At 65.5% G+C, this 45,351-nt stretch carries 30 protein-coding genes; 16 read left to right on the forward strand and 14 right to left on the reverse strand.

All coding sequences use genetic code 11. From position 1 onward, the window contains the following. The coding region (locus JSV65_15125; protein UCH33876.1) for a phosphoenolpyruvate carboxykinase (GTP) at positions 1 to 2,026 on the forward strand (2,026 nt) is incomplete at its 5' end. A 247-nt stretch (positions 2,027 to 2,273) separates the two neighbouring features. Here JSV65_15125 and JSV65_15130 read toward each other — a convergent pair. Then, on the reverse strand, positions 2,274 to 3,827 hold the full coding sequence (locus JSV65_15130; protein UCH33877.1) for a hypothetical protein: 1,554 nt from the start codon (positions 3,825 to 3,827) through the stop codon (positions 2,274 to 2,276). 374 nt (positions 3,828 to 4,201) lie between these two features. Between JSV65_15130 and JSV65_15135 the strand changes: the two genes are divergently transcribed. Then, complete coding sequence (locus tag JSV65_15135) at positions 4,202 to 5,440, forward strand: hypothetical protein (GenBank protein UCH33878.1); 1,239 nt, start codon at positions 4,202 to 4,204, stop codon at positions 5,438 to 5,440. Between the two features lie 82 nt (positions 5,441 to 5,522). Here the strand turns inward: JSV65_15135 and JSV65_15140 are convergent, their stop codons facing one another. From JSV65_15140 to JSV65_15195, 12 genes are all read right to left on the reverse strand, one after another. After that, complete coding sequence (locus JSV65_15140) at positions 5,523 to 6,113, reverse strand: hypothetical protein (GenBank protein UCH33879.1); 591 nt, start codon at positions 6,111 to 6,113, stop codon at positions 5,523 to 5,525. Positions 6,114 to 6,246: 133 nt separating this feature from the next. After that, positions 6,247 to 8,865 (reverse strand): glycoside hydrolase family 9 protein, encoded by a 2,619-nt coding sequence (locus tag JSV65_15145; protein UCH33880.1) that lies wholly within the window; start codon positions 8,863 to 8,865, stop codon positions 6,247 to 6,249. A gap of 77 nt (positions 8,866 to 8,942) precedes the next feature. Next, positions 8,943 to 10,100 carry an aminopeptidase P family protein gene (locus JSV65_15150; protein ID UCH33881.1) on the reverse strand — a complete coding sequence of 386 codons (1,158 nt, stop codon included), beginning with the start codon at positions 10,098 to 10,100 and terminating at the stop codon, positions 8,943 to 8,945. 1 nt (position 10,101) lies between these two features. After that, positions 10,102 to 10,986, reverse strand: coding sequence for a polysaccharide deacetylase family protein (locus JSV65_15155; GenBank protein ID UCH33882.1), 885 nt, complete (start codon positions 10,984 to 10,986; stop codon positions 10,102 to 10,104). Between the two features lies 1 nt (position 10,987). Continuing rightward, positions 10,988 to 13,252, reverse strand: coding sequence for a hypothetical protein (locus JSV65_15160; protein ID UCH33883.1), 2,265 nt, complete (start codon positions 13,250 to 13,252; stop codon positions 10,988 to 10,990). 2 nt (positions 13,253 to 13,254) lie between these two features. After that, positions 13,255 to 15,363 (reverse strand): beta-galactosidase trimerization domain-containing protein, encoded by a 2,109-nt coding sequence (locus tag JSV65_15165; protein UCH33884.1) that lies wholly within the window; start codon positions 15,361 to 15,363, stop codon positions 13,255 to 13,257. 116 nt (positions 15,364 to 15,479) lie between these two features. Further along, positions 15,480 to 16,652 (reverse strand): aminopeptidase P family protein, encoded by a 1,173-nt coding sequence (locus JSV65_15170; protein UCH33885.1) that lies wholly within the window; start codon positions 16,650 to 16,652, stop codon positions 15,480 to 15,482. 253 nt (positions 16,653 to 16,905) lie between these two features. Beyond that, complete coding sequence (locus JSV65_15175) at positions 16,906 to 17,898, reverse strand: 3-dehydroquinate synthase II (protein UCH33886.1); 993 nt, start codon at positions 17,896 to 17,898, stop codon at positions 16,906 to 16,908. Further along, entirely contained in the window at positions 17,895 to 18,698 is an 804-nt protein-coding gene (locus JSV65_15180; GenBank protein UCH33887.1) for a class I fructose-bisphosphate aldolase family protein, read from the reverse strand. Before JSV65_15180 ends, JSV65_15175 begins: the two co-directional genes overlap by 4 nt. Before the next feature lie 441 nt (positions 18,699 to 19,139). Beyond that, positions 19,140 to 19,574: a hypothetical protein gene (locus JSV65_15185; protein UCH33888.1), complete on the reverse strand. Its 435-nt coding sequence runs from the start codon at positions 19,572 to 19,574 to the stop codon at positions 19,140 to 19,142. A gap of 34 nt (positions 19,575 to 19,608) precedes the next feature. After that, entirely contained in the window at positions 19,609 to 22,107 is a 2,499-nt protein-coding gene (locus JSV65_15190) for a cyclic nucleotide-binding domain-containing protein (protein UCH33889.1), read from the reverse strand. 52 nt (positions 22,108 to 22,159) lie between these two features. Next, positions 22,160 to 22,375, reverse strand: a complete 216-nt coding sequence (locus JSV65_15195) for a hypothetical protein (protein UCH33890.1) — start codon at positions 22,373 to 22,375, stop codon at positions 22,160 to 22,162. 552 nt (positions 22,376 to 22,927) lie between these two features. Between JSV65_15195 and JSV65_15200 the strand changes: the two genes are divergently transcribed. The 12 genes from JSV65_15200 (at position 22,928) to JSV65_15255 (ending at position 41,389) form a co-directional block, all read left to right on the forward strand. Next, positions 22,928 to 23,233 (forward strand): Rrf2 family transcriptional regulator, encoded by a 306-nt coding sequence (locus tag JSV65_15200; protein ID UCH33891.1) that lies wholly within the window; start codon positions 22,928 to 22,930, stop codon positions 23,231 to 23,233. Between the two features lie 317 nt (positions 23,234 to 23,550). Further along, complete coding sequence (locus JSV65_15205) at positions 23,551 to 23,730, forward strand: hypothetical protein (GenBank protein ID UCH33892.1); 180 nt, start codon at positions 23,551 to 23,553, stop codon at positions 23,728 to 23,730. A gap of 807 nt (positions 23,731 to 24,537) precedes the next feature. Beyond that, on the forward strand, positions 24,538 to 25,338 hold the full coding sequence (locus JSV65_15210; GenBank protein UCH33893.1) for a redox-sensing transcriptional repressor Rex: 801 nt from the start codon (positions 24,538 to 24,540) through the stop codon (positions 25,336 to 25,338). Continuing rightward, on the forward strand, positions 25,335 to 26,696 hold the full coding sequence (locus JSV65_15215) for a glutamyl-tRNA reductase (GenBank protein ID UCH33894.1): 1,362 nt from the start codon (positions 25,335 to 25,337) through the stop codon (positions 26,694 to 26,696). The genes JSV65_15210 and JSV65_15215 overlap by 4 nt, the downstream gene beginning before the upstream one ends. Continuing rightward, complete coding sequence (locus JSV65_15220; protein UCH33895.1) at positions 26,677 to 29,634, forward strand: DmsE family decaheme c-type cytochrome; 2,958 nt, start codon at positions 26,677 to 26,679, stop codon at positions 29,632 to 29,634. Before JSV65_15215 ends, JSV65_15220 begins: the two co-directional genes overlap by 20 nt. Before the next feature lie 220 nt (positions 29,635 to 29,854). After that, entirely contained in the window at positions 29,855 to 31,243 is a 1,389-nt protein-coding gene (locus JSV65_15225; protein UCH33896.1) for a cytochrome c biogenesis protein ResB, read from the forward strand. After that, complete coding sequence (locus JSV65_15230; protein ID UCH33897.1) at positions 31,240 to 32,187, forward strand: hypothetical protein; 948 nt, start codon at positions 31,240 to 31,242, stop codon at positions 32,185 to 32,187. Before JSV65_15225 ends, JSV65_15230 begins: the two co-directional genes overlap by 4 nt. Further along, a complete protein-coding gene (gene ccsB / locus JSV65_15235) occupies positions 32,187 to 33,041 on the forward strand; it encodes a c-type cytochrome biogenesis protein CcsB (GenBank protein ID UCH33898.1) in 855 nt (284 codons plus the stop codon). The genes JSV65_15230 and ccsB overlap by 1 nt, the downstream gene beginning before the upstream one ends. 175 nt (positions 33,042 to 33,216) lie before the next feature. After that, a complete protein-coding gene (locus JSV65_15240) occupies positions 33,217 to 34,974 on the forward strand; it encodes a cytochrome c3 family protein (protein ID UCH33899.1) in 1,758 nt (585 codons plus the stop codon). A gap of 143 nt (positions 34,975 to 35,117) precedes the next feature. Then, on the forward strand, positions 35,118 to 37,097 hold the full coding sequence (locus JSV65_15245; protein UCH33900.1) for a NapC/NirT family cytochrome c: 1,980 nt from the start codon (positions 35,118 to 35,120) through the stop codon (positions 37,095 to 37,097). A 166-nt stretch (positions 37,098 to 37,263) separates the two neighbouring features. After that, on the forward strand, positions 37,264 to 39,891 hold the full coding sequence (locus JSV65_15250; protein ID UCH33901.1) for a hypothetical protein: 2,628 nt from the start codon (positions 37,264 to 37,266) through the stop codon (positions 39,889 to 39,891). Positions 39,892 to 40,189: 298 nt separating this feature from the next. Then, entirely contained in the window at positions 40,190 to 41,389 is a 1,200-nt protein-coding gene (locus JSV65_15255) for a radical SAM protein (GenBank protein UCH33902.1), read from the forward strand. 142 nt (positions 41,390 to 41,531) lie between these two features. Here JSV65_15255 and JSV65_15260 read toward each other — a convergent pair whose 3' ends face one another. After that, on the reverse strand, positions 41,532 to 42,869 hold the full coding sequence (locus JSV65_15260; protein UCH36801.1) for a Gfo/Idh/MocA family oxidoreductase: 1,338 nt from the start codon (positions 42,867 to 42,869) through the stop codon (positions 41,532 to 41,534). 814 nt (positions 42,870 to 43,683) lie between these two features. On the opposite strand from JSV65_15260, the gene JSV65_15265 reads away from it, so the two are divergent. Both JSV65_15265 and JSV65_15270 read left to right on the forward strand, forming a co-directional pair. Beyond that, entirely contained in the window at positions 43,684 to 44,631 is a 948-nt protein-coding gene (locus JSV65_15265) for a DUF1848 domain-containing protein (protein ID UCH33903.1), read from the forward strand. 93 nt (positions 44,632 to 44,724) lie between these two features. Continuing rightward, entirely contained in the window at positions 44,725 to 45,123 is a 399-nt protein-coding gene (locus JSV65_15270) for a hypothetical protein (protein UCH33904.1), read from the forward strand. The last annotated feature ends 228 nt before the right edge of the window (positions 45,124 to 45,351 follow it).

Raw genomic sequence — 45,351 nt, forward strand, 5'->3', positions numbered from 1 at the left:
GGCGCACCCGAACAGCCGGTTCACCACGCCGCTGACGCAGTGCCCTTCCCATTCGTTCAGAACCGAGCACCATCACGGCGTCCCGATCTCGGCGGTTGTGTTCGGCGGGCGCCGCGCGCATCTGGCGCCGCTGGTATATGAGGCATTCGACTGGGAACACGGGGCGTACGTCGGAGCCGCCATGGCGTCGGAACGCACGGCCGCGCAGTTCGGCAAGCTCGGCGAAGTACGGCGCGACCCGATGGCCATGCTGCCGTTCTGCGGCTACCACATGGGCGACTACTTCGAGCATTGGCTCAACATGGGACAGCGCATGACGCAGCCGCCCAGGATCTTCCATGTCAACTGGTTCCGCACCGACGAGAACGGCGACCTGCTGTGGCCAGGATACGGGGAGAATCTCCGAGTCATCGAGTGGATTCTCGACCGCTGTCGCGGGGAAGCGGACGCTCGCCGGACCCCCATAGGCTACGTGCCGACCCCGGACGCCCTCGACCTGGCCGGCCTTGAGTTCTCCCATGAGGATATGGAGAAGCTGCTCGCCGTCAACTGCGAGGACTGGTACGAAGAGACCGAAAGCGTCACCGGTTTCTTCCAGCAATTCGGCAGCAGGTTCCCGAAAGCGCTGTGGGAGCAGCACGAAGCGCTCCAGCTCCGGCTCAGGGCGCCGATCTCGTTGCTCAAGCCGGGCGCCGAAATCCGGCCCCTCGCCGCCGAACTCAACGAGGTCATTGAGCGCGAGAACCCTCAAGTCTACGCCATGCTCTCCGAGTTCGGCAGGCGCATCCACTTCCCCAAGGGCATCCTGAGCCAGAGCGCCGAGGCGAAAGAGAAGGCCAGCCGCTTCAACGCGACCATCGGCATCGCGCGCGAGCGCGGCGCGCCGATGTTCCTGCCGTCCATCATGGAGAGCTTCCCGGGCCTCACCCCAGCTGCAGCTCTGAGCTACGCGCCTGCCACCGGTCAGCCGGATCTGCGCCGCATGTGGCGCCAGCTCCTGCTCGACAAGAACCCGAGCCTCGCCGGCAAGAGCTTCTCGACACCCATCGTCACCAGTGGCGTAACGCACGCCCTCAGCCTGGTCGGCGACCTGTTCGTAGATCAAGGCGACGTCGTCCTGCTGCCGGACAAGTTCTGGGAGAACTACGAGCTTCTGTACGCGGCCCGGTTCCAGGCGCAACTGATGCTCTACCCGTTCTTCAGCGCCGCGGGCGGCTTCAACGTGGAGGGGCTGCGCCAGGCGCTGTTCACCCGGGTCGGAAGCTGGAAGACGATCGTCGTGCTCAACTTCCCGAACAATCCGACCGGGTACTCGGTGACGATGCAAGAAGCCGACGCCGTTGTCTCCGCGCTGATCGAGGCAGCGGACAACGGCTGCAACCTGGTGGTCGTGACGGACGATGCATACTTCGGCCTGTTCTACGATGAGCAGGTGCTGCAGGAGTCTCTGTTCGCCCGCCTGGCCGGCGCCCACGAGCGCATCCTGGCGATCAAGGCGGACGGCCCAACCAAGGAGCAGTTCGTCTGGGGGTTCCGCACCGGCATGATGACGTTCGGGGCACGCGCTGCCCTCAGCGACGAAGCGCTCTATGCCGCGCTGGAGAAGAAGGTCGCCGGGGCGATCCGCAGCGTAATCTCCAACTGCTCCCAGCCCGCGCAGTCCGTGCTGGCGAAGGCACTTGCCGGCGACGCCATTGCCGCGCAGCATCAGGAGAAGCGCGCAGTCCTCGAAGCCAGGGCCAAGGCGGTGCGCGACATCCTCAGCTCCTCGGAGTTCGCGGATGTGTGGGAGCCGTATCCCTTCAACTCGGGCTACTTCATGTGCTTGACGCTCAAGGACACAACTGCGGAGATCTACCGCAAGCACCTGCTGGACAAGTACGGCATCGGGGTGATCGCCGACGGCGAGCGCGACATTCGGGTGGCGTTCTCGGCGGTGGAGTTGGACGAACTCCCCGAGTTGTACAGGACCATGGCGGCGGCAGCCAGAGAACTGCGCGACGACCAGGAGGCCGCCGGCAGCTAACCCGCTTCACGTCAGTCTATGAGTCGGCGCCAGCGACTTCGGCGCGGCTCTCGCTCGCCTTGCGCCGAGAGGACGGAGCGGAACACTGACGTAAAGCGGCGGCTGAAAGACGCTCTGGTGCAGCGGACGCTGGGCGACGTTGAGCCGACTCCCCTTTGCTCAGCTACGGACGCGCGTGATGATGGATCCGCTGCTGACCCAGATCGCCCCGTTGAGCCACGGTTCCCATCGCTCAGTCGGCGAGGCTTCAGAGGGTCGGTGAGAAGCTGAGGTCGGCCGGGGGCTTGCCGTCGGCGTCTGTGAACCGCATGAAGAACCCCCACTGCCCGACTCCGTTGTACACCTTTACCACAACGCGAGTGTCACCCGCTTCCAGCTTGACCGGGACGACGTCGGAATCCCAGTGCACGCCCCGCGGCCCGTCGTGCCGCCACACCTGTCGTCCATTCAACCATACGATGGCCGCGTCATCGCTGGAGAACCGCATCTGCACGTCCTGCTCGCGCGGGCTTGTCACGTCGCACGTCGCGTAGGCCAGGCAGTGCGCGAGATGCTCTATGTCACCGTAGAGTTCCACGAACCCGACCGCGCCGGCGATCGTCCGCTGTGTCATCCAGCGGATCGTTCTGCCCTTGCCGGAGTAGGTCGCTTCGAGATCAACCTCGTCCTCCGGCGGAAACGCGGCGTCGAGCTTCTTTGCTTGGGCGTCATCGAACGGCGCAAGGACGTGCCATGCCGGGACGATGCCGGGCACGTCGCGCGGGTGCGTCCAGTGCCCGGTGGGCTGGAAGCGCGCCCGCGCCATGTCCGGCGATTCCGGCGGCACGGTCAGGCCGCCGGTGCTGAGGATCTCATGGTTGGCGTCGCGGATGACCCGCTGCATGTCCTGGTTCAGGTTCCATCCGCCCAGCGGGCCGTCGTCGGGCGCGAGGTAGAACGCGATCAGGCCCGACGCGCCCTCGCGCACGAAGTCTTCGATCTGCTCTCGCACCTCGGCGGCAGTGAGCGGCTCCTGCTTGTTCCAGTCGCCGCCCCAGAATGCCTGATAGATGCCGAAGAACGGTATGCCTGGAACGCGCCGACGGGCATCGGTCAGCATCCACTGCGTGTCGTAGCTCGTCATCGTTCGGTCGCAGCCGGTCTTCAGGACCGGATAGTAATACAGCATCAGGACATCGGCGGCATCCCGCGCGAAGTTGTGGAGCGTCGTGGCGCCGCTGTATCCGCCGCACAGTGGACGGACGCTGTCCGCGCGTCTGACAACTCGGTACATCCCGCGGAGCGCGGACAATGCCGGGCCCGGGCTATCGTCGAGGATGTAGTAGCCATAAAGGTTGGGCGAGGCCTGGACGCCGGCGACTTCCCTGGCGAGCGGCTCGGGCCAGAACAGGATGATTCCGGCGCGATGGGGCGCCGGCGTCGTCCCTTCGGCCCCGCGCTCGCAGCCCAGGAGCGCCGCCGGCGTGGCTTCCCGGTAGCGGATGAGTTCGTCGTCGACTTGCACCGGCCCGGGCGGCGGAAGCGGCACGCCGCCGCGGATCGGGATCTCCGTCTGCGTCTCGGTGACATCGTCGCTCAAGCCCGGTCTGCCGTGGACGTGTCCGGTGATGGAGTACATCACCTTGATCCCGTTGTCGCGGCAGAACTCCCCTCGCTCCGTGGTCGCGTCGAGCAGGTCGGCCCCGCCGAAGACGAGGTTCATCCCGACCTCTTTCACCAGCGCCAGGGCTTCGAGGTCGGTTCGGCCGTACGTGCCGAGCACAGGCTTCCCGTTGATGGCATATGCTGTATGCAGCTTCACACTCACCTCCTCATTCCGCGCTGAGCCGCGGCAAGCGCACCTGCGACGCAGCGGCGAAACGCCAAGCGCAGCGTACCGAGACTCGACTCACCGGGGCAATCGAACCGGACGTGACATCGGTTCTCGCTGCTTCCGTCAAGTCCTGCCGTCCGGCGGTGATCGTGAAGGTCGGCAACGCTCCGCGGCGGCGGCGAATCGTCGGTGTCTCGGGCTGCGTGGTCCGCACGGCTCGGCTCGAAGCGCGCGCCGGTGCGCTGGAGCGGCTCGTGCAGGATGGCGGTGGCTCGACGCGGAAGAACGCCCGGCATGCGAATCACGCGCCGCGGCGCCGCGTCATGTGCGCGCGCCCGGTGCCGCGCCGCAAGGAGACCGCTATGGGAATGCCGGACAAAGAGCGGGCGATGGTTCGCGATCTCGCCAAGCAGGTCGCCGAGATCGCTTCCCTCCCGATCCAAAAGGAGAAGGCCGAGCTGTGGCGCCGGCTCAACCGCCTCGACCCGATGCGGCCGATGGTGATGCTGCAAAACGGTGCGTGGAACGAAACACTGGATGACAGCGAAGCGCAGTGCAGCAACGGCTTCTGCCGCGCGCAGGAGCTGCACCTGCGCCGCGTGCTCTACCAGTGGGAGCACATGCCCGGCGATATGGTCGTCGAGGATGTCATCTACTCGCCGATTGTCGTGCGCGATACCGGATGGGGCTTGAGCGTCAACGCGGTGCGCCCCGACCATTACTTCGGCGCTGCGCACTACGAGCCGGTCATTAGGTCGGAACAGGACATTGATAAGATCCAACTGCCCCGGGTCACTGTTGACTGGGAGGAAACGGAACGGGCCTTCGAGCGCCACGCTGATTTCTACGACGGCATCTTCACCGTGCGGAAGAGGGGGCAGTGCGGCTTCTGGTTCGCCATCTTCGACCAGTTCATCCAGTGGCGAGGTCTGGATCAGGCCTTTGTGGATATGGTTGATCGCCCGGCATGGATGCACCGCGTGCTGGAGCGCATGACCGAAGGCATGCTCGATCAACTCGAGGCGCTGGAACGGCAGAACGCGCTGGGGTTGAACAACGGCAACGTGGGCGTCGGGCCGGGGGGGCTGGGCTTCACCGATGAACTGCCGCAAGCGGATTTCGACGGCGCCCACGTGCGCGCCAGAGATATGTGGGGGCACGCGACGACGCAGATCTTCTCGGTCGTCTCTCCGGCGATGCATGAGGAGTTCGGCCTGCAATACGAAGGCCGCTACCTCAAGCGCTTCGGCCTTGCGGGCTACGGGTGCTGCGAGCCGCTGCACCGAAAAGTGGACATCGTCAGGAAGCACATCCCGAACCTGCGCCGCATTTCCATGAGCCCCTGGGTTGACGTCGAAACGGGAGCCGCCGCCGTGGGACAGGACCTCGTATTCTCCTACAAGCCCAACCCGGCGATTCTCGGCGGCGAGGCGTGGGATCCGAACGCGGCGAGGGCGGGTCTGCGTGACGTGCTCGAGAAGACGCGGGGCTGCGCGGTCGAGATCATCATGAAGGATCTTCACACCTGTCGCAACGAGCCGCACCGCATGTGGGAATGGACGCAGATCGCTCAGGAGCTGGCCGAGGAATTCGCGCGCTGACCGACCGGCTCGCCGTGCGGCCGTTGCGCCAACCCGCTGATGGGCGCAGTTGCCGCGCGAGACGGCAATCGGCCTGACGCCGCTACTTCTTGAGCGGCATCGCCAGGATCCGATGCACGTCGATGTCGAAGAAGTTCGCACCCGCCGCGGAGGTCGCGACCACCGCGGTGTCCGACCCGTGGCCCGTGCCCGCGCATGAGATCACCTGCACCCCCTCGGGAACCAGGCCGGCGTCGCACGCCATGGCAATGATCTCCAGGCACACCTTCATGCCCTGCGAGAACAGGTAGAGCGTCTCCGCCATCACCGCGCTCGGCGGAAAGCCCTCGAACTTCGCCCGCAGCGCGTGATCCACTCCGCCGGTCAGCGCGTGCACTCCGCACACCACCTTGATGCCCGCTTTGTCCATTGCTTTGGCGTAGCGCGCGTTCCATTTGATGTCGTACATCTTATCCACGGCCGGCGCCATCTTCACCGCGACGAAGTTCACCTTGCGGTGGGCATCCGCCAGCCGCGCGAACTGCGCGCCGACATACCCCGTGTTCGTGGCCATCACGACGTGCCGCGCGCGGTGATCCTTGAGGTATTCGCCCACCGTTTCCACGACGATCCGGGTATTCCGCTGAACCTTACCCGTGTCCTCGAAATAGACAACCGGCTCCACTCGTGGCATCGCTGCACCTCCAGGTTCCCTCTCCGCTTAATGCATCTTCTCTGGCTGCCGTTGCGCTCCTGCCGTCCGCATGCCCGGGGCGATACGGCCCAGTCGATCACATCAACCCGTGGCCCAAGGCTCCGCGGCCTCGTCATCCTTTCCGAGGCAATGCGCTCAGCGCCATGAGGTACCACATGTTGTGGGTCAGCCACGGCTCGCTGGTGCGATATGACGGGTGGTCGCGCCCCGAGCCGACGCGCGACAGGTCAAACCCGGGCTGATCCAGCCCGTAGGCCGACCGGACGAATCCGTTGGGAATGGCGCCGGGCACGGCGCCCCGGGGCCGGCCGGCGATGGCGTCGTATCGATGATGATAGCGTGGAGGGTTGAACGTGCCCTTCCCCTCGAACATGCACAGGCCGATCGGGTTCTTCCCCAGCACCCAGTCGATCTGATCGGCTGCGAAGCGGAGCGCACGCCGATCACCAATGAGGTGATGTATCTGTGCCGCCGCCCATGCGCGGCCAAGGCACTCGAAATTGTGCCCCAGGGTTGACGTGGGCTCGAAGAAGTAGTCCTGCTGCCCCACCGCCTGCTTGCTCAGTCCGAAGGGGTTGTCGGCAGTGCTCAGGCAGAACCTGACAAATGGGCGCATGGCCGCCCGAATCCTCGCGCACACGGGGTCATCCGGGTAGTTCAGCGCGAAGGTGGCGAGCGCCCCAGCGCTGATCTCGCCATAACTGCCGAATGCGCCCCGCAGGCGGCCGGCCGGTTGCTGCGTTGCCATAATCGCTTCCGCGCTGTCGCGCGCGAAGTCGAGGTAGCGCCTTTCGCCCGTGACTGCGTGGAGATCCATTGCGCTCAGCAGGAGATGCGGACTGCCGCTTGACGTCGCGCCCTGTGTTGCGTGATCGAAGAGCTTGACCGCCCGCCGGAGGTAGTCGTCGGCCGCGGCGGCCAGCTCCGGCATGGCCGAGAGGCGCGCCCAGGCTCCGATCACCAGCGGGGAACTCCCTTCTCCTTCGGCGACGACCGGGTCGTCATCGGTACCTATGATGTTGTCGGTATGGACCTCCGGCGGAGACCACTTCGTCCACGCGCGGCCCGGCCCCTGAGAGATCGTGCCGTACAGCCCGCCGCTCTCCGGGATCTGCATCTTGGCCACGAAACGGGCGCCCCATGTCGCTTCGTCAAGCACGTCGGATGTGCCGTCACCATTGCGGTCGAAGCGAGCGAAGATCTCGGGCGCAGCATGGTGCGCCTGGAGCAGCGCGTAGGCGACGCCCCCGTCGCCATTCTCATACATTATCTTGTTGTAGTCGCCTGCGCTGTGCCAGCCGCCCGTGGCGTTAATGTGGGTACCGTCGGGCAGCCGGGCGTCATCGAGGTGACACGCCCGGTGCCACCCGGGCACGTCGAAGCCGCACCGCTGGACGAAGAAGAACTTGACGCCGAGGTCGGCGGTCCGGCGTAACAGGAGATCGCGGCCGATTTCGAAGGGCGGCGATGTTCCGTTCCGGGCGCCGAAGCGCGCCGCCGCGCGGTATCTCCCGGGAGCGGTGAGCGAAGAGAAATCAGCTCGCCAGTAGTAATCGCCCCAGTCAGCGGGTTGGCCCTCGTGGATGCGCCCGGAACACCGCAGCGGCAGCTTCACAACCGGCCGGCCAGATTCGGACCTAATCTCGAGTTCCCCCTGTGCCGAATCCGTCGGGAAGAAGTTAGTGGCAACGACCAGGCTCTTCGGCCCCTTCAGTTCGTAGCCGACCTGGTTCACATGCACGCGGACTACCGGGTGCCGCCGGGTAGCGGGCGCACAGAGCGAGAACCGGAAATCATCCAGCCATGCCCTGCCGCCGCGCACCGCAACGACCAACCTCGCCCCCACCGCGCCGGCCGGAGGGCCGACCCGGCACTCCCACCGCGCCCAGTCCTGCTCCGTCGCCACGCGCGCGGCGTGATCCGCGCCGATGACCTTGCCCCAGGCGTTGACCCAGACGACCCACAGGCGCAACTCGGCAGCGTCCGCGCGGCTCCAGCCCGAGAACCGGAACAGCGTGTATCCCTGGGGTAGAGGCATGTCAACCATGCGCGCCGCATACCATCCGCTCTCCGCTTCGAGCAGCATGGCTCCACCGGTGCGGCCGCCGGCGGCATCGGCTCGCAGAGCCCCGGCCCCCGGCCCGGGTACCGGGGAGCGTGTCTCCTGCGACCAGTATCCCACGCGTCCCTTTGCATCGCCCTCGAAGGACGGATTGAACGCCAGGTTGGCCGCTATGGGCGCGAAGACGACATCATCGAGATAGGCCTCTCCTTCGACCTCAAACCAGAGGCTTGCCGAGGTGGCCCGCGGGGGCAGGTCGGCCTCCGCGGCGACGTATTGCCAGCGCTGCGCAGGCACGACCGGCGGCGTGCGCGCCGAGCCGATCACGCGCCCCGCCTCATCGAGCAGATCCATCCCGAGGCGCGCCACCCCTTCGCGGCACCGAATCCATCCGCCCAACCGATAGGCCTGACCGACTTCGAGGGGTACCGGGTAGCTCGACCATGAGCGATCCGTGGAGCGCGTCGTCGCGCCCAGGGAACGCGCACCGGTCCGCGCGTAACGGGTTGCCCGCATCGCGCCCGGGCCGGGCCACCACCCTTCGGGCACATCCGCGCCCGATTCGAAGGACAGCTCTGCGCCCACACCGACCGACGCGCTGGAACAGAGCACAAGCAGAGCCGCGAGAACAAGCACCAATTCGCGCATCTCACTCCTCGCTGAAATCATCACACCGTCCACTTGCCCGGGCCTGAAGCCCCACGCAGCGACCGGGTGTCAAAGGCAGCGGATGGGCGCGCGGCGCCTCAGAGTTCCACGATCCTCATGAACTTCTTGGATAGCTTCTCCACACCGGTCTTGGTAATGCGCACGCCGTTCTCCCACCGTAAGCCGAAGTCCTCGCCTTGGAAGAACGTATCCACCTGGAAAGTCATGCCCTGCTTGAGCCTGTAGGTCGAGGTGGACTCCATCCAGGGGCGCTCGACTTCCATCATGCCGATGCCGTGGCACGGGCCGTACAGCATGTTTGCCTTGAAGCCGCGCTGCTCGACGAAGGCCTCGTATTCGGCAACTACTCGCGAGGCAGGCTTGCCCGCTTTGAGCAGCTCCATGGTCTTGAAATGCGCTTCGAGGCCGAATTCCACCAGGCGCCGCTTCGCGGACGGAAGCGTGCCGAAGAAGACCGGAAGGCCCACGCTCGACGCGTATCCGCCGACGCGGGCGCCGATGTCGAGTTGGATGACCTCGCGGCGCTTAATCTTGTTGTGTGTCGGGCGGGAGATCGCGTGCCGCGTCGCGGGGCCGCAGAAGCAGTACAAAGCATGGCCTTCGTACTCGGCGCCGTGCCGGTAGATCTCGCGCTGCGCGATGCCGATGACCTGAAGTTCCGTCATGCCCGGCCTGATCTCACCGAGGACCGCGTCAATCGCTTTCTCGCTGACCTGGAACGCTTTCCTCATGAGCGCGATCTCGCTCGGGCTCTTGACGATGCGCAGGTTGATGAGCGTATCGTCAGCCCTAATCAGTTCGACTCGCGGCAACTCATTGCGCAGGCTCTCATAGACCGGCAGCGGCATGATCGAATAGCCGACCAGGCCGAGCTTCTTGAGTCTCCGGCGCGGCATCGCCTTTCTGACAATCTGCTTGAAGCTGGCGACGGGAATCCCCGGGTAGTCGGGATCGGCCGATTCCCGGTACTCGATCATCAGCTCTGTCCATCGAATCTTGCTGCGGGCCTCGGCGTAGGCGCCACTCTCAGGGCCGATGATGAGCACCGGCGTGCCCGTCGCAGGCACGAACACCCCCGCGCTCTCGAAGGTCGGCCAATACTCGGAAAGGTATCGCACGTTCGCGAAATCCGCCTCATTGGAGTGCACCAGCGCCGCATCCAGGCCGGCCGCGCGGAGGTTGCGCTGGAACTTCTTCATCCGGTCGCCGTACTCGTGGTCAGGAATCGCCCGCATCTCATAGCTCCTTTGCAGCGTGCTGTGCCTGAAGAAACTGCGCTCCGCGCTCGAGCAGCTCGCCAATCAGCGCGTCCAACTGCTCCGCCGCGTACGGGCCGCAGTTCCGGACGATGAATGGGTCGGGCAGAACGCTCCCCTCGCCGAAGCGGATCTCTGTCTCCGGCATCGGGTGCAGTTCCCAGGGGTGAAAGTAGAAGCACAGGAACGGCTCGACCGCTTGGGCTCGACAGTAGCCGACATAGCCGTCAATGTGTCGCAGCAGCGCCTCCGCGCTTTCCGTGCGGAAGAGCGGCCACTGATCCCGGTCGCGACCGAAGGGGTCTTGCGACGTCATCGAGAGATCCGCGAAGTTGGGCAGTTCCACGATTCGCAGGTCACCCTCCTGAGTCCAGTCATCCCGGCTCGGGTGATATGGCCTCAGGCGCTCGCGGAAGTAGTACATCGGGTACGATGCGTCCGCGACGTAGCACAGAGACTCCAAGGCATTGACGACCGCGGTCGACCCGAACAGGCGCGGGCAGCGGAACGACACGGGACGGACGCCGGCCACCTGCTCAATGCAGTCGGTGCACCGGCGCAAGCGGTTGGGCACCTCCTCCGGCAGGATCGGCATCATGCCGGGGATATCGAACAGCGCATCGCCGATCGTCTCGTGGAACAGCGTGTGCGCGCCAATCTCGTGTCCTCGCTGCTTGACCGCCCGCACCACCTCAGGATGTTTCGTGACACTGTCGCCGGTGAAGAAGAAGGTAGCGCTGATGCCATGGCGCTCGAGGATATCGAGAATGATCGGGGTGCCGTTGACCAGCCCCTCGTAAAACGGCGTCCAGCTTCCAATGTCGGTCTCCATGTCGAAGCCGAGCACCACCGTGAGCTTGCTCATGTCACATCACCCCGTGTTTCGCCCGCTGCTGCGGCATCCAGCGCGCGAGCAGATCGCGGCAGTTGACGATCTTCTCCGCGAGATCAACCGCGATGTAGAAGTACTGACACGCCGCCTCGAACCCAATGCGCGAGTCGCGGCTTTGAAGCGCGTGCAGGCGGGTGGCCAGGGCGATCTCGCTGTGGAGCACCTCGTCAAGCGTGGCGATCAGCGCGCGCGCTTCGTCCGGCGTGCTCCCGTCGTCGAGCTGGCGCCGCGCCATGACGAATCGGACCTGGTTGTACACGCTGCGAAGATGAATGGCGCACGCCTCGACGATGCCCGTTTCCTCGTCCAAGGCGCGCGCTGCGATCGGGTCGAGGCTCAACTCGGCACCCCGCTCCTTCAATGCCGCCAGGGCGTGGTCAAACCCGTCGGCGACCTTCTTGAATTGCGCGGCGAACGCTGCGGGCGGGTAGATGGTTCGCCACGCTTCGAGGTCGTCAACCGGATGGGCGAAGGCCATAGTACCCACGCCCTCATACCCGGTCGCTTCCCCCCACAGCAGATTGGCGGGCCCCATGTGCACTGGGCTCTGGTAGAGGGATGCGCAGGCGAACGGGTACTCCCTGAACGCGGCGCTCAGTGCGCTCCACGCCTCGACAACGGCGGGCGCGGCGGCGCCGAAACGTCGCCTGGCGACGCCTTCCATGGCCGCTTCGACAGACGGTCTCCGCGCTTCACCGATCGCGATGATCGCCTCGAGGTTCGGCGAGGGATACCCTCCGAGCGTCCAGCTCAACATCAGGCCGTCCACATCGGCATGGCGCAGGTTCGCCGCATGCTGAGCGACGTTCGCCACCACAGGGATGTAGGGTACTGCGGCCAATTCCCAAGTGCTGCTCGCCGTGATGCGAGCGACGGTCTTCAGCCCTCGGTCTTTGGCGAGCTTCCAGTGGCGCGTAGCGCGCGGCCCCGGCCCGATCACCGACAGCGAATACTCGCCGACCTCGCTCTCGACGCCGCCGCGGTTGATGGGCATACTCCATTCGCTGACGCTCATGAACCAGGCGTCGGGAGGCAGGCGCTGGATGATCCCCGGCGCCCATTCATCCCGCCACCCCCAATCCCACACGATCAGCTTGCACTCGCTGCCGGCCTCGCGTATCCCCTCGTGCAGCACGGCATTGACTTCGGCGATGACCTCTTGCGGCGAGCGCTTGCCGCAGCGCGGGCATTCGTTTCCGGTGTCATGCGACCAGCAGTTGGTGTAGCTTTCCGAGGCGGTGATGGTGAACACGCCGGCGAGGTCGGGCACCGCTGCGCAGAGATAGGCCATGCCGTCACGCAGGTAACTGTGGACCTCGGGGACGCTGGTGCAAAGCGTCGCTAGTTGGCCGCGCAAGACTCCGACATCCTCGATGCCCTTCAGTTCCGGATGCTCGTCGAAGAAAGCCAGCGGCATGGGCCTCGGCTCGTTGAGATAGATATACACGCCGATGCCGTGTCGCTTCGCCCGCGCCACGAGCGCGCGCAGATTGCGTATGTATTCCTCGCGGTGCGCACCGAGTCGCTCATCCCACGGGAACGGCGCCAAGTGATACAGCGGCTCGTGCAGCCACACCCCGTCGACGCCCGCCGCGGCGAGCTGCGCGAGGTATCCCTCGGGATAGCAATCCTCGTCGCTCGACAGCGCGTTGCGGAAAGACCCGAAGTACGAGTAGCAGAAACGCGGAACGAACGCGCTGCGACGGGTCGGAGATGCAGACGCCGGGGCTTCGGATAGGCGCCCGATAAAGGACAGGAGCGGGTCGCGAGCCCGGTCGAAGTCGGCGCCCAGGTCGCTGCGCGCCGCGGCGCCGATGGCGAGGGCGCGCGCTCTGGCCTCGGCGGTGGGCGGCTCGTAGCGGAGTCGGTCAATCCGCGGCTTGTAGTTGCCCATCCACCAGAACAACCCGTCGCCCTCGCGCAGGACGAAGTCCATTTTCTCGACCGTCCATCCGAGCAGCTCGATTAGTTGTTCGTATGGCAGCAGATGCCAGTTGCGACGAATGATCGTCACGTAGGTGCGGCGCTGCTGGTCTTCCGTGATCTCGGGCTGCTGCGACAGGCCCAGGAGGCCCGCAATTTCGCATATCTGCTCCGGCTGCGCGCCGATTACACCGGCGAGCCGTTCTGCGGGTATCAGTTGCCAGTTGCGCCAAACGAATGCATGCAGCCGATCCGGGAAATGAGGGCAGGCGACGGGGTCGGGCGCTGAGCCCATCGGCAGTTGACTGACATCCATCGTCACTGCTCCCCGCCGCTCGCTGGAGACGACGCTTCGATCACGATCGCAGCGTAGGCCTGCACAACCGCTACGTGGGCTACAAGTTTGTCGCCGTCTGCTCGCGCTTTCACATCGGCACCGCGGGCTGTCACCACGGAGTTGTGATAGGGCTTGTCAATAGTCACCTCGATATCGTGTACCGGGATGATCTCCGTGATCTGGCGCGCGTCGGTGGGCAAGGTCCACGCGACGGTCCTATTGGCCAGGTGGATGATGGTCCTCTCGGGAGTGGTCTGCCGCCAAACGGTAACCTCGACTGTGCGCGGCGCTTGCACCGCGACCTGTCGCGCGGGAAGGATTGCGTCGAGCAACTCCGCCATCCAGGCGCCGATGTGCTCATCGCCGTGCATTGAGAAATAGCGACCGATGTCAAAGGCGACGTAGCAGGTCTCACCCTCGCCGAAGGAGCCAACCACGACCACGGGCCAGTCGCTGACCTGTACCGGCAAGGGATCCTTGGTGCCCGCAACCGAGCCGGCAGGATCCACATCGACGCGATGGGCTATGGTCTTCCCCCGACTCGCAACCTGCTGGAAGACGCCTGACGCCGGTTCCGCCTCGTCGGGCCGCTGCACCGCGAAGTGGCCGGCGACCGAACCTCGCCACGATATCCCCAGGGCATCCGCCAGGGCGAAATCGGTGCGCCTGCCGCCCCTGCCATCCCACAGCGACGTCTCGGCCGTAGCCAGTACCCGGCCGCCGCGGCGGACATAGTCGCGAAGTGCCCGACAGACCCGGTCGCTGAGGTTCGCGGAGTTGGGGAGGATCACCAGGTCATACTGCTTCAGGTCAGCCCCGTCGCCGATGCGTTCGGCCGCGACTATATCATAGGGCAGATGCTCCTCGATCAGAAGACGCGCCCAACCGCTGAACTCCTCCAGCCACTGTTGATCGCCCGCGCCGAAGTACTTGCGCGTAGCCCAGGAGAAGACGAGGGCGATCTTGGCCGCCGAGACTGCGTTGTCGTCGAGGTCCGCATCGCGCATGTAGAAGTCGAAACCGTGCCTCACGTTCGCGAGCATCTTCGGTGAGGTCGTGGTGTCGGGACGGGTGCCCACGCCGCAGGGACCGAACGCCTTGCAGCCATTGGCCTTGCAGGCTGCGGCGAAGACCTCCCACAGCACCTGCGAGATCGGCCAATGGGCATAGTGTATGGGATGCTGGGTCGGGATGATCCATGCCGGCTTGCCGACGGCATGCTGCCAGCGCACATTGATGCTGGTGGAGTTGAGGTCGCTGCACGGAGCAAGGAAGCGGTCGAAACACTCCGAGAGAAAGACATCCAGAGAGTCCAACCACGCTTCATCCTGTCCCCAGATGGCGGCCACGTAGAGCGGAGCGAAAGGATTATGTGCCGCCACGATCCCTCGTTCGCGGAGCACGGCGGACACGTTCGACAGCACCGCCGCGCTGCGCCCGCAGCGCCAATCGATAAACTCCACCCAGTGCTCGCGTATGACCTCGCGCGTGATGTCCGCGGTGCCGCAGATCCGCTCCAGCGTCGGGCGGCAGTAATCGCACACGCAGACGTCGCCGTTGCTGAACATGTCGAGGTGGAAGCCGTCCGGGTGATACCGGTCGACGATTTCACGCGCAATGCTCGCGACTTGCTCGGCGCGCGGCGAGTTGATGCAGGGCACTTGCCACGCGCCCCCGGGCAGGGCTTGCACCCGTCCGTTGGGGTGTGACGGATCGGCCCAGCTTGCTGACTGCTGCGGGGCGCGGACTGCGGCCTGGTGGCATCCCAGCGGCACCATGTTCCATTCCGGGTGCTTCGAATCGAGCCAGTTGATATAGAGGATAACCCGCTTGTCGTGCGCGCGGAGGCGGGTGACGAGGTCGCCGACATAGTCCCTGCCCCCCAAGTTGGGATGCTGCGGCAGGATCGCGCTCGGGTAGTAAGCGATGCCATACTGGTTGGCTGCATACACCGTAACGATATCCACGCCCACACCGACAAGCTCCGCTGCGATGCGGTCGGGATCGTATCTCGCGAACGCGGTCTCCTGTTCGTTGAGGGCATATTGATCGTACCAGTAGAGGCGACTACGTTGGTTGACCCAGTCCATGGTGAGGACTCCCGTGGATTCCTGCAGGCGGCCCGAACCGCCCTTACGAGTTCGCCGCCCGGCCGCTGCTGGTCGTGAGCCTGTCCGCGAGCGCCAGGGGTGTGGACATCCTCTCCCTAGACGTCCGAGCGCAACATCTCGTCGATCCTGGGGCTCATCGGTACCGCGCTCTGTTCGGTTATCTCGTAGCCCGTCTCGATTCGCACGCCATCAAACTCAGGGTGGCCGAAGAAACTGATGTCCACGCACACGGTCATGCCGGCCTCGAGCATATCGTTGCTGTTCGGCCCAAAGAACGGAGATTCGGCCTCATGCAGGCCGATGGTGTGGGCAAACGGGCACACCAGGTACTGCGAGAAGCCGTGCTTGGCGAAATAGGCCCGCGCTGGGGCATCAATCTCCTTGCCGCGTTTCCCCACCACAAGCTGTTCCTTCGTGAGACGAAACGCTTCTCTCAGGTGCCGGACGCATTCCTTCTGACTTGCGGTGTATGCTCCCGATACCGGCAGTACATCCCCCACCACGCCCGCGTATCCGGCCACCTTGGGCGCAATGCCGATCATCACCATCTCGCCGGCCTCGAGTTGCTTGGAACTGGCGGTGGGCACCACCGCGTTGGACCGTTTGCCGCTGCCAACGATGGCGCTGAAGCCGAAGCCGCTCGCGCCCCGGCTGCGTGCCGCGTATTCCCCCGCCGCCGCCACCTCGATCTCTGAAACGCCCGCCGCGATCGCCGCTTTCATCGCATCGTAGCAGCAGTCCGCGAGTGCGAACGCCTCCCGGATTCGCTCCCGTTCCCATGCAGACTTGACATACCGGAGTGCGACGAACTCGTCGGTGATGTCAACCAGTTCGACGTTCGCGAAACCTTCGACGATCTGGCGGTAACAATCCGCCGGCATGCGCCCCGCGCCCACCACACCAACCCGGTTGATCTTCCCCAGCCTGGATTGCAGCTCCGCAAAGAGAGCGCGGAAATCCGTGATCTGGGCGTTGGGATACTCCTCGTCGGGCACCATGAACACCGGGAAATTGCGGGTCTCGGGGATCGCGCTGTCGAGTTTGGCGAACGGTTCGCTCTCGGGGCCGCCCAGGATCATGGGTTCGCCGACCGCCGTAACGAGCACCGCGCCGCTCTCGAACTGAGGGCACCAGCCGGTGAGATACCAGCCGTTGCCGATGTTGAACTCGTCGTAGTAGACAAGAGCCGCCTGCAGGCTCTTGGCGCTCATGATCTCTCTCACTCGGCCGAGGCGAACGTCTCTCTCCTGCTTTGACAAGTAGCCCATGTGGCCTGGCCTCCGTTTCTCACACGCGCTGGCGAGATTCCGCTTCGCGCCGGCCGCTGTCGTTCCGACGCGCATCTGACCCAGCTCGGCGGCTGCAGGATCGATTAGATCAAATAGGTGTCCGGAACGGAGTCAAGCAGGGCCACCGCGCTATCCCAGACGCGCGTGAGGCCCCGCAGCATTCCGACGCCGGTTCACCGCGCGACATGGATTGGTGTGCCGGGTTGGGGATCGCGCGGGCGGCTTCCGCGGTCTATTGTTCGACGATCGTCTCGTCCACCGCGGTACCGAAATGCCGGCCGCCCTTCTCCAGGTGCGCCAGCACCTGATCGCCGACCTGCAGCTCCGCCACCGAGACCGCCTCGCCCTCGGGCGTGGTCAGCCTGATCGTCTCCGCGTTCTGGAGCACGAGCGAAATCGTCTCGCCCGCCGCTTCGGCCTCGACCAACAGCAGCGGCCGGCGCTCGATCTTGTTTCGTCCGACATAGGCGACCGAGGTCTCCCCAGTGGCACGGACGAGCAGCACCTCGTCCCCCGCCTTCAGTTCGCTGAGATACCTGGTTGCACCGTCCGGCAGGTAGACATAGGCGTGAATCGCCCCCGCGTTTACGCGAAACGGGCGCGCCGCAACGTAGGGCGTCTCCAGGCTCTCGGAATGCACCAGCAGGAACCCGCGCCCGCTGTTGCCGACGAGCATCCCTTCGCCGCGCCCCATTTGGGTGCACGTATCAACGCACGAGCGATCACCCATGCCCAGCGGCCGTACCGACGTCACCGTCGCCGCGACGAGTTCGACCGTGGGGGATATGGAATGTACCAACTCGACCGTCTCTCGGATCGCCTCGGCGGAGCGCGATTCGAGTACCACCCCGTCCACGCCCTTCTCCAGCACCGCGATGACGAGCCGCGCTTCCGGGGCGCTGCCGATCTCCGCCATCAGATTGCCGCGTCGCGCGATCAGGTTCTCCAGGGGGATCACCGTCCAGTCGCTCGTCTTGAGCACCACGGTCTTGTCGAGGTGCGTCGCGGCGGCGGCCTCCTCATCGGCCTTGTCGCGAATCTCCATCCAGAAGACATCCGTGCCCGGAACGATATCGCCGTCCGGCGCTACCGTGGGCAGTGCCCCCAGCGCTTTCATCTTCGGGGTGTCACCGGCCGCGAGGACGACCGCGTCCGCCCCGCTCTCGAGCGCCGCGCCTGCAAGCGCCTCGTCCCACGGATCGATCTTGACCCAGATGTGTTTCATCGGCGCGATTCCAGATACTTCTTGCTTTCCGCGGCCGTCGCCCCTTCATGCACTATCATGCTGATCGCGCGCACCATGCCCTCCGGATCGCGATGCTGAAAGGCGTTGCGCCCGATCGAAACGCCTCCCGCGCCCTCGACTTGGAGCGCGCCGGCGACCATTTGCAGCAGTTCTTCGTCGCTCCCCATCTTCTCGCCGCCGGCGATGACCACCGGCACCGGGCAGCCCTCCACTACTTCTCGGAAGGCATCGGGGGTGCCCGGGTAGTTGACCTTCACGATGTCCGCGCCCAACTCCGCGCCCACCCGGGCAGCGTGCTTGATGTGCGCGACGTCGTACTCGCTCTTGATCTTTGCCCCGCGGGTGTAAACCATCGCCACGAGCGGCATGCCCCACGTCATGCACGTGCCGGAGATCTCGCCGAAGTTCGCCAGCATTTCCGAGTCCGTGGCGGCGCCCAGGTTGACATGGATCGAGACCGCATCGGCGCCGAGCTTGATCGCCTCCTCCACGGTGCACACCTGCACTTTGGCGTGAGGGTCGGGGCTGAGCGTGGTGCCGGCCGAGAGGTGCACGATGAGCCCGACGTCCCGTCCGCCGCCGCGATGGCCCGCCGTCACCATCCCTTTGTGCATGAGAATGGCGTTGGCCCCCCCATTGACGATCTTGGTGACGGTATCGCGCATGTCTTCCAGCCCGGGGATCGGTCCGACCGTCGTGCCGTGGTCCATCGGGACGATGACCGTGCGCTGGGTATCGCGGTTGATGATTCGTTCGATCCGGATTTGCTTACCGATCATGGTGACGCCCTCCTCGGCGCCCCTATTCTCCATCAACAGCCCGATTCATGCAAGCGCATGCGGTCGCGAATCGCGCTCGTCGCGGCGGCCAAGGGGCGATGACACCGGGTGCCAGAGGGCATTGGGACGTCAGTAGAAAGGCCTGCCCGCCAATGCACCCGATGTCCGGTACTCAGGGAATTCGGTGGCCGGTGCGTTGTGGATTGACGGTCGGGTGGAGGAACGTCTCCATCCTCGGGACTGACGGGGCATCGCGTGCGCAGCCACGGCCTACGCGCCATTGACCTGGGTGTTCTCGCGACCAAAACGGCTTAGGCGGCTTCGAGGATGCGGCCCCGCGCCCTCAACGAGCGGCGACATCGAGGTGCGAGGGAGCACGGCATTCGCAGCCCTCGCGCTCTGCCCGATCCTGCGAATGCGTCAAGCACCCGGCATCGGCAGTCATCGCGGGCGCTCCGCACGATGTACGCGCCACAGCGCAATGGCTACAGCGACCCCCATCAGCCCATCACCGCAGCCCAGAACCGCGACCAGACGCGGGGCATCGAGCCACACGACGCTCGCCCGCAGGAACAAGAATGCGCTGACCTTTGAGCCGATGACTAACCAGACAAACGGTCTGAAGCGGAGTGCGGCGACGTACGCGACGCCGAGTATCAGGAGAAACAGACCCGCCTGGCTGGGCCAAAACCGCGGCCCGGCGAACTCCCATCCGACAAGCCCGAGTGTCGTCAGTGGGAAGAGGAGCAGGCACACCCCGAGCACGACACTGTGGAGGGCAACGAGGACGACGAGGCCGTCGAGCACCGCATGCGACAAGCGTCGGACTACTGCATGTTGCGCGTTGACGGGGACGTGGCCTCGTTGTCTCGTCATGCGCCTGCACCATGCATGGCAATCAGTTCCTCGCCTAACCTCGGCCGAGCAGCGCCAGCGCGGTCACGAGATAGGCAGCAGTCAGTAAGGCTAACGGCGTCCATGCGACAAGGGCCATCGCCAACTTCCCCGCCGCGCGTTGGCGGCACAGTCGCCACAGGGCCCACAGCGACATGAGACCGCCGACGGTAACCGCCGATCCCTGCACGAGCCGCAACAGCGATAGTCCGAACACCTCGACCTCGGTCATACCCACGCGCAGCGAGATCTCATCCAGCCACGGCGTGGACTGAACGTGGAACGCAAACAGAGCGGCTGCTGCCGCCGGCGCGAACGCATAGACGAGCCGCGCGACCCACGAGAGCGTGGTGCCGCTTTCGGTCCGGTCACGGGGTCGCAGTAGGCGCAGCAGGATGACGCCTGCTGCGACGACCGCGAGAGCGCCGGCCGTGAACCACCACTTGTTAAGCGGCGCATGCAGACTTCCCGACGGCAGTGCCGCCAGCACCAAGGCCATCAGGCCCACGACCACTGCGAGCGGCGCCAGGTCGGCGCCGACCGAATTCGACCGCCAGATGTCTCGCACCGGCAGTTGCAGCACAAGTCGCGGGGAACGCGTGGGGCACGCTCGCAGGCATTCAAAACACAGCTTGCAGTGTTGCCCGCTGGTGAGAAACATGGCGTGGTTGAACATTGGGCAGCCTTGAGCGTGCTCCGTGCCCTTGTAGCATTCATGGCCGGTACATGACGCCTGGCACACCTCCTTGCGCGCCTGCAGCCGCAGGGCGGAGGCGACGCTCAACACGCCACCCATCGCGCCGAGAGGGCACAGATAGCGGCACCACGCATGGCGCTGATAGAGCCAGCCCACGGCTGCGGCAATCGCCGCGAGGCCCAACAACAGCAAAGCCGTGTATCGCGGATTGCCGATCATGCCGGTGACGTGTTCGACCCAGATGATGCCCACGAAGCCCGCCAGCGCCAGAGCCGGGCCGATCCGCTTCAGACGGTCCGGCGCTGACAGCCCCCGGCCCGCGGCGCGCTGGACGACTTCCGAGCCGCTGCTGAGGGGGCAAACCGCACACCAGACACGCCCGAGGAGCACGGAAGCGATGACCAGTACCGGCCACCAGACTCCCCAGACCATCAGATTGGCGAACCGGCCGAGCGCGGACGCTGGGGCAACGAAGCAGGCCGCTATGATCCCCGCAAACGCCGCCGCGACCAATGCCTTGAGGCCGACCATGAAACGTTTGTCGAGGAACAACTGCTCCACGCGCGGCCAGCGCAGGAGGTCAATCTGAAGGGCGTCCGCTCCCGTGCCCGAGCCGAAGAAGAGATGCTCGGAGTGGACGACGTCGCCCTCCGCCAGAGCGGCAGCGAGATTGATCACCTGCCTCAGTTCCTCGACGTTCTCGAAGCGGAAGTCGTAGGTCTGAAGCTCGCGCACTGCGCTTTCGCCGAGTTGCTTAGGCGGAGAACCGTTGAGCTGACCCGCCCGTTCCAGGAAATGCTCGGCGAGTGGAACGATGTCGCGCCGACGCTCGCGGAGAGGCCGAAGATCGATCACCTGCACGCGGGTGAGCGCCTCGAACAGCGGGCCGCGCTGGCCTTCCTCTGCACCCGAGCCCGCGCCAGGCCTGTCGGCGGTCGCGATTAGTCTCACATCCACCCGGTCGTCCGCGGACGATTCTTGCTGGGTGCGCAGGAAGGTCGCCACATCCGCCTGTACCTCAGCAGACAGGGAATCAACGTTGGCGAGGATCAGCGTCCCGCGGTCGGCAGCCTGCAGGTAGCCGAGGCTGTCAGCAAAGCGGCTCACGAAATCAGGCGACGCGTCGCCGAACAACTGACTCCGCGCCTCCTCCGGGGACAGCTCCCGGCAGTCCACCACGAGAACCGCCTCATCCCGTCGCGCGCTGGTCGAGTGCACCTGCAAAGCCAGGGCTCTCTTCCCGACCCCCTTCTCACCGGTGATGAGCAGAGGCAGATCGGAGCCGCTCGCCTCCGCCAGGGCTGCGGTCATCTTCGCACCGAAGCTTGGGATGTCGCGCTTGAACGGAGAACTGGGGCGGAAGCTGACGAGTTTGCTCAGGGTCGCTTGTCGCTGCTGCTGCGCCGCAAGTTGCTCATTCGTCCGCTTGAGGCGGAACGCCAGCTCCCCGGCCAGGTGTTCGAGCAGGTCCGGGTTCCGCCGCACGAGTTGATCGAACTCCTCGGCGGTCGGCGCATAGAGCACGCTTGCCTCGCACGCGACCACGTCCGCCGACACAGGCATCCCGGCGAGGATGGACATCTCACCGAAATGACTGCCCGGCCCCAGCCTGGCGACGGGCAGGCGGAGCCCCATGCCGGAGGTGACGACGACGTCGAGGGCACCCGACTCGACGAAGTAGAAACGTCGCCCCGGGTCGCCTTGGCGAACGACGGTTTCGCCGGCTTCTACCCGGACTGGCGCGACTGCTCCGCGCAGTGACGCCGCCAGGAGAGCCGCCCCTCGTTGCGCTGTCTCTTCCTCGTTCGCGCGTTCCACTAGCGTTCCTTTGGAATCCGGATCGCGTTACTCGTCCGCTGCTCGGTTGGGATTATTTCGCCGGTCGGCCGCCATTGGCCTCGACCGCCGCGGAGCGGTCTCCATCCAGCCCCATATTGGCGAGGCGGCCGAGTTCCTCCCAGTCCGGCTCGTAGCCGGCGACCCCAAAGTCCACATCGGACAACGCGATGCATTGCCCGGTTTCGGGGTCGTCGTTGGTGATTACGACGGTCAGGTCGCCCGGCTCCGGGTAATCATAGAACACCATCCCGCCGGCCGGGCGTACTGCGCCACGACAGGCTCCAATCCGTTGAGCGTGACGTGCGCTGACGGCTGGGTGAATGGCGTTACATTCCTGGACTTGTAGATCTTGATGTACTGCGCCTCAGCCGTCACGGCCGGCGTGTAGGGTGGCCCACTTAGCGCCGTGTGCGAACTAGTGAAGCAGTTCTCTTTCTGTTACCCGCTCTCCTGCGCGTTTCCAACATAACCGTGCATTTCTTCTAGCAAGGTTAACGACCTCGATGCATTACGGTCGCCGACAGGCCAGGCGCTTGTTGCATCCTCGCGTACGGAAGCAGGCTGCCAGCGATCCAGGAAAAACCGCCGCAGCGCCTGACATCTGCCATTCCGAGCGTTATGTCAAGGCCGCTATGCCCATGGGATGAGTAGGCAATGTGCTGAAACTCTCAACGCGTTCTCGCTACGCCGTGCGGGCGAGGATCGGCCTCGCGCTGCATGAAGGCACAAGGCGGCTTCAGCTTCGCCTGGCCGCCATCGTCCAGGACGTCTCGCCGAAGTACCTCGAGCAACTGGCCGCGTGGCCTTGCGGCGGGCCGGCCTGCTCGAGGCCGAACGCGGACCGCTCGGGGGCTATCGGCTCGCCCAGCCTCCGTCGGGCATCGCCGCACGGGATATCGTGGAGGCGGTTGATGGCCCGGTCGACATCCTGGACTGCGTGCACGACCCGGCAGCCTGCGAGCGTGCAGCCGGTTGTGCGGCGCGTGACCTGTGGCAGCAGGTTGACGACGCGATCATCTCGGTGTTGGAAAAGACAACGCTTGCCGACCTTCGAGAACGACACCTCGTCGCCCAGGGGGCGACGGCGGTGTGCTACGAGATCTAGCTTTGCCGGTGCGAGTGCAGTTGGCGCCGGCGGCGCGCTGCGCAACCGCTCAGGGCTGATGGATGCAGTGGCGTGGGCCGTCGGATCCCCACCCTAGAAGAGATGTCGCGCGGATGGCAAACTGCCGTTCGACGCCCCACTTCCGGCTACCCCCATTCCTTTGCGGCCACCCACAATGTGGTCATCCACAATTGGCGCGCTGCTGGACGGTCGGTACACTGTGGTTATAAGAGGGGTAATCGGACACAGTGCGGCGGCGGTCGTCGGCCGGGACGACATGGAGAGGTGTCGTCCCAGCTTCGGCCCGGAGGTGGTACATGGCAGACCTAGGTCTGAACGAGATCCTGAGTTACACGGCCGTCGGCCTGACGGTTCTCAGGTTGGCTGTCGTCCTGGTCGCCATCCCCGTCGTCTGGGGCGGGGCCCTCGTCATGTTGTACATGATGGTTCGCTCGATGCTCTCCCATGCGCCTCGCACGGCATCACATGTCGAGTGATTCGGAGTCGGGCACCTGCCGCGACGACGAAGCCACTCGCGTCTGCGCCCCCCTTTAGTTCAGCAGGCTCATTCGCGGGCTTGAGCCTGTCGAGTTCTCCGCGCCGCTGGCCAGAGGAGCGTCACCGCGGCCGACTTCCCACGTTTCGCACTAGCCTGCATGATTGACACCTGTCGCAGGTCGGCGGCATCGTCTTCGCGTGCGCCCCACTCACTGCTCGCGGATTATTCATGACGCTTGTGCGCCTCAGGCGCAGCCGAGGCAGGCAGTCCGCACGAAGTCTGAACTCGTCATGAATGATCCGCGCTAACGCGTCGCTGCTGTTCCCCGCGCGACGCGCGTCTCTCGCCGCCGATACCCACTCCCCCGATCGGGCGGGCCTTCACTTGCCCCTGGGTCGTCATCGTGCGGTCGCGTGACGTCGTGGTGCTCCGCTCGGCGAGGGCCGGGGCAGTGTATTTGCCTTGGTGAAATTTTTCACGAAATTCGCGGCAGGCCAGGAAGGAATCGCATATCGAGGCCCGAAAGTAAGCGAAATACTTCACGTTGTTATCGTTGGAAGCGGAAGTAGTTTCACGAATGCTGGATACTCGCGTCGGCTCGGATGATGCACATTCTGGTGTATGGCGACGGGCGCCCCACAGCATCTGTGGCCTCGCCAGCTGTGCCTCGTGCGAGCACCATGTGAATGATGATTGCCCCGCGTGTCTGCGGGGGAACTCAAGGATGCGGCGCGGTGAAGGCACCGAGTGCGCTCTCTACACCTGCGTGAGGTCGAAGGGTGTACCGTCCTGCCGTGAGTGCGAATTGAGTTCTTGCCCAGTCCTTGAAGCGGGCGAGGAGATGGAGTGCAGTCTCGCCCGGAATCTCGCCGGCAAGCGGGGCGGCAGGTCGTTGGTCGAGGCACTTCTTGACCTTAGGTCTATGCGGCAGGGGCATTCTGCCGCGGATCTGCCGCCCCGTCTTATGCAGCGCTTGCCGCTGTACCTCGTGGCGCTTCACGAGTTGAGTCGGGACGGCGTTCAGCGCGTGGCCGCCGCTGAACTTGGGCTGCGCATCGGCATCTCGGCGGCGTCGGTGCGCAAGGATCTGTCCGCGGTCGGCCACTGGGGCCGACGCGGCGCGGGCTATTCGGTCGACGTCTTAAGCGAGAACCTGCGCCGCGCCGCGGGCTTGGCCGAGCCGCGCCATGCGGCTTGGCTGGGGTGTGAGCGGTTGTCGCGCTACCCGGGTGTGATCGAGGACTTCCGTAGCGTCGGGTGCATAATCTCCGCCGTCTTCTGTGATGATGGTAGACATGTCGGACAGGAGGTAGGTGGGCTCATCGTGAAGCCTGTTCGCGAATTGCCGCAGTCGGCGCGCAGTCTGGGCCTCACCGTGGCGGTGATCGCGCCGGAGAGTGATCTCGCGCAGGAGGTTGCCGAGATCGCGGCGTCGGCAGGGATTAGCTCGATCCTGAATCTGACGGACCGGATTGTTCTGCCGGCGCAGGGCGCAACCATTGAGGACGTAAGTCCGTTGCGGGGGCTCGTGTCGCTGTTGCTGCGCACGCCGACGGCAGACAAATCTGAGGTCTTCGCCAGGGAAGCAGGTAGGCGCGATTCGTGATTCGTTGCATTGGAATTAGCCACCGGCTGACGCCGGTTCATCGCCGAGAGAAGGTGGCCGTCGCTCCTGACGCCCTCTCGCTGATGCTTCAGCGCGCGCGCGAGCGCCTGAATGCCGAGGAGTGCGTTATCCTTTCCACGTGCAACCGCACTGAAATCTCCTTCGTCGGCGACGACACCAACGATCCCCAGGCGGTTGTGCTCGATCTCCTGCAGCTGGGCGATAGCGACCGCGCCGACATTCGCGCCAGTGAGGTCTATGCCCTTGCGGGCCACGATGCGGCCACCCATCTCGCCGAGGTCGCGGCAGGACTCGATTCCCTCATCCTGGGCGAGCACGAGATCATGGGTCAGGTCAAGGCTGCGTCCCGCGCCGCGCGCGACTGCGGGTGTGCCGGGCGCGTCTTGACCAGGCTGTTCGACCACGCTCTGCGCGCGGGCAAGCGCGCACGCGCGGAGACGCGCATCGCTTCCGGCATATTCTCGGTCGGCCACTGTGCGGCGCATGCTGCCAAGGAGGTGCTCGGTGATCTGAGAGGCAAGGCGCTGCTGGTGATTGGCGCCGGCCGCATCGCCGAATCCACCGCGAAGCACCTCGCGCACCAGGGGGCCGCACCTGTTACAGTGGCCAACCGTACCCTGGAGCGAGCCCGTGAAGTGGCAAACCGCCTCGGCGGCACCGCCGACACCATCGCCAACTTGCCCCGCCTGCTGACCACCGCGGATCTCGTCATCACGTGCACCTCGGCCCCTCACTTTATCCTCGAGGCCGATGAGGTGCGACGTGCGGCAGCGGAGCGCGCGGGACAGCCGCTGGTGGTGATAGATGTCAGCGTCCCTCGCGATGTCGACCCAAAGGCGAGTTCTGTCGCCGGGGTGCGCCTGTTCAATCTCGACGATCTGGAACCGTTAGTCGCCGAGAACGCTAAGGCACGCGAGGGCGAAGTCAAAGCCGCGCGCAGCATCATCGCGGAGGAAGTCCAGTCATTCGAGGAGTGGCGGCTGCGGGGCGATATCGCCCCGCTGATCCGCGATATGCGGCGCAGTGTCGAGGCAATCAGGCAAACGTGCCTGCAACAAGTCCGCGGCAAGCTTGGTCACCTGTCATCGGAGGACCTGGAAGTCGTGGAGCGGCTGACCGATCTGCTGGTCAAGCGATTGCTCCACGCGCCGACCAAGGCCCTGCGGGCTCACCCCGATGGCGAGCAATTCACGCTCGCGGCCGCAGTGCAGGAGCTGTTTGAACTCGTCGAGCACGACGCGGCACACACCAAGGCTTCAAGTGACGCTTGCCGGGGCGCCACTGAAGATAGTCACTCCGTCCCCGGAGGGAGCGCTCATGCCAACTTCGAGTCGTAGCGTTACTACCCAGTTGTTCGGCCTCGCGGCCCGGCAGCTCGACGGCTTTCGCCGTCGCCCGATGTGGCACTTATCACGCTTCGGCACAATCGTTGTCCTGGCGCTGGCGTGTCGGGTTTGCGCCAACGCGCCGGCGGCGTCGGAGCGCGAGTTGCCGATTCCCGGCATCGCCGCGCAGTGCGCCCAGTGTCACGAGGACCAGACGGCGGCCTGGGCCAAGACGGTTCACCGGCGCACCGTGGATGCGCCTCAGTTGGCGGACGATCGCGAGGGCTGCGGCGGCTGTCACACCGGCTTGGCCGCGCATCTCGAGGATCCGTCCGCAACCCCGGCCGACCTGAAGACGCTTTCACGCGATCAAGTCGGCGCGATGTGCCTGTCGTGCCACAAGGGCGGCGGGCAGATGATGTGGGGAACCACGGCGCACTCCAGGCTGCCACAGGCATGTCTCTCCTGTCACGATCCGCACGGCGGCGAGGGCCGCGCGATGCTGAGGCAGAGCGACCCCGAGGTGTGCAGTCAATGCCATCCGCAGCAGGCGGCGGAGATGCACCTGCCCTCCCACCATCCGGTTCCCGAGGGCAAGATGGAATGCAGTGACTGCCATAACTCGCACGGCGATATCAATGGCAGCTTGGCGGCCGAGTCCAGTTCCGAGATGTGCTACCGGTGCCACGCGGAGAAGGCAGGGCCGTTCATGTACGAGCATGCGCCAGTGACGGAGGACTGCACCGTCTGCCACAAGGCGCACGGCGCGCAGAATGACCGCTTGCTCATCGTGGATGAGCCGATGCTGTGCCTGCAATGCCACCCGGGCCATCACGATGGCCACCGCACGCCCCTGGTGCCCCTCGATACCTCAGAAGCAGGGGTGGCTGAGGCGATGACCGCCATTCACGGCTTCTATGACAAGTGCACCAGCTGCCACCCGCGCATCCACGGCAGCGACTTGCCGTCCGGCACGGACAATGGCACCTTCATGCCCGGGCGGCCTGCTTCGCCGCTCGAGCGCACCAGCAGCACCTCCCCCGCCGGGCCGTGGGCGCTGGCGGGCCTGGCGGCGCTGCCGCTTGACGCCGCCGGCGCCGCGTGGGGCTTCAGCGACTTCGAGCTGGGCTCCATAGACGAGGAAGGTAGTCCGACCTACGTCCGCGAGTACGACGGCAAGAACTACGAGTTCCCGCGCTGGAAACTCGGCGTTGACCAGTATGCCGAGGGCAGCGACTACCACTTGCGCCTGCGTGATCCCGCCGCGGGTGACGAGGCGGCAGAGATATACTTCGGCAGCCCGACGGTGAGTGGCGACATCAAGTACGATGTCCTGACTCATCGCCTGCCGCGTTTTGACGATGTCGAAGGGCCGGTGGATTACCCCGGCAACAGCATTGAGACCACCGATCTCTCCAATGGTCGCCGCGACTTCGAGATCGAGCGCAACGTCACCGAGATCAACCTCGCCGCGCGCTGTCCCAAGTTGCGCAACGTGCGCTGGCTCGGCCGTTATTGGCGCGAGTCGGAGCACGGCACGCAGCAGTTCACCTTCCTCGACCGCTGCACGAGCTGTCACAAGGTTCAGCTTGAGGAGCCGATCGAGCGGGTGACCACCGAGGCGTCAGCCGGCGTGGAGATCGCCTCCGACGCGGCCGCCGTCCGTTACATGCACACTGAAGGCCGATTCAAGAATCGAGCCCCGGAGCTCGCGTACGACTTTGATGAAGCACGAGGCTCCGTTTACAGCGGCCTGGCACCGCTGTTCGGCATGTCCGAGACCGAAACCAGCGCCGACGAGGTACGCTTGATGTTGGTGCCGGGATCCGCCGTGGCGCTCAGCGGACTATGGAGCAACAAGGAGCGCGACAATCTGTTCAACGGCTACGGGCTCGAGGTCCAGACCACAGGAGGCGGCGCTGGCTGGCGCATCGCACCCGACCTGAAGCTGACCGCCAGCTTCTTCAACTATGAGTTCGACAACGGCGTGTCCGACGGCATCTCTCGCGATCGCGACACGTCGAACCTGGTGCTGCGCTACACCGCGTTGCCCTACTCGACACTGAGCGTTGGGTTCAGGCGCGACGACGTCGATCGCTCGAGTCACCACGACTTCGTGCCGCGCAATAGCGAGACCACCGCCCTGAGCGCCAATCTCGTCACGCGGCATCCGAGCGGCGCCAGTCTCAACATACGCTATCGCGACGCGAGCACCGATGTCGAGGGCAACTATGATCCCGCTGCGGCACCGGCGCACTTCCCAGCACGCTGGATCACCGAGCCCGACGACGAGGAACTGCTGTCGGCGGTTGCCAGCTACGGACTCACGTCTCGGCTGCTTGGCACGTTGCTCTACTCCAAGCTCGATCGCGCGTGGACGGTCAACGAGCCGCTGCTGAGCGTGTTGCGCAGCGACAACGACGAGATCACGACCAAGGGCGCGGAGTTGTATTACTCCATCGACGGGCGCACACGGCTGACGGCCGGCATCTACGATCAGGAAGGTAGCATGCGTTCGGACGTCACCTACGGCGCCGACATTTACACGCTCGAGGACGATCTGGGGAACCCCATTGCCGACTTCGACTTCATCGACTCGCACGCGGCGTTCGACTACAACGCGCAGACGGTTCGCCTTGATGCGTCGCACTGGCTCACGCCGCGGCTGCGGCTGTTCGGGCGCTTCAACCGCACTCAGAGCGACGGCGCAACCGTCGCCAGTAACCTCGGCGACTACCTGGATCAGGATCCGGACCTCGACGGCGTGGCGCTGACGCTCAACCCGTTTGATATCACGACGAAGGACAAGTGGTTCGGGGTCGGCTACTTGGTCGATCCGTACACGGAACTTGTGTTGAGCTTCCAGCAGCGCGAATGGGTGAACGAGGACAACGCGAGTCAGGACGGATCGTACGATCTGTGGCGCATCGGTGTGCGCAAGAAGTTCTGATCGGTCGAACCGCCAAGGAAGCCGAGGGCCTATGGGGAATCCCTCAGCGTAGTGATACGAATGTGGGCCGCGCAGCGAGACGCTGCGCGGCCTGCCTATGGACTAAACCATGAATGAAGAAGATGGTCCGCGCCGGCCCGGACGGCCGGAGCAAAGGCGCCCGCCCGCCGGCCGCCCGCAGCATGAGGTCGCTCAATCTCACGCTGTGGGCGCCGATGCTATGGGCGCTTCGCCGTCCGGCCGCAACGGGCGCAAAGGCGTTTGGGCCTGGCTCTACTCTCCCGATCTGACGCTGTGGCTGCTGGGCCTGCTCATCGCCTGGATGGCGGTCGGCACGGTCGTCCCCCAGCACGCCAGGCGCGAGGTTTACGAGCGGGCCTTCGGCCAAGCATTCGGCGGCTTGATCGCGCGCAGTTCCCTGAGCGGCATTTACGGTTCCTGGTGGTTCATCGCACTGTTCGCCCTGCTCGGAGTGAATCTCGCGGCGTGCGTGGTCAAGCGTCTCGGGACGCTGCGGCGGGCGAAATCCGCGGCAGCAGCGGCGGTCACCGCGTCCCAGGTGCGAGGGCAGCGCGCCGTCGCCGAGTTCACGGCGAAGCTATCCCTCCAGGACGCAGCGCAGCGACTGACGCAGGTCTTGCGCCACCGAGGGTATGACGTGTCGGTGGTCGACCCAGGCGCGGGGGAAGCCGCGGCGCTGCGCGCCCGGCGCGGCAGGGCTCGAGCGTGGGGGCCGCTTGTCGTGCATCTCGGGCTGCTCGTCCTACTCGTGGGGGCAGCGTACGGACGGTGGCCGTCCCTGGCTTTTGACCAGCCGGCCGACGTGCGGGCTGGCGAGACTCATCGCGTTGAGATCGGCGATCTGTCGTTCGGGATTCGCCTGCTGGACGCGGGCATCGAGACCACACCCGAAGGCGCACCATCCCAGTACTGGGCGGAGACGCAGATCGTGGACGGCGGCAAGGTGGTGCGCGATGTGAGGATCACGCCGAATCACCCGCTGCGCTATCGCGGCACCAATGTCGTATTGAACAGCCTGTATCCGCTCTCCGCTCCTGACTACGCGGTCGAGGTGGCGAAGGGTGACTCGGTGTCATACGTGCCGGTGGTGCTCGACGAGCACGGTCACGTGGATATGATGGCCAGCGTGACGCACGTGGAAGACCCGCCGTGGCTGGCGTGGGTGAGCGACTTCCGCCCTGCGTCGTCGCAGGACGAACTCCCTGCCGCGCTGGTTAGTGTGGACGAGAGCGGCGCGGTGAGTCCCGACCGGCGGGACGTAGGCTGGGTGAGTGCCGGAGGCATTGAGTACAACGGCGTGCATTTTGAACTGGTGGAGGCAAGGGGGGGCAAGCAGGTTCAACTGGGTGTCCATCGCGATCTCGGCATACCGCTGGTGTGGACCGGGTTCGGGCTGATGCTGGTGGGCTCCGTGCTGGCATTCTTCGTCACCCGCCGGGACATCGTCGCGAGGCTGGCTTCCGGGCCGGGGCGGGGGACGACGATACTACTGGGGGCGAGCGCGGTGGGATTCGGTCCCGCGCCCGACCGCACGGTGCGCTCGCTGCAGGCCGATTTGTCGGCTTCGGAGGAGGTGGATACGGCATGACCAGAGCGAGAATCATCGTCATAGGTTGCGTCGTGGCGGCGGCGTTGGTGGCGCCCGCGATGGGCAGAGACGGCCTCGAGGGCTATGCAGGGGTCAAACTGTGCGCCGCGTGTCACAAGAAGAGCGACGAGCAAATCGTGCAGAAGCAGCCACTTAGCGCGCACGGCGCCGCTCTCTGGGCCGTGGACGACAAGGGCCCGGCGCACAAGGTGCTCGGCGACTTCGGGGCTGACGCGGGGTTCGCGCAGGCGGACGTCGCATACGTCGTCGGCAAGGGCGTGCGCGCCCAGGCGTACCTGGGTGCCGAGTTGAATGCACTGCCCAAGGAGTGGTGGGTCGCGAGCAAGCAGTGGGAACCGGTGCCGGCGGGCGAACCAAAGAAGAGCTGCCTCGGCTGCCATACGACGGGGTACGACCCCGCGACCGGAAAGTGGAGTGACCCCGGCGTTACGTGCGAGGCGTGCCACGGGGCGGGTTCAAGCCACGCCAAGAGCAAAGACAAGCTCGCGTCTATCGGACGCCCGCAGGAACTGCCGGCAGAGCGCCAGGCGATGATTTGCGGCCGCTGCCACGCGCGGGGCAGCAATCCGGATGGGCTGCCGTTCGCGCTTGGCTTCAAGCCCGGCGATGACTTGGCGCAATCGTTCAAGCTGGACGCAACCTGGGAGCCGGGTTCCCGGTACAGCCAGTACAACGACTTCGCGAACAGCAAACACCTGGCCCAGGGCGTCGTGTGCAGCACCTGTCACGATCCCCACGGCGTCAGGAGCGGTCAGCCATATCAGTTGCACAAGCCGGCGGATGAGCTGTGCCTGGACTGCCACAAGGCGCCGCTCGCGGGCGACCAGCACAGCCCGCCCCAGAATTGCGCGGGATGCCACATGCCCAAGGGCAGCCATCAGTTCGAGAAGCCACAGGCCGCGTCTGCTTCGGGAGCGGGGTAGTGATCGAGGCCGAGGCGACATTCTTCAAGCTCTGCTTCGGGCTGTATCTCGCAGGGGCGCTGGGCTACGTGCTCTACGCCGCTTCTCGGTGGGAGCGCGTTGGGCAGCTCTCCACGGCTCTCGCCTGGCTCGGGCTGGGGGCCAACTCTGCGGTGTTAGTGGCGCGCGGCATCGTCGCCGGCCGCGTTCCCTACGTCACGATGTACGAGTATCTGACGGCTTTCGCCTGGGCGGTGGCCGCGATATACCTCGTCCTGGAGTGGCGGTACGCCAGCGCGCGGGCGGACCTGCGCCCTGGCGGCGCGCTAGCGCTGTTCATCGCGGTGGGACTCCTCGGCTATGCGTCGAGCCTGTCGCCGGAGTTGAAGCAGGCGGAGACGCTGATGCCCGTGCTCAAGAGCAACTGGCTCATCTTCCATGTCTTCACCGCGGTCGTCGGATACGGGGCGGCGGGTGTGGCGACCGCGCTTGCGGTGCTTTACCTCGCCCGCAACCGGTGGCCTGGCGAGAAGTCGTGGCTGCGTCGCCTTCCCTCGCCCCCGGATCTCGACCAGGCGGTGTACCGCTGCATCGCGTTCGCGTTTCCGTTCCTGGCCCTGGTCAACATCACCGGCGCGATCTGGGCGTATGACGCGTGGGGGAGGTACTGGGGCTGGGATCCCAAGGAAACGTGGTCACTTATCACGTTGCTGGTGTACGCGTTCTACCTCCACGCGCGACTGCGAGCGGGGTGGCGGGGTGTGAAGGTCAACGTCATCGCCATCGTCGGCTTTGCCGTCATCATGTTCACGTTCATTGGCGTCAGCTTCCTGGCAATCTTTTCGGAGAGTGTGCACTCCTACGCCGGCGACTAGGTCGGCTGGGCAAGTCTCTGCTGTGTTCTGTGTACCGCTGATACGAGGCCTGGTGCGTCTTGAAGGGAGGGCGAGACGACACGGGCGCCGAGCGGCTCCGGCGCGCGGCGCCGCGTGCCGTGGCGTCTCACCGGCCGGCGACGGTCGCCGCGCCCGTACGGTCGCGGCGGTCTTCATGCTGGTCCTGGTGTGTGTCACCGTCCTCGTCCAGCCGGCGACGGCCGCGGTGCGCGCGGGGATATGTCTCGGCTGTCACGGCGCACCGACGGCAGAGCGGGCCGGGGCGGTCGAAGCGCGCAAAGCCGCGTTCGTTGATGAGCTTGTCCTGAGGTCATCGGTTCACAGTGACCTCGAATGCGCGGACTGCCACCGAGATGCGCGCACCGTGCCACATGCCAAGCGCCTGAGCCCAGTGGACTGCACGCGCTGCCATTACGTTCAGCCCTTGCCGCCGCTCGGCGTCGCCGAGCAAGCCGTCTCCGGCCTACACGAACGGACAGCGGACAGAGGCAAACTGCGCTCTCCAGCCTGCCGCGATTGTCATGGCGATCACAACATCAGATCTCCCCTGAATCCCCCGTCACTCGTGAGCGGCACGCGCGCGCCCGCGACCTGCGGCACGTGCCACGAGAAGGCGAGACACGATTACGAGCAGAGCGTCCACGGCACGGCGCTGCAAGCAGGGGATCGCAGCGTGCCATCGTGCCCGGACTGCCACGTGGAACATCCCCGGGACGCAGGGCGCCTGCCGGATGTCGCCCGCGGCGGCGTCATCGCGACGTGTATAGCGTGCCACGACGACCCGGGGCTTCAGCGCCGCTATGCCCTGGCGGGTGAGCGTTTCGCCACCTACTTGGGCACCTACCACGGCGCTGCGACGGCGCTCGGATCAAGCCGAATGGCAAACTGTGCAAGCTGCCACGAGGCGCACTTGATCCTGCCCTCGAGCGACCCCCGTTCGAGCGTGAACCACGCCAATCTGCCGCACACCTGCGGGCATTGCCATCCGGGCGCGGGGGCCAACTTCCCGATCGGCACGGTTCACCTGCGCCCATCCCCGACACAGGACCGCGCGGTGTTCTGGGTCAAGATCGCGTATCAGGTTTTCATCGCCGGGCTCATGCTGGCGTTCCTGGCGTACATCGGCCTCGACCTGCTGGCGCGGCTACGCCGGCGCATCGCCGCGGGCCACCGGGCTGCGCGCGGAGAAGCGGAGCCTGAGTTCGAGAGGCTCACCCTCGCCCAACGCATCCAGCACTGGGTGCTGATCGCGACGTTCCTGGTGCTCATGTTCACAGGTCTTCCCGTCATGGTGCCGGGTGCAGAGCTTTCCCGAAGCGTCGTCACGCTATTGGGCGGCGCGGGGGCGCGAGCCATCATCCACCGCGTGGCGGCTCTGCTGCTCATCGGGCTCACCGCGTTCCACCTCATGTACGTGCTCTTCTCTCGGCGGGGCTATTGGGAGTTCAGGCAGCTCATCCCGCTCCCCCGCGACCTGCTCCAACTTGTGCACATGCTCCTCTTCTACTCCGGCTTGACGGAGACGCGCCCCCGTTTCGACCGCTACAACTACATCGAGAAGTTCGAGTATCTTGCCGTGGGTTGGGGCTCAGTGGTCATGATCACGACCGGGATTCTCCTGTGGTCGCCAGTGCTCACTCTCGCAGCGCTTCCCAAGTGGGTGATGGACGTCGCCGTGGTCGCCCACGGCTGGGAGGCGATCATGGCCTTCCTGGCCATCATCATCTGGCACATGTATAACGTTCACTTCAACCCCTCGGTCTTCCCGATGAGCAGGATTTGGCTCACGGGGAAGATCGGCTTGCAGGAGCTGCGCGAGAATCACCCGCTGGAGTACGAGCGGATGATCGCGCATGACTCGGGAAACCCTGCCGAGACTCAATCGCCGGAGCCGACGGGCCGGTCCGACTAGGGCGGGGTCGTTTCCGATGGACAAGGACGAGCGATGGTTCCGCGAATGCGGCACAGCTCGGACTGCGTCGCGGCACTTGCACCGACGCCTCGCGGCTCGGAGACTCCGGGTGCCGATCTCGAGACATACGTCATAGTGAGCTGATGAGAGCGATCGCACGAAAAATATGGCGCTGGCTGCGGGCCGGGATAACGCGGCGCGTCACGATACCATGGGTTTGCTGGCGCATCCCGGTGGGCATCATCCTGGCCGTTATCGTCGTCCTCGGCATGGGCACCGGAGTTGCCCTGCACGAGACGAGCCGGCCCGTGTTCTGCCTCTCATGCCACGAGATGGGGCTGCCGGTGAGCACCTGGCGCATCTCGACCCATCACGACGTCCCGTGTGCGGAATGCCATATCATGCCCGGCACGATCAACATGTTCCGCAGCAAAGTGGCGGCGTTGCGCCAGGTCTACCTGCATGTCCGCGGTCCCGTCCAGAGCTCCGCCATCCAGGCTCACGTGCCCGACGCCAACTGCAAGGCGTGCCATCCGCGGACGCGTGAACTCGTGGTCTATCACACGATCCAGATCACCCACCAGGCGCACTGGGATCGGGGCACCAAGTGCACGTTCTGCCATGGGGAGATGGTGCACGGACCGCAACCTGCTTTCGGGAATCCGCCGCGGATGGAGACGTGCTACAAGTGCCACGACGGCGAGCGCGCGCCCAACGAGTGCTCAACGTGCCATATCGTGCTGGGGCAGCGGAGCCCAGTCACTTTTCGTCCGGAGTGGGTTGAGGCGCACAAGGAGAATATCCGGCAGCACGGCGAGTCATGCAGCCGGTGTCATCGCTCGACCTTCTGCGACAACTGTCACCGCACCGCCGATCCACACGCTGCCGACTGGGTCGCTGTGCATCCCAAGGAATTCCGCGCCAAGCCCAAGAGCTGTCGCGTGTGCCACGCGCTGCCGGGCGAAGGCGAGGAGATGTCATTCTGCAAGGACTGCCATGCCCTGCGCCGGGCTCATAGCCTGGACTGGGTCAGCACTCATCCCGAGGGGTTCAAGCGGGATCCCAAGGACTGCGCCCGGTGCCACGAGGAGCGCTTCTGTGCGGATTGCCATGCCATCTACCGCCATCATCCCGACGACTGGCTGCGCACGCACCCGGCCCAGGCGCGCGCCAAGCCTGACGGTTGTCGAGTGTGCCATACCGAGCAGTACTGCGGCCGATGCCACCAGCAGGCGGTGCCGAAGACGCACGATGCGCAATGGCGACAGCAACATGGCGCAGCGGTCAACGCTGGGGAAGGTGACTGCGTCGTCTGCCACCGACCGGACTTCTGTCAGACTTGCCACAGATCCCAGGCCGGCCGGCCGCGCTCTCATGACCCGCAGTGGTCGCGGACACACGGAACGACGGCGCTGACCGGCGAAGCCGCGTGCCGCATTTGTCACGAAAGCTCCTACTGTGAATCGTGCCACCGCCTGCCGATGCCGCATCCGCAGGGCTGGTCGGACGGCCACCGGCCGGCGGCGAAGCGCGACCGGAGCGTGTGCGCGCGCTGCCACAACGAAAACTTCTGTGTCGGCTGCCACCGCAGCACGCAGCCCAAGTCACACCAGGACGGCTGGGTCGCGCGTCACGGCACCCAGGCAAAGGCCGACGCCAAGACGTGCAGGACGTGTCACACAGACAGTCTGTGTCTGGCGTGCCACCGCGGGGTCAGGATGCCTCACCCCACGGACTGGCCTGCCGCGCACGGCAGCCAGGCGGCAACCCCCGAGAAGCGGCAGCAGTGCGCAGCGTGCCACGCCGCGTTGTACTGCACGAAGTGCCATGGCGTGGCGATGCCTCATCCCGACGACTGGGCCGGCGACCACGGCGCTCAGGCGGCGGCATCCCCCTCGACCTGCGGGAAATGCCACCGTGCCGATCATAACGACTGCGCGACGTGTCACGCCGCGCTTGCGCCGTCCGACCACGAGTCGCCCGACTGGAAATCCGAGCATGGCAACGTCGGCGCGGGCAATATGGACCTGTGCGCACTGTGCCACGGAGAGGACAGCTGCACCGAATGCCATGCGCAGACATCCGCGCGTCCCCGCCAGAAGGGAACCCCCAGACATGGCTAGCGGCGAACACCGCCGCCCCGGCGCAGCGAATCGGCAGCAAGACCAACCGCCCGCAATCTCGGCGTAGCGCGGCCGCCGGGCTATGCGCGAGACCGTAACAGGGACGTACGTGTCACGCAACTGCGGCAAACACCCAGACCGAACGCTGTGCTCCCACGGGACGAGAGTGGCAATCCTCGGCGGGGGGCCGGCGGGCGCCTTCTGCGCGATCTGGCTCAGCAGGCTGGCACGACAGGCCGGACACGACATGGAGATCGTCGTGTTCGACCACAAGAGCTTCGAGAAGCCCGGCCCGGCCGGATGCAACATGTGCGCCGGCATCATCCCCGACTCGCTCGTGCGCAACATGCGGCGCTTCGGCATCGAACTCCCCGAGCACGTCATCCAGCGCCGCATCGCCGGTTATTGTCTGGAGACCAAAGGCGGCGCAGTCGACATCCCCACTCCGCCCGGCACCCAGCTCTACAGTACCTTCCGCGGTCCCGGGCCCCTGGGTATGTACCCGTCGGCGCGACAGGGGTTCGACTACTTTCTCCTGCGCGAAGCGGAGCAGCGCGGTGTCACGTATCTCAACAAGATGGTGGTTGACGTCGCAGTGCCGCCCTCGCCGTCGGAGCCGTGCGTGGTTGTCTCGCGGGACGGAGCGCGACACGAGGCGGACATCGTGGTCGGCGCCTTCGGCGTCAACAGCAACCTGGTGCGCATTTTCGAGCGCCTTGGCTTCGGCTACCGCGCGCCCGAGGTGGCGCGCGCGTTTCAGGCGGAGATTCCGGTTGACCCTGATTTCATCGAGCGCGAGATGGGCGACCGCGTGTTCATCTTCGCGCTCGGCCTTCCGCATCTCGAGTTCGCTGCGATCACCCCCAAGCGCCAGCACGTGACGGTGACGCTGATCGGCGCCCACCCGCGTCGCCCCGACCTTGAGGAGTTCCTCGATTCCCCTTACGTCAAGCGGCGCATGCCGGCGGGATGGCAAGCGCCGGGACGGTTCTGCGCTTGCGGGCCTTGGCTGCCGATCACGGCGGCGCGCAACGCGGTCAGCGACCGCATCCTGATCATCGGCGATGCCCACGTGGCACGCTACCTCAAGAACGGGATCGAGTCCAGCTTCTACACTGCGTGCTGGGCCGCCCGGGCGATTGTTGCAGGCGACTTGCGGGCGGACGCGCTGGCTCGCCGGTATGTGTCGCGCTGTCAGTACTACGTGCGCGACAATCGCTACGGACGCGCGCTGTTCAGGCTCCATGACATCATCTCATCATCGCCCACCGTGGCCCGGTCGCACGTCGCGGTCGCGCGCGCGGAGCAGGCCGCGCGCGGACGCCCGAAGCGCCTCAGCGCCGTGCTGTGGGGCATGTTCACCGGCAATATACCGTACCGATCAATCGCGTCCCGGCTGCTCGACCTGCGCCTGCACTGGGCGATCGCGCGCGCGCTCGCGCGCGACGTGGCCGCTCGGATGCGAATCCCCGCTTTGCGCCCGCGCCGCGCGCGCCGCCCAATCTCACCTGCGCTCGGGCCGTTGGGCTCGGAGCAGACGGTGCTCATCATCGGCGGCGGGCCCGCCGGCGCAGCGTGCGCGATAACTCTGGCCCGGGCGGGGCGGCTGCTGCGGCGCGTACCGCGGATCATCCTGATCGAGGAAAAGCGCTTCGGCGAGCACCAGAACCAGTGTGCCGGCGTCATCTCACCGCCCGGGCTGCAAATGATAGAGGGAATGCTGGGCGCGCGTCTCCCCAACGGCCTTGCCCAAAGGGATATTCGCGGCTACACGCTTCACGCCAATGGGGGCACCATCGCGCTTGACGGTGACGAACTCGGCGAACGCGCCAACGCGTTGCGGCGCGTGCAACTCGACGGCCTGCTGCTGCGAGCCGCGCAACGGGCAGGCGCGCAAGTCGTTCACGCCCGCGCGGACGATGTCGAGGTCAACCCCGACGGCGTGGTCGTGTACACCGATAGCGGGACGTTCCACGGCGATGTTGCGGTGGGCGCGTTCGGGCTCGACCCCGGTATCGCGCAGGCGTTCGCGCGCGCCACGCGGTACAGGCCGCCCGCATCGCTGGAGACCCTGGCGTGCAAGCTGCATCCCGCCGGGCTCGACCACATACCAGGCCTGCTGGACGACCACATTCACGTCTTCTTGCCCCGTGACCGCACGGTTGAGTTCGGCGCGTTGGTGCCCAAGAGCAATCACGTGACGGTTATCATCGCAGGGCGCCGGCTCCGCGAGGCCGACATGACGACATTCCTGTCGCGGTATGCGGGGCGCCTGCTGCCGCCGGCGTGCGACATCCAAGGCGCCTTCAAGGGATCCTTTCCCCTCGGCCCCGCGGGCTGCCTTTACGGTGACCGCTACGTCGTCCTCGGCGATGCAGCGGGCCTGGTCCGGCCGTTCAAGGGCAAGGGGATCAACGCCGCCATCGAAGCCGGTTCCCTGGCTGCGACGACGATGTTGACGCGCGGCGTGTCGCGGCAAGCATTCGATTACTTCGCCGCCAGCCGTCGGCACCTGACGGGTGACTTGCAGTACGGCCGCGTCGTCAGGATGCTGACGGGGCTGGTGTCGCGCTGGGGAGTACTGCCCGCGTTCGTCGCCGAAGCGCGGGACGATGCTGATCTGCGCCAGGCGCTGTTCGACTGCGTGTCGGGGCGAACCAGCTATCGCAGCGTCGTGCTGCGCAAGTGCAACCTGCGGCTCATCCCGCGCATGGCGTGGAAAAGCGGGTTGCACCTGCTGCTGCGGGGGAAGCGCGCCGCCCGCGCCGAGGATGCGCCGTCTCTGAAGTCATAGCGCCCGCCGGCGGGGCGCGCAATGGACGAACCAGTCGCGATTGCGGCGGTCTGGAGCAGCGCCGTAACGGGTACAATTCTCCTAATCGTGGTTCGCAGGTCTATCTCACGATGGAGGGCGTCGCCCGCGAGGCGTACGCGGCGGTTGCCGCGCGCGTCGTAGTCATGTATGATCCCTAGCGCCATCTGCGCCGCGCGGGTGCGAGGCGATCGCTGTCATGGGCAGCGCCAATGCCGGGCCGGTCGCTGCGCTTGGACGAGTACGCTCCATCTCGTTGGTTGTCCGGAGGAGGCAGCACTTGATCGGATTCACGAAACTCCTATGCGGCACGGCAACCGTGTCCGGCGCGCTGCGCCAGGTCAGCCAGGGCGGTCAGGAGCCCGGTCTGCTCCAGTTCACGACGGCGGATCGCCCGCTGGTGGTGTGGAACATGACGACGCGGTGCAACCTGCGCTGCGTCCATTGCTACAACGATTCGTCGGAGGCATCGCGGCGTCCTGAGCTTACCACCGCCGAGGCGGAGGCGCTCATCGACGACCTGTCGCAGATGGGCGTCCCGGTGCTGCTGTTCTCGGGTGGTGAGCCGGTGCTGCGGCCGGATGGCTATCAACTCGGTCGCTACGCAAGCGACCGAGGGCTCCGCGCGGTGCTGTCAACGAACGGGACGCTCATCACCCCTGAGGTGGCGCAGCGACTGAAAGACGCGGGTTTCCAGTATGTCGGCATCTCGATCGACGGCCTCGCCGAGCGGCACGATGCGTTCCGGCGCAAAGCGGGCGCCTCTGCCGCCGCCTGGGACGGCCTGCGCAACGCCCGCACCGCCGGCTTGAGGAGCGGCGTCAGGTTCACCGTCACCCGCGACAACGCCGACGATCTGCCCGGCGTCATCGGGCAGGCCGTGGCTGAGCAGGCGGACCGCTTCTGCCTCTACCATCTCGTCTACGCCGGGCGCGGCGCCGATCTGCCGCAGCGCGATCTCTCCGCGGCACAGCGGCGCGAGTTGATTCAATGGCTCATCGGCAAGACGAAAGAGCTGCACCAGGAAGGCAGGAAGATCGAGATCCTGACCACGGACAACCACGCCGACGGGATCTACTTGTACCGCGAAATCGCGGCGCGCGATCCCGGGCGGGCGGAGGAGGTCCTGCAGCTGCTCGCCATGCACGGCGGCTGCTCGGCAGGCCGGAAGTTCGCCAATATTGACGTCACCGGGGATGTCCATGCGTGCCAGTTCTGGGGCCACGAATCACTGGGCAACGTGCGCGACCGGCCATTCTCGGCGATCTGGAACGACTCCAGCCACCCGCTCATGGGGCGCCTGAAGCAGATGCCGCTCGGGGTCGGCGGCCGCTGCGGCGAGTGCGGGTTCAAGGATTACTGCGGCGGCTGTCGCATCCGCGCCGCAGCGATTCACGGCGATCCCTGGGGGGCGGATCCCACGTGCTATCTCACCGACGACGAGATCTCCGGGCCTGCGCCGCCGCAGGCGTCCGGTTGAGTTAAGCGCTCCGCACGTGTCGTGCGGTGGCCTCATGGGCGCTCCACCGCCCCAGGGAATTCCACCGGCGAAATCCCGGAAATACAAGGCCCTCCCTTTCGGGAGGGCCTCTTGTCTCCTCGATGCATTGGGGCTGCGTGGGTTACACGCTGATTTCCCAGCCGCGGCGCGTGTTCTGCCGTTCGACGAATTGGTTGACCTCCGGCATGTTGGGCGAACGCATGGCTTTCGAGTCCCACTCGATCTTCTTGCCCAAGCCGGCGCGCGCTGCCAGGCTGCCCAGGTGTACCACCTCCGTGAACGGGCCGGAGTAGTCGAAATTCGAGCCCGGCAGCGGACCGCCTTTGCACGCGTTGGCGAACTCCAGGGACGAACTGCCGAGCGGCACGCGCGGGATGACTTCGTCCGGCATCTGGAAATCCTTCATCCGCTCCTCGGGCAGCAAGCGCGTGTTGCCGCCGTAGCAGCCCGTCGTCGCCACGCCGTCGTCGCCGACGAAGTACGAGCCGTTGCTGCCGTCACCCAGTTCCGTGCCTTGCGGAACACCTGCGGGATGCGGCGGCATGCACCCGCCGTCGTACCAATACACCGTCACCGGCGGCAGGGTCTTTCCCTTCCACGCGACGTCCACCTTCTCCCGGAACGGCCGCGCCGGGAACTCGTACTTGACCACCGATCTCACGGGCGGCGTCTCCTCACTGCAGCCCTCGAGGACGACGCATTCGACACCGGTGGGCGTGCCGAGCTGGAGCGCCCAGTTCGCCGGGTCCATGATGTGGCAGGCCATGTCGCCCAGGGCGCCACAGCCGAATTCCCACCACCCCCGCCAGTTCCACGGCGCATACCCGGGGTTGAAATGGCGGTACGGCGCGGGACCTAACCAGAGGTCCCAGTCCAGGTCGTCGGGCACCGCCACCGACGGCAGCTTCGCTGTTGCGCTCTGGTCCCACAGCGGCCGGTCGGTCCAGATGTGCGCCTCGCGAACCGGGCCGATGGCGTTCGACCAGATGATCTCGCACATCTGCCGCACCCCGTCGCCGGCGTGGCCCTGGTTGCCCATCGCCGTCACCACGTTGTACTTGCGCGCCGCCTTCGTGAGCGCCTGCGCCTCGGCAATCGACCACGTCAGCGGCTTCTGCACCCGGACGTGAATGCCCAGTTGCATCGCGGCCAGCGCGGCTACCGTGTGGGTGTGGTCCGGCGTCGAGATGGTGACGGCGTCCAGCTTCTCCTTCTCGAGCATGACCCGGAAATCTTTGTACCGCCGGGCTTTGGGGAACCTTCCGAACGTGCCGCCCGCGCGGGCCCAGTCCACGTCACACAACGCGACGATGTTTTCCTCGTCCATGCTCGATATGTCGCCGCCCCCCTGTCCGCCCGCACCGATGGCGGCCATGTCCAGCTTCTCGTTCGGAGAAACCCTCCTCGTGGCGGAACGCCCGGCAGTCGCGAAGCCCGCAATCGCCAAGGCACTTCCCATCAGAAACGTGCGCCGCGTGAAACCGTGTTCTGTCATGGATCCGTTCCCTCTCTTCGTCGAGCTGAGTTAGCCTGTGCCCCGGAAGATGACGGAACCGCCCCGGCCATTCATCCGGGTGACCCGCGAAAGGTCGGCGGCAGGCGCAAACCACTCCGAAGAGTATACTTCGGGAACGAAACGGAGTCAACGGTGGCAGGCCGCTGGCGCTCGGTTCGCCCCCGCGGCAGTCCTCTTCACCCTTCCACTCCTTACTATTGCCTCACGCCGCCACCTCGATTGAATCGAAGCGGCGGGGCAAAGTATGACAAACATGCTGGAAGTGGCGAGCGCGCGCATCGTCTGACGAGGCCGCTGGCCGCTGGATGCTGCCGCCAAAGTGCTCGAGAGCCGCCCCCCTCATATGACTCTGCATGCGCCGCTCATGCCGAGCCTGCCCATCTGGGACCGCACGGGAGCGCAGCTGACGCCCTCAGATCGGCTTTTCTTCTTGACAAACAGAAGTTTGAGATGTACCATTATGCAAACGTTGTTTTGCATCACGGACTACGAGGCACGAAGAGCCCGGATCGACCGCAAGCGTACAGACGCGATGCGTACTCGGGAGCGCAAGGACGGAGATCCATGAGTGGGGTGACGGGGACGCTAGAGATTCGAGAGATCGAGTTGTCCAAGCTGACGCCCTGGCAAGACAACCCAAGGTTGAACGATCACGCGGTCAGCGCGGTAGCGCGGAGCATCGGCGGATAATCATCGATCGCTGGGAGAAGCACACTGGCAAACGTGCTAGATTACTGGATGAAGCGTCGGAAGGACAATGATTATCTCTGCCAGTTCTAGAACGGACATCCCCGCGTTTTACGGGAACTGGTTCCATAACCGCCTCGATGCTGGGTATTGTCTATCGGTCAACCCCTTCAACGGCCACACTTACCGGATCAGTCTGCGGCGTGAAGATGTCGATGGGTTCTTCTTCTGGACGAAGAACCTGCGGCCGTTTCTGCCGAAGCTCGCAGTACTTCAAGAGCGCGGCTTTCCGTTCGTCATCCACTATACCATCAATGGCTACCCGCGGTTTCTGGAGCCATCAATCCCGCCCGCGGAAACAGCCATCGCGCACATGCGGTCCGTCGCTCAAGCCTGCGGACCCGTAGTTGGCATTTGGCGCTATGATCCAATCCTCATCACGAGCGCGACGGACTTCAATTTCCATCGCGATAACTTCGCCCGACTCACCGGTGCGCTTGCCGGTGTGGTGGATGAGGTCGTTGTGGCATATGCCTCATTTGTCTACCGCAAGACGGGAACAAGTCTGGCCCGCGCCGCACGGCAGGCGGGATTCCAGTGGGAGGATCCCGCCCGGGAACGCAAACGAGACTTCCTCACCGAGCTGTCAGCGATCGCGGCGCGGAACGGCATGACGCTCCGCCTGTGCGCTCAGCCCGAGTACCTGAGCCCGGGCATTGCGGAAGCCATCTGTATAGATGCTCAGCGTCTGAGTGAGGTCGCTAACCGGCCGATTCTTGGCTGGAAACCGGGCCATCGCGGCACACAGTGCGCTTGCCACTACTCGCGCGACATTGGCGCATATGACACCTGCTTACACGGCTGCGCTTATTGTTATGCGGTCACCAATCTCCAGGTCTCGAGGAAGTTCTTCGAGCAGCATGATCCCTCGGCCGAATGGTTGTGCGCCCCGCGTCGCATGCCTAAGAGAAAACCGCAGGAAGACCTACCGCTGTTTTGCCGGGACCGCCAGGGCTGACAACGATCGAGACGCGGCAGCTTCTGACGCTGAGCACCGCTCACCGCCGTATGCTGCGTGGCTTGGCACTGCCGTTGAACGGAGAGGAATCCATTGAGCGGCGACCTTTACGCGGAGAAGCTCGCGCACTTCAAGCAGAACGAGAAGCCCGAGGTCGTGCTCCTGATTGGCGACGACCTGGACCTGATCAAGATTATCGTTGCGTGGACCAATACAACCGTCCTGCGCACGAAGAACCTCCGTCCTCTCCGCGGCGACTCCGAGGGCGAGGTCTGGGAGTGGCTTTGGAAGAACGCGGTGTACCCCCGTGAGGAACTCGCTGCCAAGAGCGCCCTCTCGGAGTATGCCTTCGGAAAGAAGATGAGGCTGCTGATCGGAAACCGGGTCCTGTATCCGGACGGCACCGTCAACTCGTTCGTGCAACGCTACTTGCGCGACCGTGTGCTGAAGCTTTTTGAGGCCAAGCCCAAGCGGCCCACCAAGAAGTCATAAGCGCTTGAAGTCCCGCATGGGATAGCGGACCGATTCTGGCGTCGCGTGATCGTGGAGGACACAGACACATGACCGACAACCCCGGCCAGATACAATCATGCTTACTGCCACCGGAGGACTGCCTGCAGTTTGCGGCCGCCGCTCCCGGCCTGGGTCTCCTTGCTCCTTCGTTGCCCGAGCGACTCCCATGTGCATCCTGCAACCAACCTTCTGTGACTACATCGGTAA

The organism is Armatimonadota bacterium, assembly GCA_020354555.1.
Taxonomy (GTDB): domain Bacteria; phylum Armatimonadota; class Hebobacteria.

Excerpts from the sequence above, each read along its gene's own strand:
- JSV65_15135 (UCH33878.1), top strand. The coding sequence starts at position 4,202 with ATGGGAATGCCGGACAAAGAGCGGGCGATGGTTCGCGATCTCGCCAAG.
- JSV65_15140 (UCH33879.1), bottom strand. The coding sequence starts at position 6,113 with ATGCCACGAGTGGAGCCGGTTGTCTATTTCGAGGACACGGGTAAGGTT.
- JSV65_15145 (UCH33880.1), bottom strand. The coding sequence starts at position 8,865 with ATGATTTCAGCGAGGAGTGAGATGCGCGAATTGGTGCTTGTTCTCGCG.
- JSV65_15150 (UCH33881.1), bottom strand. The coding sequence starts at position 10,100 with ATGCGGGCGATTCCTGACCACGAGTACGGCGACCGGATGAAGAAGTTC.
- JSV65_15155 (UCH33882.1), bottom strand. The coding sequence starts at position 10,986 with ATGAGCAAGCTCACGGTGGTGCTCGGCTTCGACATGGAGACCGACATT.
- JSV65_15160 (UCH33883.1), bottom strand. The coding sequence starts at position 13,252 with ATGGATGTCAGTCAACTGCCGATGGGCTCAGCGCCCGACCCCGTCGCC.
- JSV65_15165 (UCH33884.1), bottom strand. The coding sequence starts at position 15,363 with ATGGACTGGGTCAACCAACGTAGTCGCCTCTACTGGTACGATCAATAT.
- JSV65_15170 (UCH33885.1), bottom strand. The coding sequence starts at position 16,652 with ATGGGCTACTTGTCAAAGCAGGAGAGAGACGTTCGCCTCGGCCGAGTG.
- JSV65_15175 (UCH33886.1), bottom strand. The coding sequence starts at position 17,898 with ATGAAACACATCTGGGTCAAGATCGATCCGTGGGACGAGGCGCTTGCA.
- JSV65_15180 (UCH33887.1), bottom strand. The coding sequence starts at position 18,698 with ATGATCGGTAAGCAAATCCGGATCGAACGAATCATCAACCGCGATACC.
- JSV65_15185 (UCH33888.1), bottom strand. The coding sequence starts at position 19,574 with ATGACGAGACAACGAGGCCACGTCCCCGTCAACGCGCAACATGCAGTA.
- JSV65_15195 (UCH33890.1), bottom strand. The coding sequence starts at position 22,375 with ATGGTGTTCTATGATTACCCGGAGCCGGGCGACCTGACCGTCGTAATC.
- JSV65_15205 (UCH33892.1), top strand. The coding sequence starts at position 23,551 with ATGGCAGACCTAGGTCTGAACGAGATCCTGAGTTACACGGCCGTCGGC.
- JSV65_15220 (UCH33895.1), top strand. The coding sequence starts at position 26,677 with ATGCCAACTTCGAGTCGTAGCGTTACTACCCAGTTGTTCGGCCTCGCG.
- JSV65_15225 (UCH33896.1), top strand. The coding sequence starts at position 29,855 with ATGGGCGCTTCGCCGTCCGGCCGCAACGGGCGCAAAGGCGTTTGGGCC.
- JSV65_15230 (UCH33897.1), top strand. The coding sequence starts at position 31,240 with ATGACCAGAGCGAGAATCATCGTCATAGGTTGCGTCGTGGCGGCGGCG.
- JSV65_15240 (UCH33899.1), top strand. The coding sequence starts at position 33,217 with ATGCTGGTCCTGGTGTGTGTCACCGTCCTCGTCCAGCCGGCGACGGCC.
- JSV65_15245 (UCH33900.1), top strand. The coding sequence starts at position 35,118 with ATGAGAGCGATCGCACGAAAAATATGGCGCTGGCTGCGGGCCGGGATA.
- JSV65_15260 (UCH36801.1), bottom strand. The coding sequence starts at position 42,869 with ATGGGAAGTGCCTTGGCGATTGCGGGCTTCGCGACTGCCGGGCGTTCC.
- JSV65_15265 (UCH33903.1), top strand. The coding sequence starts at position 43,684 with ATGATTATCTCTGCCAGTTCTAGAACGGACATCCCCGCGTTTTACGGG.